52 protein-coding genes (1 of these 52 only partly in view) are annotated in these 51,722 nt (G+C 65.8%); 24 read left to right on the plus strand and 28 right to left on the minus strand.

What is annotated here, in order from left to right; genetic code table 11:
- A protein-coding gene (locus AC1DPF_RS01880; protein ID WP_477959405.1) for a phosphotransferase crosses the window boundary here: on the plus strand, positions 1 to 332 show its 3' end. The gene continues 751 nt to the left of window position 1, outside the view; 332 of the gene's 1,083 nt are visible here — the last part of the coding sequence; the start codon falls outside the window, past its left edge; the stop codon is at positions 330 to 332.
- A 35-nt stretch (positions 333 to 367) separates the two neighbouring features.
- On the opposite strand, the gene AC1DPF_RS01885 is transcribed toward AC1DPF_RS01880, so the two are convergent.
- Complete coding sequence (locus AC1DPF_RS01885) at positions 368 to 1,300, minus strand: SDR family NAD(P)-dependent oxidoreductase (RefSeq protein ID WP_477871706.1); 933 nt, start codon at positions 1,298 to 1,300, stop codon at positions 368 to 370.
- Between the two features lie 206 nt (positions 1,301 to 1,506).
- On the opposite strand from AC1DPF_RS01885, the gene AC1DPF_RS01890 reads away from it, so the two are divergent.
- Positions 1,507 to 1,722, plus strand: a complete 216-nt coding sequence (locus AC1DPF_RS01890; RefSeq protein ID WP_477959407.1) for a hypothetical protein — start codon at positions 1,507 to 1,509, stop codon at positions 1,720 to 1,722.
- 18 nt (positions 1,723 to 1,740) lie between these two features.
- Here the strand turns inward: AC1DPF_RS01890 and AC1DPF_RS01895 are convergent, their stop codons facing one another.
- The 6 genes from AC1DPF_RS01895 to AC1DPF_RS01920 all read right to left on the minus strand — a co-directional run bounded on the left by AC1DPF_RS01895 (position 1,741) and on the right by AC1DPF_RS01920 (position 6,926).
- Complete coding sequence (locus tag AC1DPF_RS01895) at positions 1,741 to 2,754, minus strand: SDR family NAD(P)-dependent oxidoreductase (protein ID WP_477959409.1); 1,014 nt, start codon at positions 2,752 to 2,754, stop codon at positions 1,741 to 1,743.
- A complete protein-coding gene (locus AC1DPF_RS01900; protein ID WP_477871700.1) occupies positions 2,691 to 3,569 on the minus strand; it encodes an SDR family NAD(P)-dependent oxidoreductase in 879 nt (292 codons plus the stop codon). The genes AC1DPF_RS01895 and AC1DPF_RS01900 overlap by 64 nt, the downstream gene beginning before the upstream one ends.
- On the minus strand, positions 3,569 to 4,339 hold the full coding sequence (locus AC1DPF_RS01905) for an SDR family NAD(P)-dependent oxidoreductase (RefSeq protein ID WP_477871698.1): 771 nt from the start codon (positions 4,337 to 4,339) through the stop codon (positions 3,569 to 3,571). Before AC1DPF_RS01905 ends, AC1DPF_RS01900 begins: the two co-directional genes overlap by 1 nt.
- Before the next feature lie 303 nt (positions 4,340 to 4,642).
- The gene (locus tag AC1DPF_RS01910) at positions 4,643 to 5,794 is read right to left on the minus strand and encodes a thiolase (RefSeq protein ID WP_477959411.1); all 1,152 of its coding nucleotides are present in this window, start codon (positions 5,792 to 5,794) and stop codon (positions 4,643 to 4,645) included.
- Entirely contained in the window at positions 5,791 to 6,159 is a 369-nt protein-coding gene (locus AC1DPF_RS01915) for a Zn-ribbon domain-containing OB-fold protein (protein WP_477871694.1), read from the minus strand. Before AC1DPF_RS01915 ends, AC1DPF_RS01910 begins: the two co-directional genes overlap by 4 nt.
- A complete protein-coding gene (locus AC1DPF_RS01920) occupies positions 6,156 to 6,926 on the minus strand; it encodes an enoyl-CoA hydratase/isomerase family protein (RefSeq protein WP_477959413.1) in 771 nt (256 codons plus the stop codon). The genes AC1DPF_RS01915 and AC1DPF_RS01920 overlap by 4 nt, the downstream gene beginning before the upstream one ends.
- A gap of 154 nt (positions 6,927 to 7,080) precedes the next feature.
- On the opposite strand from AC1DPF_RS01920, the gene AC1DPF_RS01925 reads away from it, so the two are divergent.
- The 4 genes from AC1DPF_RS01925 (at position 7,081) to AC1DPF_RS01940 (ending at position 9,795) form a co-directional block, all read left to right on the plus strand.
- Positions 7,081 to 8,262, plus strand: coding sequence for an acetyl-CoA C-acyltransferase (locus AC1DPF_RS01925; protein WP_477959415.1), 1,182 nt, complete (start codon positions 7,081 to 7,083; stop codon positions 8,260 to 8,262).
- 88 nt (positions 8,263 to 8,350) lie between these two features.
- A complete protein-coding gene (locus AC1DPF_RS01930; RefSeq protein ID WP_477959417.1) occupies positions 8,351 to 8,581 on the plus strand; it encodes a biotin/lipoyl-containing protein in 231 nt (76 codons plus the stop codon).
- Positions 8,582 to 8,584: 3 nt separating this feature from the next.
- Positions 8,585 to 8,890: a hypothetical protein gene (locus AC1DPF_RS01935; protein WP_477959419.1), complete on the plus strand. Its 306-nt coding sequence runs from the start codon at positions 8,585 to 8,587 to the stop codon at positions 8,888 to 8,890.
- Positions 8,891 to 8,892: 2 nt separating this feature from the next.
- Positions 8,893 to 9,795, plus strand: a complete 903-nt coding sequence (locus AC1DPF_RS01940) for an NADP-dependent oxidoreductase (RefSeq protein ID WP_477871684.1) — start codon at positions 8,893 to 8,895, stop codon at positions 9,793 to 9,795.
- Positions 9,796 to 9,850: 55 nt separating this feature from the next.
- On the opposite strand, the gene AC1DPF_RS01945 is transcribed toward AC1DPF_RS01940, so the two are convergent.
- Positions 9,851 to 11,023, minus strand: a complete 1,173-nt coding sequence (locus AC1DPF_RS01945; RefSeq protein WP_477959421.1) for a DUF1214 domain-containing protein — start codon at positions 11,021 to 11,023, stop codon at positions 9,851 to 9,853.
- A gap of 187 nt (positions 11,024 to 11,210) precedes the next feature.
- Between AC1DPF_RS01945 and AC1DPF_RS01950 the strand changes: the two genes are divergently transcribed.
- Positions 11,211 to 12,104 carry a LysR family transcriptional regulator gene (locus AC1DPF_RS01950; RefSeq protein WP_477959423.1) on the plus strand — a complete coding sequence of 298 codons (894 nt, stop codon included), beginning with the start codon at positions 11,211 to 11,213 and terminating at the stop codon, positions 12,102 to 12,104.
- A gap of 9 nt (positions 12,105 to 12,113) precedes the next feature.
- Here the strand turns inward: AC1DPF_RS01950 and AC1DPF_RS01955 are convergent, their stop codons facing one another.
- The 11 genes from AC1DPF_RS01955 to AC1DPF_RS02005 form a co-directional block, all read right to left on the minus strand.
- Positions 12,114 to 12,794, minus strand: a complete 681-nt coding sequence (locus AC1DPF_RS01955; RefSeq protein ID WP_477959425.1) for an SDR family NAD(P)-dependent oxidoreductase — start codon at positions 12,792 to 12,794, stop codon at positions 12,114 to 12,116.
- A 10-nt stretch (positions 12,795 to 12,804) separates the two neighbouring features.
- A complete protein-coding gene (locus tag AC1DPF_RS01960) occupies positions 12,805 to 13,359 on the minus strand; it encodes a nuclear transport factor 2 family protein (RefSeq protein ID WP_477871676.1) in 555 nt (184 codons plus the stop codon).
- A 36-nt stretch (positions 13,360 to 13,395) separates the two neighbouring features.
- Positions 13,396 to 15,129: an N-acyl-D-amino-acid deacylase family protein gene (locus tag AC1DPF_RS01965; protein ID WP_477871674.1), complete on the minus strand. Its 1,734-nt coding sequence runs from the start codon at positions 15,127 to 15,129 to the stop codon at positions 13,396 to 13,398.
- A 111-nt stretch (positions 15,130 to 15,240) separates the two neighbouring features.
- Positions 15,241 to 16,347, minus strand: a complete 1,107-nt coding sequence (locus tag AC1DPF_RS01970; RefSeq protein WP_477871672.1) for an epoxide hydrolase family protein — start codon at positions 16,345 to 16,347, stop codon at positions 15,241 to 15,243.
- 3 nt (positions 16,348 to 16,350) lie between these two features.
- Positions 16,351 to 17,208, minus strand: coding sequence for a metal-dependent hydrolase (locus AC1DPF_RS01975; protein WP_477959427.1), 858 nt, complete (start codon positions 17,206 to 17,208; stop codon positions 16,351 to 16,353).
- Between the two features lie 26 nt (positions 17,209 to 17,234).
- Positions 17,235 to 18,527 carry a cytochrome P450 gene (locus AC1DPF_RS01980; protein ID WP_477871668.1) on the minus strand — a complete coding sequence of 431 codons (1,293 nt, stop codon included), beginning with the start codon at positions 18,525 to 18,527 and terminating at the stop codon, positions 17,235 to 17,237.
- 74 nt (positions 18,528 to 18,601) lie between these two features.
- Positions 18,602 to 19,135: a MarR family winged helix-turn-helix transcriptional regulator gene (locus AC1DPF_RS01985; RefSeq protein WP_477871666.1), complete on the minus strand. Its 534-nt coding sequence runs from the start codon at positions 19,133 to 19,135 to the stop codon at positions 18,602 to 18,604.
- 42 nt (positions 19,136 to 19,177) lie between these two features.
- Positions 19,178 to 20,401 (minus strand): cytochrome P450, encoded by a 1,224-nt coding sequence (locus AC1DPF_RS01990; protein ID WP_477959429.1) that lies wholly within the window; start codon positions 20,399 to 20,401, stop codon positions 19,178 to 19,180.
- A gap of 182 nt (positions 20,402 to 20,583) precedes the next feature.
- The gene (locus AC1DPF_RS01995; protein ID WP_477871662.1) at positions 20,584 to 21,231 is read right to left on the minus strand and encodes a TetR/AcrR family transcriptional regulator; all 648 of its coding nucleotides are present in this window, start codon (positions 21,229 to 21,231) and stop codon (positions 20,584 to 20,586) included.
- Positions 21,232 to 21,262: 31 nt separating this feature from the next.
- On the minus strand, positions 21,263 to 22,858 hold the full coding sequence (locus tag AC1DPF_RS02000) for a GMC family oxidoreductase (protein ID WP_477959431.1): 1,596 nt from the start codon (positions 22,856 to 22,858) through the stop codon (positions 21,263 to 21,265).
- Positions 22,855 to 24,009 (minus strand): serine hydrolase domain-containing protein, encoded by a 1,155-nt coding sequence (locus AC1DPF_RS02005; protein WP_477959433.1) that lies wholly within the window; start codon positions 24,007 to 24,009, stop codon positions 22,855 to 22,857. Before AC1DPF_RS02005 ends, AC1DPF_RS02000 begins: the two co-directional genes overlap by 4 nt.
- 92 nt (positions 24,010 to 24,101) lie before the next feature.
- Here AC1DPF_RS02005 and AC1DPF_RS02010 point away from each other — a divergent pair, with 92 nt between their 5' ends.
- The gene (locus AC1DPF_RS02010) at positions 24,102 to 24,845 is read left to right on the plus strand and encodes an enoyl-CoA hydratase/isomerase family protein (protein WP_477959435.1); all 744 of its coding nucleotides are present in this window, start codon (positions 24,102 to 24,104) and stop codon (positions 24,843 to 24,845) included.
- Between the two features lie 102 nt (positions 24,846 to 24,947).
- On the plus strand, positions 24,948 to 25,913 hold the full coding sequence (locus AC1DPF_RS02015) for a TauD/TfdA dioxygenase family protein (protein WP_477959437.1): 966 nt from the start codon (positions 24,948 to 24,950) through the stop codon (positions 25,911 to 25,913).
- Positions 25,914 to 25,969: 56 nt separating this feature from the next.
- Here AC1DPF_RS02015 and AC1DPF_RS02020 read toward each other — a convergent pair whose 3' ends face one another.
- Positions 25,970 to 26,947, minus strand: a complete 978-nt coding sequence (locus tag AC1DPF_RS02020) for an NmrA family NAD(P)-binding protein (RefSeq protein ID WP_477959439.1) — start codon at positions 26,945 to 26,947, stop codon at positions 25,970 to 25,972.
- A gap of 171 nt (positions 26,948 to 27,118) precedes the next feature.
- On the opposite strand from AC1DPF_RS02020, the gene AC1DPF_RS02025 reads away from it, so the two are divergent.
- The gene (locus tag AC1DPF_RS02025) at positions 27,119 to 28,105 is read left to right on the plus strand and encodes an alpha/beta fold hydrolase (protein WP_477959441.1); all 987 of its coding nucleotides are present in this window, start codon (positions 27,119 to 27,121) and stop codon (positions 28,103 to 28,105) included.
- A gap of 6 nt (positions 28,106 to 28,111) precedes the next feature.
- Here the strand turns inward: AC1DPF_RS02025 and AC1DPF_RS02030 are convergent, their stop codons facing one another.
- From AC1DPF_RS02030 to AC1DPF_RS02045, 4 genes are read right to left on the minus strand one after another with little or no spacing between them, the layout of a single operon-like run.
- The gene (locus tag AC1DPF_RS02030; protein WP_477959443.1) at positions 28,112 to 29,371 is read right to left on the minus strand and encodes a hypothetical protein; all 1,260 of its coding nucleotides are present in this window, start codon (positions 29,369 to 29,371) and stop codon (positions 28,112 to 28,114) included.
- On the minus strand, positions 29,368 to 30,579 hold the full coding sequence (locus AC1DPF_RS02035) for a sulfotransferase (protein WP_477959445.1): 1,212 nt from the start codon (positions 30,577 to 30,579) through the stop codon (positions 29,368 to 29,370). The genes AC1DPF_RS02030 and AC1DPF_RS02035 overlap by 4 nt, the downstream gene beginning before the upstream one ends.
- Positions 30,580 to 30,624: 45 nt before the next feature.
- Complete coding sequence (locus AC1DPF_RS02040; protein ID WP_477959447.1) at positions 30,625 to 31,752, minus strand: acyl-CoA dehydrogenase family protein; 1,128 nt, start codon at positions 31,750 to 31,752, stop codon at positions 30,625 to 30,627.
- 10 nt (positions 31,753 to 31,762) lie between these two features.
- The gene (locus AC1DPF_RS02045) at positions 31,763 to 32,962 is read right to left on the minus strand and encodes an acyl-CoA dehydrogenase family protein (RefSeq protein ID WP_477871644.1); all 1,200 of its coding nucleotides are present in this window, start codon (positions 32,960 to 32,962) and stop codon (positions 31,763 to 31,765) included.
- Between the two features lie 151 nt (positions 32,963 to 33,113).
- Here AC1DPF_RS02045 and AC1DPF_RS02050 point away from each other — a divergent pair, with 151 nt between their 5' ends.
- Positions 33,114 to 33,875: an SDR family NAD(P)-dependent oxidoreductase gene (locus AC1DPF_RS02050; protein WP_477871642.1), complete on the plus strand. Its 762-nt coding sequence runs from the start codon at positions 33,114 to 33,116 to the stop codon at positions 33,873 to 33,875.
- A gap of 7 nt (positions 33,876 to 33,882) precedes the next feature.
- Here the strand turns inward: AC1DPF_RS02050 and AC1DPF_RS02055 are convergent, their stop codons facing one another.
- Positions 33,883 to 35,568 (minus strand): GMC family oxidoreductase, encoded by a 1,686-nt coding sequence (locus AC1DPF_RS02055; RefSeq protein WP_477959449.1) that lies wholly within the window; start codon positions 35,566 to 35,568, stop codon positions 33,883 to 33,885.
- A 178-nt stretch (positions 35,569 to 35,746) separates the two neighbouring features.
- On the opposite strand from AC1DPF_RS02055, the gene AC1DPF_RS02060 reads away from it, so the two are divergent.
- From AC1DPF_RS02060 to AC1DPF_RS02085, 6 genes are all read left to right on the plus strand, one after another.
- Complete coding sequence (locus AC1DPF_RS02060) at positions 35,747 to 36,547, plus strand: SDR family NAD(P)-dependent oxidoreductase (RefSeq protein WP_477871638.1); 801 nt, start codon at positions 35,747 to 35,749, stop codon at positions 36,545 to 36,547.
- 83 nt (positions 36,548 to 36,630) lie between these two features.
- Positions 36,631 to 38,106 carry an aldehyde dehydrogenase gene (locus tag AC1DPF_RS02065; RefSeq protein ID WP_477871636.1) on the plus strand — a complete coding sequence of 492 codons (1,476 nt, stop codon included), beginning with the start codon at positions 36,631 to 36,633 and terminating at the stop codon, positions 38,104 to 38,106.
- The gene (locus tag AC1DPF_RS02070) at positions 38,103 to 38,234 is read left to right on the plus strand and encodes a hypothetical protein (protein ID WP_477959451.1); all 132 of its coding nucleotides are present in this window, start codon (positions 38,103 to 38,105) and stop codon (positions 38,232 to 38,234) included. The genes AC1DPF_RS02065 and AC1DPF_RS02070 overlap by 4 nt, the downstream gene beginning before the upstream one ends.
- On the plus strand, positions 38,231 to 38,368 hold the full coding sequence (locus AC1DPF_RS02075; RefSeq protein WP_477959453.1) for a hypothetical protein: 138 nt from the start codon (positions 38,231 to 38,233) through the stop codon (positions 38,366 to 38,368). Before AC1DPF_RS02070 ends, AC1DPF_RS02075 begins: the two co-directional genes overlap by 4 nt.
- Entirely contained in the window at positions 38,365 to 39,933 is a 1,569-nt protein-coding gene (locus AC1DPF_RS02080; RefSeq protein WP_477959455.1) for an AMP-binding protein, read from the plus strand. Before AC1DPF_RS02075 ends, AC1DPF_RS02080 begins: the two co-directional genes overlap by 4 nt.
- Positions 39,934 to 39,947: 14 nt before the next feature.
- Positions 39,948 to 40,685, plus strand: a complete 738-nt coding sequence (locus AC1DPF_RS02085; protein ID WP_477871628.1) for an enoyl-CoA hydratase-related protein — start codon at positions 39,948 to 39,950, stop codon at positions 40,683 to 40,685.
- An 18-nt stretch (positions 40,686 to 40,703) separates the two neighbouring features.
- Here the strand turns inward: AC1DPF_RS02085 and AC1DPF_RS02090 are convergent, their stop codons facing one another.
- The 3 genes from AC1DPF_RS02090 to AC1DPF_RS02100 form a co-directional block, all read right to left on the minus strand.
- A complete protein-coding gene (locus AC1DPF_RS02090; protein ID WP_477959457.1) occupies positions 40,704 to 41,810 on the minus strand; it encodes an amidohydrolase family protein in 1,107 nt (368 codons plus the stop codon).
- Positions 41,811 to 42,240: 430 nt separating this feature from the next.
- Positions 42,241 to 42,744 carry an SRPBCC domain-containing protein gene (locus tag AC1DPF_RS02095; protein WP_477959458.1) on the minus strand — a complete coding sequence of 168 codons (504 nt, stop codon included), beginning with the start codon at positions 42,742 to 42,744 and terminating at the stop codon, positions 42,241 to 42,243.
- A gap of 90 nt (positions 42,745 to 42,834) precedes the next feature.
- Entirely contained in the window at positions 42,835 to 43,935 is a 1,101-nt protein-coding gene (locus tag AC1DPF_RS02100; protein ID WP_477871622.1) for a helix-turn-helix transcriptional regulator, read from the minus strand.
- 123 nt (positions 43,936 to 44,058) lie between these two features.
- On the opposite strand from AC1DPF_RS02100, the gene AC1DPF_RS02105 reads away from it, so the two are divergent.
- From AC1DPF_RS02105 to AC1DPF_RS02135, 7 genes are all read left to right on the plus strand, one after another.
- Positions 44,059 to 45,252 carry a DUF1214 domain-containing protein gene (locus tag AC1DPF_RS02105; protein ID WP_477959461.1) on the plus strand — a complete coding sequence of 398 codons (1,194 nt, stop codon included), beginning with the start codon at positions 44,059 to 44,061 and terminating at the stop codon, positions 45,250 to 45,252.
- Between the two features lie 16 nt (positions 45,253 to 45,268).
- Positions 45,269 to 46,441 (plus strand): sulfotransferase family protein, encoded by a 1,173-nt coding sequence (locus tag AC1DPF_RS02110; protein ID WP_477959463.1) that lies wholly within the window; start codon positions 45,269 to 45,271, stop codon positions 46,439 to 46,441.
- A 52-nt stretch (positions 46,442 to 46,493) separates the two neighbouring features.
- Positions 46,494 to 47,285, plus strand: coding sequence for an SDR family NAD(P)-dependent oxidoreductase (locus AC1DPF_RS02115; protein ID WP_477871616.1), 792 nt, complete (start codon positions 46,494 to 46,496; stop codon positions 47,283 to 47,285).
- A gap of 35 nt (positions 47,286 to 47,320) precedes the next feature.
- Positions 47,321 to 48,100, plus strand: a complete 780-nt coding sequence (locus AC1DPF_RS02120; RefSeq protein ID WP_477959465.1) for an SDR family NAD(P)-dependent oxidoreductase — start codon at positions 47,321 to 47,323, stop codon at positions 48,098 to 48,100.
- Positions 48,101 to 48,125: 25 nt separating this feature from the next.
- Positions 48,126 to 48,905 carry an SDR family NAD(P)-dependent oxidoreductase gene (locus AC1DPF_RS02125; protein WP_477959467.1) on the plus strand — a complete coding sequence of 260 codons (780 nt, stop codon included), beginning with the start codon at positions 48,126 to 48,128 and terminating at the stop codon, positions 48,903 to 48,905.
- Between the two features lie 44 nt (positions 48,906 to 48,949).
- A complete protein-coding gene (locus AC1DPF_RS02130) occupies positions 48,950 to 50,068 on the plus strand; it encodes an NAD-dependent epimerase/dehydratase family protein (RefSeq protein WP_477959469.1) in 1,119 nt (372 codons plus the stop codon).
- 669 nt (positions 50,069 to 50,737) lie between these two features.
- Positions 50,738 to 51,722: calcium-binding protein (locus tag AC1DPF_RS02135; protein WP_477959471.1), on the plus strand; the 985-nt coding region annotated here is incomplete at its 3' end.

The raw sequence follows: 51,722 nt of genomic DNA on the forward strand, positions 1-51,722 counted from the left end.
CGGGCTTCCTCGACTGGCAGACGGCGCGGCGCGGTCATTGGGCGCAGGACGTAGCCTATTTCTATGTGTCGGCACTCGATCCGCTCGATCGCCGCGCATGGGAGCGGGATCTCATCGCCGGCTATCTCTCGGCGCTGTCGCGCCATGGCGCAGGTGAGGTACCTGACGACGCGACGGCGTGGACGGCGATCCGCGCGCACATCGTCTACGGCCTCTTCTACTGGATGGTGAATCCAGTAGAGTGGCAGGCAGAGGAAAACAACGCCGCCGTCGCGCCACGATTCGGGTGGGCAGCCGTCGACCTTCAGGCACCGCCGGTGGCGGCGCTGTAGCGCCTTTCCGCCACCTCTTCACGGATGCCGGCACGTCAGCCAGGCTTGACGAAGCGATTGGGGATGTCCCCGAAGATATAGGCGCGGTTGGCTTCGTCGTCGAACGCGTCGAGCGTCCAGCCGCCGGGATGGACGCTGGTGCGGATCGCCTCGGGCTCGGGGATCAGCGCGACCTCGTCCCCCTGGATATAGAAGTCGCGGCCGCTGACATGGCCGGCCGCGTCGGTGCAGAGCCAGACGACCAGGGCCGCGACATGCTCGGGCAGCGCGGTCATGCGCGGCTTCGCCATCGGCTTGTTCCAGAGCAGCGGGATGCCGAGCCGCGCCGATTCCGCGATCGTCTCGTTAATCTCCGGGGTGTGGGTAGCGGTCACGTGCGACACCGGCCGGATCATGTTGCAGCGTATCCCGAACTCGCCCAGGTCGCGGGCGATCGAACGGGTAAGCCCCAGCACGCCTTCCTTGGCGGCAGAGTAATTGCCCATCCCCCAATGGCCGAAACCGGACGGCGAGCCGGTGTTGACGATGACGCCGGAGCGCTGCGCGATCATATGCTGCGCGGCCGCCCGGCAGGTGTAGAAGCTCGCCGCCAGGCTGACATCGAGGCAGAGATGCCAGTCCTGATCGGTCATCCGGTCGATCCTGGCCGGGCGCACGATGCCGGCGTTGTTGACGAGGATATCGATCCGACCCCAGCTATCGACAGCCTTGCGCACCGATGCCTCGGCGCCTTCGCGGGTCGCCACGTTCGAGCTTTGCGCAACGGCTTCGCCGCCGGAAGCGCATATCTCACGGGCGACTGCCTCGGCGAGTGTCGCATCGCCGGCCTCGGTGCCATAGGGGCCGCCGCCGAGGTCGTTGACCACGACCTTCGCCCCCTGCGCGGCGAGCAGCTTCGCCTCGGCCCGGCCGATGTTGCGGCCCGCACCTGTGACGAGCGCCACCTTTCCTGCAAGTCTTCCGGTCATTCCGTCTCTCCCCGATAGCGGCAACAATCTAGACGGGGGGCGAGACGGGGCCAACGTCGCAGCCGACGCGATCATGCTGATGATAAGTTCCTGCCGCCGACGCGGCGTGATATCTTGCCTCCCGCTGCGAAGACTCAGCAGCGGAGACCGGTGACCGTCCTCTCCACCACTCGGCGGGAGCCTGCAAGGCCGGAAAGGAGCGATGCTTGACCAAGGATATCAGCGACGAGGAAAGCCGCCGGATCATGACGACGGCGGCGGATGTTCGGCCGGATGAGAATGTGCACCACGATCCGGCGCTCCGGCCTGCGCCGATTGCGCGCGGCCGGCCGGTCACCAGCGCGGAAAGCAAGGCCATCATGGCGCTTGCCGCCAATATGCGCCCGCTCGAGAATATCCATCGGGAGCGGGACGAGGACTGACGCCCTCCGGCCGCGCCGTCAGCCGCGTTCGAGGTCGGGCCCGAAATCGGCGGCAGTTCCGCCGGTCCAGGGGAAATGCCCGAAATAGCGCGCGCCCGCCTCGGCCTGGCTGTGGACCACCGTCAGGCGCTTCTCGTCGAAGATATCGGGCAGGGCGGCGGCAACGCGCTCGGCATCGATCGCCGGGTCGCAGATCTCGCCGGTCTCGGCCATGACGAGGCTCGACAACCGTCCGCCGCCGGTCAGCAGGATACGCCCCGTCTCGGTGCAGTCGCGGCTGAGGAACCAGCTCATCGCCGCCGCCACCTGCGCCGGCGCAAGATTGTCGCGGAACCATGCGACGGTGGCGCCGTCCGGGATCTGCTCTATCATCCGGGAATAGGAGGTCGGCATGACGGCGTTGACCAGGATGCCGAGCGGCCTGCCCTCGATCGCGGCATCGAGGGTAAGGCCGAGCATGCCCGCCTTCGCTGCGGCATAGGGCGCATTGCCGCCGACGCCGAGCACGCCGTTCGAACTGACATTGAGGATGCGGCCATAGGATTGCGCGGCCATCGACGGCCACACCGCCCGCATCAGATGATGGCCGCCGATCAGGTTGACGGCATAATGCCGCTCCACCTGGTCGTCGCGGTGGGCGGTGAACGGGCCGGGAATCGCAGTCCCGGCGTTATTCACGAGGATGTCGACCCTGCCGAACGTCTTGATCGCCGCCTCCACGATCGAACGGGCGGCATCCGCCGAGCCTACCGCCTCGCCATTCGCCACGGCGTGGCCGCCGCCCGCGACGATCTCGGCGGCGACGGCGACGGCCGAGCCCGATTCTCCCGCCCCCTCGCCGAGCACGTTGCCGCCATAATCGTTGACCAGCACAGTGGCACCGCGCCGCGCAAGCTCGAGGGCATAGGCGCGGCCCATGCCGCCGCCGGCGCCGGTCACGATCGCGACCTGATCATGGAAGCCGATCGTCACCGCGCGGCCTTGGCGAACTCGGGCATCATCTCCGCGGCCGATGCGAAGGAGCTCGTCCATTCGGGCTGGTGCTCGAGCCGGGTCATCACCTCGTCGAGCGTTCCATCCGCCAGGTCGTGGATCGGTCCTTCGAGGATCTGCACCCGGCGCACATGGCCGGCGCCGGCGTGATAGATGCCGCCCGAGCTCCGGCAGCGATCGCTGCTCAGCCAGCCGACCACGGGGGCCACCTTGTCGGCCGAGGCATATTCGGCCCATTGCTCGCCGAAATGTGCCGCCGACATCGGCGTGTAGGCGGCAGGCGCCACCACGTTGACGCGGATGTCCGCCGCATAAGGAACGTCCAGCGCGACCGAACGCGCGAGCCCGATCATCGCCGCCTTGGACGCGCCATAAGCGGCCGATTGCGTCTGGCCCCACAGGCCGGCGCTCGAAGCGGTGAGGACGACGCGGCCGTAGCCGCTGGCGAGCATCGCCGGCCAGACCGCTTTCAGCCCGAAGATGCAGCCCCACAGATTGATGTCCACCACCTCGCGCATCGCGTCGATCGTGACCGTGCCGAAATTGCTCCAGCGCACCACGCCGGCATTGCTGACGAAGATGTCGATCCCGCCGAAGTGCCGCAGGGCAAGCGCGGCCATCCCGGCCGCTGCCTGCTCGGATTCAACCGGCCCATCATGGGCAACCGCCCGTCCGCCGGCCGCCATGATCTCGTCGACCACCGCCTGCGCCGCCGACCGGCCATCAGGCGATAGCCGGTTGCTGACGACCACCGCGCAGCCGCGCGCGGCGAGCCAGTGGGCATAAGCACGGCCGAGACCTTTCGCCGCGCCCGTGACGATGGCCGTTCGGCCGGTAAAGCCGATGTCCGCCATCACAGCATCGTCTGTCCGCCGTCGACGTTGATCGTCTGGCCGGAGACATAGCGGCTGTCGTCGCCGGCAAGGAACAGCGCCACGGGGCCGATGTCCCCCTCGCAGTCGCCGAAATAGCCCAGCGAGATATCCTTGCGATACGCCTCGGCCTCGGCCGGATGCGCTGCCAGATACTGCACCGCAACCGGGCTGAGCGCCGCCGGGCAGATCACATTGACGCGGATCTTGTACTTGCCGAGTTCGCGCGCAGTGGAGCGCGAAAGCCCCCGGATCGCCTCCTTGGTTGCCGCATAGGACGAGAAGCCCACTCCGCCATAGATGCCTTCGCGCGACCCGAGGTTGATGATCGAGCCGCCCCTGGCCTTCATGTGCGGGACCGCAGCCTGCATGTGGTGGATGGTGCCGTAGAGACCGGACTCCATCGTCAGCGCCAGCGTCGCGTCGTCGAGATCCTCGAACATCGTCGCCGGCTTCGACGTCTGGGCATTGTTGACGAGGATATCCAGCCCGCCGAACAGGTCGACGGCCTTCGCAACGGCCGCGTCGGCATCGGCGCGGACACCCGCGGTGCCGGTGACGAACGCCGCCCTGGCGCCGAGCTTCCCGATCTCGGCGACGGCAGCTTCCAGCTTGCCAGCGTCGCGGCCGGTAATGAGGACCGCCGCCCCCTCGCGTGCATAGGTGCATGCAATGCCGAAGCCGACGCCCTGACCACCGCCAGTGATGATCGCGGTCTTGCCGCTCAGCTTGCCCATGTCTGCCGTCTCCATCGCTTCACCCTCTCCCGAGGTGGATGGAGGGGACAGCGGCGGCCGGTCCACGTCAATGCCGCAGCAGGGTTGGGCGCCGGGTCATCACCAGTCTGATCGGTTCGGCCACCAGGATCGCGGCGGCGGGCAAGGCTACGTCTCGTTCGGCGGCAGCCGGCTAGAGCGGTATGTGATCCGATTACATCGGATTGGCCGCTCTAGGTCTTTGATTTTACGCGATATGCGAGTCGTCAGGTGATTCCACCTGACTTCATATCGCTCTAGCGTGCGGGCGCGCACCCCCGAGGGCTGGCCGGCAACCGTTCAGCCGCGCGCGAGAACCACGGTCGCCTCGCTCGACAGCACGCCGCCATTGCCATGCGCCACCGCGAGTTCGGCATTCTGCACTTGTCGCTCGCCCGCTTCGCCGCGCAGCTGCCGGACGGCTTCCACCAGCAGGAACAGGCCATACATGCCGGGATGGACGCAGGAGAGGCCGCCGCCATTGGTGTTCACCGCGAGCCGGCCGCCCGGCCCGATCGCGCCGTCGGCGACGAAGCGCCCGCCCTCGCCCTTCGGGCAGAAGCCGAGATCCTCGAGGAACAGGATCGGCGTGATCGTGAAGGCATCGTACAACATCGCGAGATCGATGTCGGCCGGGCCGACGCCAGCCTGCGCGAAGGCCTGCGGGCCCGAGATCGCCGCGCCCGTCACCGTCAGGTCGGGCATCGAGCTGATCTCGCGATGGGTGACCGCGTGCGCGGCGCCCAGCACCTCGACCGGACGCCTGGCGCAGTCCTTCGCCCGATCCGCGCGCACCATCACCACGGCGGCAGCGCCATCGTTGAACAGGCAGCAATCGCGCACCGTCAGCGGATCCGAAACCATGCGTGCCGAGAGCACCTCGTCGATGCCCAGCGGATCGCGCATGGCGGCTTCGGGGTTGAGCTGCGCCCAGCGCCGCGCCGCCACCGCCACCTCAGCCAACTGCGAACGGGTGGTGCCGTAGAGATGCATGTGCCGGCTCGCGGCCAAGGCATAGGAGGAGATCGGCGCGAGTGGCCGGTAGGGCGCTTCCCAGGGGCTCTGGCGCGTCATCCCGACGGACAGCGGCGGGTTGCTTGCCGGGTTCGATCCATAGGCGATCAGCGCGCAGTCGATCAGCCCCGCCTCCAGTGCGAGCGCGGCCTGCTGGACATAGACCTCGAAAGCCGAGCCGCCGGTGCGGTTGCAATCGACGACCTTCGGCGTGAGGCCGAGATATTCGGCCAGCTCCATGCCGCCGAGCGCCTCATAGGGTGCCGAGGTGTAGAGCGCGTCGACGTCGGACAGCGTCAGGCCGGCATCGGCAAGCGCCAGCATCCCCGCGCGCGCGGCCATGTCGACCGCCGAAACGCCGGGGCACCTGCCGATGCCATAGGTGGCCGCGCCGACGATGGCGGTGCTTCTGCTGGGAAATCCGCGGGCGATGCTCATGCCGGCACGAAGACGAGCAACGGCGTCTCCCCGTCGCGAACGATGCGCGCGCGCACATCCATGCCGATCCGAACCGCGTCGGCATCGACGCCGTCGACCCTGCTCATCAGCCGCGGACCTTCGGCCAGATCGACCAGCACGACGTTATAGCTGTCGGCCGGGTCCTTCTTGCGGACGACGGTGACGGCATGAACAATAGCGCGGCCCGACGCCTCCACCCATTCCAGGTCATCGGCGCCAGTGCCGGGTTCGACGATGCGGGGGTAGAAGACATGCCCGCCGGTAGATCGGCTGCGCTGGATCATGAAGCGCCCCTCGGCCAGGTGTGCGCGCCACTCCGCTTCCGGCTGGATCATCGTGGTCATCGCCCGGCAAACACGGGCTTGCGCTTCTCGCGGAAGGCGCGAAGCCCTTCCTCATGGTCGTCGGTGCGGCTCGCGATCGGCTGCATCGTCGCCTCCATGTCGAGATATTGTTCGAAGCTGCTGTTCCAGGCGAGGTCGAACTGGCGCTTGGCGAGGCCCATCGCCACGGTGGGGCCTGCGGCAAAGCTCTCGGCAAGCGCCATCGCCCGCTCCATCAGCCTGTCGTCGGCCACCTTTTCATACACCAGTCCGAGCGACATCGCCTCCTCGGCCCCGATGATGCGACCCGAATAGATCAGTTCCTTGGCCTTCTGCGCGCCGAGTTGCTGGCGCAGATGCCATACGATCCCGCCGTCGGGCGCGAGGGCGATGTTGCGGAAGATCGCCGCGAACTTCGCCTTTTCGCCGGCCAGGACGATGTCGCAGGCCAGCGCATAGGACCAGCCGACCCCGACGCACACGCCCGGCACCGCCGCGATGGTCGGCTTCTTGAGCGCATAGATCGCCCGGGCGATGCGGTTGAGCGTATGCATGCGGTCGATCGACCCCACCACGCCGCCGACCCCGAGGGCACCGACATCCATCCCCGAGCAGAAGGCGCCGTTCGCGCCGGTGAGGATGACGGCGCGAACCTCAGGGTCGAGCGCGATCTCCTCGAATCCATGGTACAGCTGGCCGCGCATCTCATGCGTAATCGCGTTCTTCGTTTCGGGACGATTCAGCGTCACGGTCGCGACCGATCCATGCTTTTCGATATCTATGCTCATCAGGCGCTCCAAGCCGGTGTCCCCCCGGTGTGTTGGCGGAAGACCCGACGGTCAAGCGACGCAGCAAACATCGCAAGCATGATGACCTCCGCGGCGCATGGAAAGCGCGGGACGCCGCCTTTATCCCCGCATCCGGACCCAAGGGAGGGCAGTCATGAAGGAAGCGGCGATCGTCGCCACGGCGCGAACCCCGATCGGCAAGGCCCATCGCGGCGCCCTCAACAATGTCCATGGCGCAACCCTGGCCGGGCATGTGATCGCCGCGGCCGTCGCGCGCGCCGGTATCGATCCCGGCGAGATCGACGATGTCCTGCTCGGTTCTGCGCGGTGCGAGGGCGCGGTCGGTTCGAACATCGCGCGCCAGGCGGCACTCAGGGCCGGCCTGCCGGTCAGCGTATGCGGCGTGACGCTCGACCGGAAATGCGCCTCGGGCCTGCAGGCCATCGCCTTTGCCGCACAGCGGATCAGAAGCGGGGAAGGCGGGGTGCATGTCGCCGGTGGGGTCGAGACCGTTTCGCTGGTCGATCCCCATCGCAACCTGTTTCGCAACAAGGACGAATGGCTGATCGAGCACAAGCCGGAAATCTACATGGCGATGAACCTCACCGGCGACATCGTCGCGCGCCGCTATGGGGTGAGCCGCGAGGCGCAGGACGAATTCTCGGCGATCAGCCAGGCGCGCACCGCCGCCGCGCAGGCGCACGGGCTGTTCGACGCGGAGATCGTGCCGATCGCCGCCACGCGGAACATCGTCGACAAGGCGCTGGCGGTGACCGGCCAGGAGCAGGTCCTGTTCGATCGCGACGAATGCAATCGTCCCGGCACCGCCGTGGAACAGCTGGCAAAGCTCAAGCCGCTGTTCGAGGGCGGCACCGTCACCGCAGGCAATTGCAGCCAGCTGTCCGACGGCGCGAGCGTGTGCGTACTCATGGATGCGGACGAGGCATCACGCCGCGGCATCCCGATCCTCGGCCTTTACAAGGGCATGCAGGTGGCCGGCTGTGAGCCCGACGAGATGGGGATCGGGCCGGTGTTCGCCGTGCCCCGGCTGCTGGCGCGGGCCGGGCTGTCGGTCTCGGACATCGACCTCTGGGAGCTCAACGAGGCCTATGCGAGCCAGGCGCTCTATTGCCGTGATCGCCTGGGCATCCCGCAGGACCGCCTGAATGTAGATGGCGGCGCGATCGCGCTCGGCCATCCGTTCGGCATGACGGGATCGCGGATGACCGGCCACGCCCTGCTGGCCGGCCGCCGGCTGGGCGCCCGCAACGCGGTGGTGACGATGTGCATCGGCGGCGGCATGGGCGCCGCGGCCCTGTTCGAGCTGGCTTCCTAGCGGAAAGAGCATTCACAAGGCGCGTCCGTCGATATCGTTGCCGCCATCATGGCCTTGACGCATTGAGGACATTTGAAGGAGTTTGCAGGTGACTGTTGAAGTTCTGCTCCCGAAAATCGGATTTTCGATGAACGAGGGCGTCCTGGCCGAATGGCTGGTTCAGGACGGCGGACAGGCGGTCGAAGGCGGGCCGCTCTTCACGCTGGAATCGGAGAAATCGACCCAGGAGGTCGAAAGCCCCGCGACCGGCACGCTGAAGATCGTCGCGCAGCCCGGCGAGACCTATGACGTTGGCACCGTCCTTGCGCGGATCGACTGAGCGATGCGCTGGATCCTGCATATAAGTTCACGCGCACTGCCCGGCCGCGAAGCCGAATATGATCGCTGGTATGGGGAGACCCATGTCGGCGAGGTGCTTGCGCTCCCCGGATTTCTGTCGTGCAAGCGCTACCGGCAGTTTGGCGTGGATGGCCAGCCCGACGGCGTCTTCGTGGCTCAATATGAGGTGGAGACCGACGATCCACCGGCGCTGCTGCAGGCGTTGTTTGCCGCGGCGCCGACGATGCGGCTAACCGACTCGATCGACAGCGCCAGCGTCTCCTGCTCCTTCCTCCAACCGCACGGCTGAGCATGCGCGCCATCGTGATGCACCGATATGGCGGCCCGGATGTGCTGGAACTCGGCGACATTCCACGGCCGAACCCGCAGTCGGGCGAAGCGCTGGTCCGGATCCGGGCAGCCGCGGTCAATCCGGCGGACGGCAAATGGCGGGCGGGGATGTTCGCCGATTTCGCGCCGATCGGCTTTCCCCATGTCCTGGGCTACGACATTGCCGGCGTCATCGAGGGTGCGAGCGATTTTCCGGAAGGCACCCGGGTTGCGGCCATGCTCGATCCCTTCACCAAGGGCGGATATGCCGAATATGCCGCCGTGCGCCATGATCGGCTGGCCGTCCTGCCCGATGGCCTTTCCTTCGAACGTGCGGCCGCGGTGCCCACCGCCGGCCTCACCGGCTGCCAGCTGGTTGAAAATGCCGTCGATGCGCGGGCGGGCCAGCGCATCCTGCTCACCGGCGCGGTGGGCGCGGTGGGCCGGTTCGCGCTGCATGCGGCGCGGCTGCGTGGCGTCAGCGTCGTTGCCGCCGTGCGCGCCGCCCAGAAAGCCGAAGCGATGGCGCTCGGTGCCGACGAGGCGATCATGCTGGGCGAGCATGGCTGGTCGGGCGAGCCGTTCGATCATGTCGTGGACACCGTCGGCGGCCCGTCGGTCGCCGCCTTGTGCCGACACCTCCGCGCCGGCGGCAAGATCGCCACGGCGGCCACGACGCCGATCGATCCGGAGGGCCTGGCTGCTATCCCGCAGTTCCACGGGGTCACGACGGATGCCGTGCGGCTCGCGCGATTGCTGGAGGCCGTCGCCAATGGCGACGTCGAGGTGCCGATCGCGAAGATGCTGCCGCTGGATGCGGCGGCGGAGGCGCAGCGCCTGACCGATGCGGGCGGCGCGGGCGGCAAGATCATCCTGATGGCCTGACCGCCCCGCCGTCGGCATCGTCCCATCGCCGATCAATGCGGCGATGGGCGTGGCGTCACCATTTGCGGCGAAGCTGCGCGCCGATCCGGCGACGGCGCAGCGCCTCCTGCCGTTCCGCCTCACCGATCCGTGCGAAGGGCGCGGGCAGATGATCGGCGAGATCGGCGAATTTCACCCGGGTGATGCTCGGGGTCGGATGGCTCGAGCAGCGATACCAGCGGCCGATCAGCATGCCGTAGCAATGGCCGCCGCTGTCGAGCCAGTTGGCGACGCCGGGATCCCGATGCGCGAGCACGGCACGGAACCTGCCATCGGCGTCGACCCGGGCCTGGAGGCCGTTGAGGCTGGACTGGCGGTAGACATAGTCGACCTGGTTCCAGAGGCCGTCGATCACCTGGATGTTCCAATAGGGCCGCTGTTCGGGCAGCTCCGATTCGATGATAAGCGCCTCGTCTTCGCCGATGTCGAACACCGTCTCCCAATAGGCCTGCGGCCAATCCTGGCCATTGCCGAGCTCCTGGAAGCTGGTGAGATTGAAGCGGTTGACGAAGCCGCGCTCGGCGCACCGGGCGACCGCGCCGATCGAGATCTGCGACAGGTTGCGCACATAGCCGCCGAACAGATGCGATAGCCGGGCATCGGTCTGTTCCGGGGTAAGCGGCGGGCGGATGGCCGGCGCGTCGAGCCGCTCGATGGCGAGGCGCAGGTCGCGCTCCTTGCCCCAGTCATAGGAGAATTGCCGAACCAGGATGAAGTCGGCCTGGGGCGGCAGGGACAGCCAGTTGCCGTCATGGCCCGCGGGCCGTTCCGTACTGAAGATCACCTCAAAACGGCCATCGGGATCGATGTCCAGATCATCGAGATCGTAATTGCCGAGGCCCTGGCCCGGAGCGGCGTCCATGCCGATGATCCGGTTGCCCAGCGCGAAGCCTGCGACCGGCGCATCGCCGCGCTCGCCGATCACCCGATAGACGCCGTGCCCGTCGACGGGAGCATAATAATAGACCGCGTCGGGATTGGGCTGCGCCAGGAACACGGAATTCTCGAACGGCGCAAATTCCGGATGATCCGGCGTCGACTGGAACAGCAGGAAATAGCCCTGCGACAGATTCATGGCGAACTGGCGCCAGAGCTGGGCCTTCATCGCCTCGCTGGCGGGAAAGGCTGTGCGGGCGAGGAGCTCTTCCGCGGGCTTCAACAGTTCCGCATAGTCGGCCCAGTTCCTCATCCCGTCTCTCCTGCCGTCAGTTTCGTTCAAGGTGGCGGATCGGCTCCAATGAAGCCAGCTGCCCGATATCGTCGGCCTGCCGCCGGACGAACCAACGCATCCATGATGGCGGCTTCCTCCCATCGTTCGACAAAGCGTGATAATGTCGCGGTCACATGCAACGATTATTTGGGATTGGAACATAGCGGTGGACCGGCTGACGTCGATGGAAGCCTTTGTGGCGGTGGCGGAGCTTGGATCCTTCACCCGCGCGGCGGCCAGGATGCGGATGTCGGCAGCGATGATGACGCTGCATGTCGCGCGGCTCGAGGAGAAGCTCGGCGTCCGCCTGTTCAACCGCACCACCCGCCGTGTCGACCTGACCGAGGATGGACGACAGCTGCTCGATCATGCCCGCGCCGCGCTCCACGCCTTCACCCTTGCGGAAAATGCGCTGAAGCCCGGCAGCGGACTGACGGGCCGGGTGCGCATAGACGCGCCGGCCTCGATCGGGCACGGCTTCGTGGTTCCGGCGCTGGAGCTGTTCCACCGGCTATACCCGGATATCGTGATCGACCTGAGCCTAGGCGATCGCGGCACGGTGTTCCGCGCCGACGGCTTCGATATCCTGCTGCGGGTCGGCGAGGCCCCGTTGTCGGGTTGGATCAGCGTGCCGCTGGGCGCGACCCGGCTCGTCTGCCTGGCCGCGCCCGATTATCTGGAGCGCAACGGCACGCCCGCGGCGCCCGAGGATCTGAACGATCATCGTTGCATTCTCTATGCCAGCGTCGAGGGGCCGGGCGGCGATCCCTGGAGCTTCATCCAGAACGGAAAGCGCCTGCGGATAAGGCCGCCGGCCGCTTTCACCTTCAACGATGGCGCGGCGATCATGGCGACCGCCTGCGCGGGGCTGGGGATCGCGCAGAATCTGGAGATGCTCGCGCATGAGGAGCTGCGGACAGGCCGGCTGCAGCCGGTGCTGGAAAGTTGGACCAGGCCGACCCTGCCAGTGGTGCTGATGAGTGCCAAGGACCGCTATGCGCTGCCCTATGTCCGCGCCGTGATGGACTTCCTGGCCGAGCGGGTCGACTGGCGCCTTTGAACGGTCGGCTCAGCCGCCGCGGGTTACGGGGATCAGCGCTCCGCTGATCGCCCGGGCAGCGGGAGAGGCAAGGAACAGGATCACGTCGGCGAGCGCCGCAGGCTGAACCCATTTGCCGAAATCCGCATCGGGCATGTCGGCCCGATTGACGGGCGTGTCGATGATGCTGGGCAGCAGCGCGTTGACGGTGATATCGCTGCCATCCAGTTCGGCGGCCAGGCTCTCCGTCAGCTTGTGGACCGCCGCCTTCGAAGCGGCATATGCGCCCATGCCGGCGGCGGCGGCCACCGCAGCGCCTGCGCCGATGTTGACGATGCGCCCCTGCTTGGACTTGGATAATTCGGGAAGAGCGGCCTTGGTCATGGTGACGCAGGTGGTCGCATTCATCGCGAACATCCTGTTCCAGGTGTCGCTGCCGCCATCCGCCAGCGTCTGCCAGACGAAGCCGCCGGCGATGTTGACGAGCACGTCGATCCCGCCGAACGCATCGGCCACCGCCGCCACGGCCTTTTCGGCCGCCGCACGATCGGTCAGGTCTATTCCGCCCAGGTCCAGCGCCCCATCCAGCTGCTCCGGCGCGGAGGCCGCGAAATCGATCCGGGCGACCTGATCGCCCTGTGCCGCGAACGCGGCCGCAACCGCGCGTCCCAAGGTGCCGAACCCGCCGGTGACTATGATTGATCGTGCCATGGCCGCTCTCTTATTCGCCACCGCGCTGGCGCGTCAACGGCCGGACATAAGATATGTCCCCCTTGTCGCGGCGGCTGGGACCGGATTTGTGGAGCAGCTGCTCGGCAGCTTCGGGCAGCCGGTTTTCCATGAAAAGACCGGCCTTCTCGTTCACGCAGACGCGGTGCGCGATCCGCCATTCGCCGTGGCGTCTTTCGAACCGGTCGACATAGCGGCCGAAAGCGAGGGTGGGCGGCCCCATGCGATTCTCGCCCCAGAAGATATAATAAGTCTCGCCATGGGCGGTATCGCCATCGAGATCCAGCACATGATTGGCGATGATATGCTGATGCAGGGTCTGATATTCGCGATGCCAGCCAAGCGCCCAGTCGACGAACTCGGCCGCGCCTCCCTCTGCCACGCCATGCTCGTCGAACGCGTCGGGCCAATATGCGGACAGCATCAGTTCGCGGTCGTGGCGGTCCACGCCGCGCGTGTAGCGGTGCAGGCATTGCAGGATATCGGCACGATCCTTTTGCTCGCGCACGAACGCAATGAGTTCGGGCGTCAGCTGCGTATCGGACATGGCGTTTCCTTCGATGGGAGGCAGTAGGAGCAACAGTCAGGCGGCGGCAGGCGCCGCGCGGGCGCCGCGGATGAGCCGCCCCGGCAGGGCACCGGTCGCCACCCCGTTGCGATAGGTGACGACTCCGCTGACGATCGTCGCCTCATAACCATCCGCGCGCTGCGACAGCCGGCGCCCTCCGGCCGGCAGATTATAGGTGGCGTGCGGTGCATGAAGGTGCAGCCGTTCCATATCGATCACGTTGACATCGGCCTTGTAGCCCGGCTTCAGCAGCCCGCGGTCGCCGAGGCCTACCGTCTGCGCCGGCTCATAGGCGAGCTTGCGGATCGCGTAGGGCAGCTCGATCTTGCGGTCGGGCTCCGCGTCGCGCACCCAGTAGGTGAGCATATAGGTGGTATAGGCGGCGTCGCAGATCATGCTGTAATGCGCGCCACCATCGCCGAGCGCCGGCACGGTATGCGGGGTGTTGAGCAGATGGCGGCCGGAGCTTTCGAATTTCTCGCCCTCGGCATTGCCCATCGGGCGATAGAGCACTTCATGGCCGTCGCGCTGGAGCAGCGCGTCGTAGATCAGTTCCCTGGGATCGACTCCCTGGGCGCGGGCGCGGGCGGCGATGCTGTCCTGCGCACGAGGGTTATAGTTGGGCGGATCGCCGAGAACGAACAGCGCGTCGAGATCGGACACGATATATTTGAAGAAGGGCTGCGGATCTTCCGGCGATTCTGCGATCAACCGCCGGCGGAACTCTGGGTCGCGCATCCGCACCACCTTCTGGTCGAGCGGCAGATGCTCGATCTCGCGGAAACTGGGGTTGAGCGAGAAGGGATGGAGCGACAATTCCAGGCCCAGCAAGCCGCCGGTCGGGCGCGGGATCACCTGGCCGCGGATTTCGAGCCCTTCCTTGTTGGCCTGTTCGAGATCGTCGAGGATCTCGCGCCAGTCGCCGGGGTTCTGCGGCGTCTGCATGAAGGTGAACGAGACCGGGCGGCCCGAGGTCGTGGCGATCTCGCGCAGCAGGTCGAAGCGCTGGCGCGCGGTGATGTCATAGCTGGGCACCATCTGGAACACGCCCTTGCCCGCGTCATGCAGGCCGGCGGCCAGCGCCAGCACTTCCTGGTCTTCCGTCGGCACCGAAGGTGCCAGCTCCCCGGAGCGGAAACGGTGCGCATAGCTGCGCGATGTCGTGACGCCGATCGCACCCGCTTCGATCGCTTCGCGGGTCAGCCGCCGCATCTCGGCAAGATCCTCATCGGTCGGCGGTTCGAGCTGTGCGCCGCGCTCGCCCATCACATAAACGCGCAGCGGGCTGTGCGGCAGCTGGGCAGCGAAGTCGATGTCGCCATGCCGCTTTTCCAGCGCGTCGAGATAGTCGGGGAAGCTTTCCCAGTTGAACGGCACGCCTTCGGCCATGACGACCTCGGGAATGTCTTCCACCCCTTCCATCAGCTTGATCATAAGCTGATGGTCGCCGGGTTTCACGGGTGCGAAGCCGACCCCGCAATTGCCCATGACGACCGTGGTCACACCATGGTCGGACGAGGGGGCGAGCCGGTTCTCCCAGGTGATCTGTCCATCATAATGGGTGTGGATGTCCACGAAGCCTGGCGTGACGATCTTGCCGCGGGCGTCGATCTCCTCGGCGCCCAGGCCATCGATCGTGCCCATGGCCGCGATGCGCCCGTCGGCGATCGCCACATCGGCCATGAAGGGTGCCCCACCGCTGCCGTCGAACAGCGTTCCGCCGCGAATGACGATATCGAAATCAGGCATGGTTCCGCTCCTTCATGTCAAGGCGGCCCATCGGATCATCGCCGCGGCCGCCACGCTTTGCGCCAAGACTATTCTTTGTTCGACCACCGCACAAACGCATCAGTTCAGCCTTCAGCCCTGTGATAACTGCGCGAAAAAGCTTCCGACATTCGCCGCAAAGGCCACCGGCTCCTCCAGCGCCGCGAAATGGCCGCCCGACGCCATCTGTTGCCAGTCGGCGACGTTGAAGGCGCGTTCGGCAGCACTGCGCGGAGGATAAGGCATGAACTCGCGCGGATAGAGGGCCAGGCCGGTCGGCACCTCGATGCGCCGGTGCGGCCGCTGCTCCGTGAAGATGCTGTGGTACATCCAGATTGCCGACTGGACGGCGTCGTTCACCAGATAGACCATGATGTTGTCGAGCAGCCAGTCCTTGGAGAAACGGCTCTCGATGGCGCCGCCCGTGTCGCCCCAGCCATGGAATTTCTCGGCCACCCAGCCGGCGAAGCCGATCGGCGTGTCGGCCAGGGCGAGGCCGATCGTCTGCGGCTTGGTCGCGTGCTCCATCATATAGGCGGACTCGCGCAGCTGTACCGCGGACATCGCCTGGCGATAGGCAGTCGTCTCGGCATCATCGCCCTCCGTGGATGCGGGGGCCATGAACAGGTTGAGATGGATCGCGGCGACCACGTCGCCATGATCGGCGCCCAGCGAGGCCGTCACCGCCGATCCCCAGTCCCCGCCCTGTGCGCCGAAGCGGGCATAGCCGAGCTTGTCGATCATCAGCTCTCGCCACATGCGCGCGACGCCGGCCGGCCCGATCGGGCGAGGCGGGCGGCTGGAGAAACCGTAACCGGGTAGGGACGGAATGACGAGATCGAAGCCCATTGCAGTGAGCGGCTCGATCACGCCCATGAACTCCAGCACCGATCCAGGCCAGCCATGGGTCAGCAGGATCGGGAAGGCCATGGCCGGCCCGGTGCCGCGCACATGGATGAAATGGACATCGACATCGTCGATCCGGGTCCGGAAATGCGGCAGGCTGTTGAGCTCCGCCTCGCAGCGGCGCCAGTCATAGCCGGTGCGCCAATGGTCGAGCAGCCCCGCCAGCCATCGCGCGTCTGTGCCGTAACGCCAATCGGCATCATCGGCTGGCGCATAGCCGACCTCGCATAGCGCCAGCTTCGCGGCGATGCGGTCGAGCTTCGCCTGGGGGACATCGATGCGGAAGGGTTCCACCGATCAGGCCGCCTGTTGCCGGCCCATGTCGCCGCCTTTCTCGAATCGTTTCAGATAGTCGCGAAGGCCCCGCGGCTCGGGCTTGTGCGCCGGATCGTAGAAGGGCGAGAAAATCTTCAGCAGCTCGGGGCCGGTGTTGCGCTTCATGAAAGCCTGGAAGGCTTTCAGGCTCGCTTCCGACCGCTCCAGCTCTTCGGCGCTCATGGCGCGGCGGTCCGCGTCGATCATCGCCTGCGAGACGCGCCTGCTATAGTCGCCGAGATGGCGGACCACGCGGACGAAGCCATAGCATCGGTACAGCCAGCCATTCCAGAAACGTCCCCACAAGCTGCGCGCATAGAGCGCCCGGAACAGCCGGAAGCAGACCTCGCGATGCTCATATTCCTCCGCCATGTGCCACTTCCAGAGCGCGACGGCCTCATAGTCGGCGCCTTCGAGATAGGGATCATATCTCTCGAACCACATCTTGGCGGCGGGCGCGCCCAGCGACTCGAAGCCTTCGGAGTAAGCGACGCAAAATTTCAGCGAGCGATGCTCCAGCATCTCGTCATATTCGCGCTCGATCCGCTGTTCGTGCGGGATGATCTCCGGATAGGCTTCGCGGATGTTGCGGTTGAAGCCGGCATGCTGGCGGTAATGCTGCGCTTCCTGCGCGATGAAGATGTCGATCTCGCGATGCAGCCGGGTCTCGCTGGCCGGCAGCACGGCCTTCGCTTTCATCATCACCTTGATAAGCCAGGGTTCGACGAAGACCGGGATCGTCGAGGAGGCGTTCACATTATGCGCGAACTCGCGGTTCGGCGCCCAATGCGGGCGGATCCCGGAATAATCTATCTTGGGGAAGCGGGCTTTCATCGCCATGCTCTCTTTCCTGTCACGTCCGCCGCTCAACCCCAGGCGACGGGGAGCTGGCGGCGCCCCCAGTACATCCAGCTATCGATCCGCTCGGTCTCGCCGGTCAGACGTAGCCTGGGCAGCCGCTCGATCAGCTTGCGCAGGCCGATCCGGGCTTCCAGCCGGGCGATCGGCGCCCCGAGGCAGAAATGCACCCCATAGCCGAAAGAGAGATGCCGCTTGACCTGGTTGAGCGGGCGATCGATCTTGAACATATCGGGATCCTCGAAGATGGCCGGATCGCGATTGGCGCCCATCATCGAAAACATCAGCTTGCTGCGCTCCGGCAGCTCGGCGCCATGCATGGTCACCGGGCACAGGCTGGTCCGGAAGTGCGCGTTGATCGGCGGATCGAAGCGCAGGCTTTCCTCGATGGCGTTCTCGACCAGATCAGGATTTGCCTTCAGCTGCTCCCAGCGCTCGGGCACCTCCAGCAGCCGCCACAGGACGTTGGTCAGCAGGCTGGTGGTGGTCTCCTGACCGCCGGTCAGGAAAGCGGTGCAGATCTGGAACAGTTCCTGATCGTCGAAACGCCGCCCTTCGACCCTGCTGACAAGGCCAAGCGAAATATAATCGAACGGCAGCACCGTACCCCAATGCTCAAGGGTCGGATCGGTGATGCCCGCCTCGCGCAGCAGCTGCTTGCGCTGCTCGATCAGCCCCGTGAAGTGCGGCATGATCTCGGCAATCAGCGATTGTTCGGCGTTCGGGTTCTTGTCGTTGAACAGCAGCGACTGCAGCTCGTCGGCCCAGCGCTTGTAATTGGCGTACATCGCCTGATCCGCGCCCAGCATGAAGCACATCGTGCGCGCGGGCAGGGGGAGCGCGAAGAGGTCGTGGAAATTGCCGCTCTTGTCCTCGCGGCGCTCGAGATCCGCGACCAGCTCCTCGGCGATCTGCTCGACTTCTGGCTGGTAATATTTCATCCGCGACGGCGTCATGCCCTTGCGCAGGGCGGAGACATATTCGAGGTGAAAGGGCGGATCGGTCAGGATGCCGAAATCGCTGAACTCGCTCCAGTCGACCGGCCCATCACCCCATTTGAACGACCAATAGGGATTGTCGGACAGGATCTTGTCGCGGATCTCCTTATAGTCGCTGGTGATGTAAAACTGATATTCGTCGCCCTGATAATGATAGAATGGGCATTTCTCGGCCAGCTTGGAGTAAGCTGGTCCCGGATCGCGCACCGTTTCCGGATCGAGCGGATCGAAAGCGAGATCCGCGCGCGTCTTCAACCGCGATTCTGCGGATTCCGGTACTGTCATCTGCGCTACTCCCGTCATCTCGTCATCCTTCGAAGCTGGCGAGATTTTTACGCCGTCAGGGGCGCCGACTGAACGGGATGTTGTTTAGGGACCTAATCATCCGAATGCGGCACGCCGATGAAGTCGCGGTCGAGCTTTTCATGCATGTCGCCCAATATCCGGCTGAAAACGGCCTTATCTGCCGGGCGGAGGCGGCGGAAGATACGCACGATCTTCGCTTCACGGGCGATCAGCAATATCGCATCTGCGATGACTTTGCGCCCTTTATCGGTAAGCTGCAGCTCGAAGGCGCGGCGATCGGCGTTGCTGCGGTCGCGCGTCAGGAGGCCGGCCTTCTCGAGGCGGACCAGCCGGATCGACAGCACGGCGTTCGAAACGTGGAGGATCGATGTCAGGTCGGTTGCGCGCAGCGCCCGGCTCCGGTCGCGGCCAAGCGAGCCCAGCAATAGAATGTCGGCGATGCTGTATCCCAGCGTGCGCGCGATCTGGTCGAGATCGGTGGCGACCAGATGGCCGACGGTGAACAGGTGCCACATCGTCGCGAAATATTCGACATCGAGCTGCGGCAGAAGCCGCGCATAATAGTCGCGCCCTGCCTCCAGTTCATCGATCGGCTTCTTAGGCATGCACCCGGTTGTGCCACCCCCCGGTGCGCATATCAGCCCGGCTCAGGGCCAGACCAGGTCGAGCCGCAATACGCCGTTGACCAGCCCGGTCGCCAGCACCGGCCGGGTACCCGGCTTGATCCGGAACTCGGGTATCCGGCTCAGCCATGCCTGCAGAAAGATGCGAATCTCGCGTCGGGCAAGCACGGCGCCGGGGCATGCATGAGGGCCGTTGCCGAAGGCGGCATGGACAGGATTCTCGCGCGTGAAATCGACCGTCAGCGGATCGGGGTTGAGTCGATCGTCCACGCCGACCAGCAGGTTGGCGGGCAGGATGCGGTCGCCTGCGCGGAACCGGACCCCTTTATAGTCGAAGTCGCCGGCAATGACACGCGCCGTGTTGGCGAGGCCATGCCGGCGGATGAGTTCCTCGATCGCGGCCTTGACGAAGGCCTCGTCGTCCAGCCGCGCCACGAGCTGGCGGCGTTGCTCGGGGTTCTGCGCCAGGAAGCGGGCGATGAAGGCGATCATGCCGGCGACCGTGTCGAGCCCGCCGAACAGGACGAGCGACGCATAGGATATCGCTTCCGCCTCGGAGATGCGTCCGCCGCCGATGTCGACATTGACCAGCTTGCTGAGCAGGTCCTCGCCCGGATTGTCGCGGCGCGCGCGGATCCATGGCAGCAGATAGGCGCCCATCAGCTGCTGGGACCGGGTGCGCGTCTCGGCCTCGCGCCCGCGCACCGAATCCTCGGCGAGCTCCAGCAGATAGGCCTTGTCGTCGAGCGGTATCTCGACAAGCTGAAGAAAGACATGAATCGGCAGGACCTTGGCGAAGTCCTCGACGAATTCGCACCCGCCCAGCGGCCGCAGCCGCTCGACGGTGTCGATCGCCACCTGCTGCACCGTCGATTCCAGTTCCGACACGATGGACGGCAGCAGCGCCTGCATCAGCGGGCGACGATAACGGGCGTGTTCGGGGGGATCCATCTCAAGCGGGATCTGCCGCGGAGTCCCCTCCGGCATCGGCGGCAGCACGATGTGCTTGTGCGAAAAGCGGGCGTAGTCGCGCTGCATGGCGACGATGTCCTCGCCCCTTGTAGCAACCCAATGGCCGCCGTTGCGCGGCGTCCAGAAAATATCCGGCGAGGCCTGCTGCACCGCGCGATACGCCGCCTGCACGTCGTCGCCGGCGCCGGGGATATCATATAAGTTGAAATCGCGGACAAGCTCGGCAGGGACATGGTCTGGTCGGGGGGCGAGGCCGCTGTCCATCACGTCTTGCATGCTTTTCCTCCTGCCTTCGTTCAGGCCGCAGCTCTGGCGCTTTCATCGCGCCTGCGCAGCGCCAGCTGACCGGGGCCAAGCCGCGCCCCAGGGGCGTTGTCGGCACCGGTGATGATCGCGACTCCCATGGCTCACACATCCATATGGAGTGAACACTACATGAATCCAGCGCGGAGCGCCTGTCAATCGGAAGGCCGTTGCCACATCATATGAGCGATCATCTGCTCCAGCGCCGTGATCAGCTCCGACCGGTCGGTTCCCGTTGAAAAGAGCGCAGGCTGAAAGAGCACCGCCGACGCGATCATGCCAAAGCCGAGACGGACCGAAATCGGATAATCCATCCCCGGCCTGCCGTCCTCGGCCGCATAGGCGCTGGACTTCGCAAAAAAATCGTCGAGGCCGCTGAACAGCATCTCAGGCTGTCCGCGATTGTCCCCCGGCATCTGGAACAGCAGCGCGCGGAACATCTCCCGATTCTCTTCGAACAGCGCATAGACGTCGCGGACGAAGCGTCGCGCATCGGTGTCGCGACCCGGATCCTTCGGATCGGGGTGACGGGCGACGAACTCTTCCATCAGCCGGTTGAACGGTGCCGTCACGACATCCTCGAACAGGCTCGCCTTGTCGCCATAATAGCGGAACAGCAGCGTCTCGCTGACGTCGGCGAGGCGGGCGATCTCCTTTGTCGTGGCGAAGGCGTAACCGCGTTCGGCGAACAGCTGCCGCGCGGCATCGCGGATGCGTTCGGTCACGGCCTCGCGTGTCCGCCGCCGGCGGCGGGGCCTGGGTTCGGATGGCTCGATCGTCGCGGTCTCGGTCATGGTCGCCATAAACAGTTCCGGCCGGGCCAAGTCCAGCAGCTTACCGCTTGCCATCCTCGAGAATCAGCGTGGCCGCGCGCCAGGCGAGTGCCATGATCGGGCCGTTGGTGTTCGCCGACACCATGGCCGGCATGATAGAGCCATCGACCACCCGCAGCCCTTCGGTGTTGCGGACGCGCAGCCGCTGGTCGAGCACCGCATCGTCGAAATCGCCCATCCGGCAGGTGCCGCAGGCGTGATAGCCGGCCTGGCCCTGGCGCCGGAAGGCGGACAATATCTGCTCGTCGGTCTGCAGCGACCGGCTCGGCTCGCGCTCGCCGACCACCATGGACCTGATCGCGGGCTGCTCCATCCATCGCCGGATATAGCGGTGCATCCCGACGGTGACGGCGCAGTCATAGGGGTGGGTCAGATATCCGGCCTGGATGCGCGCGGGCTGATCGCGATCGGCAGAGGCGATCCGCACCCAGCCTTCGCTGCGCGACCGCAACGGATAACCGAACAGCTGGATGCTGTGCCCGCGATCGGGGACGAAATTGCCCTTGGCATCGGGCGTCACCACCACCGGCGAGAGCAGAAGCTCGATATCGGGCGTGTCGGATTCGGCCAGCACCCGGGCAAAGGCGCCGACGGTGCCATAGCCGACCGCCATCGCACCGGTGCGGTTCAGATAATAGCGCAGCACATTGCCGACGAGACGCAGGCCCCGCAGGCGCGGATTATGGCTGTAGGGCACGGCTATATCATATTGCATCATCATCAGCCGGTGCTCGAGCAGATGCTCGCCCACGCCCGGGCTGTCGGCGACCGGCGTCACGCCGAGACCGCGCAGCATGCCGGCGTCGCCCACGCCGGACCGCTGCAGCAATTGCGGCGACATCAGCGCCCCTGCCGACAGGATGACCTCGCCTTCCGCAGCGAAGACCTGCGCACGGCCGCCGACGATCGCCTCCACCCCGACAGCGCGACGGCCCTCGAACAGGATCCGATCGACCGTCGCATCGGTGACGACGCGCAGGTTCGGGCGGCGCCGCGCCTGCTTCAAGAACGTCTGCGAGCTGCTCTGCCGCCGACCCTTCCAGATCGTGCGCGGCGCATAGCCGACACCTTCCTGCTCGGGCCGGTTGAGATCCTCGACACGGGGCAACCCCATCTGCTCGCCCGCCGCGATGAATGCCTCGGTCAGCGGGTTACGCTCGCGCTCGATGCTGATGCCGAGCGCGCCCTCGCCGCCGCGGACCTCGTCTCCGCCCAGTTCGTGGCGCTCGATCGCGCGAAACGCCGGGCCCATCGCGTCCCAGCCCCAGCCTTTGGCGCCGAGCGCCTCCCAATGATCATAATCCTGCGGTTGCCCGCGAAAATACATCATCCCGTTCACCGAGGAGGAACCCCCGAGCATCTTGCCGCGGATCCAGACTTCGGCGGGGATGTCGCCATGCGCCTCCGTCGGGAAATACCAGACATGCCGGGGATCGCCGTACAGCTTGGCCGCGCCGCGCGGCATGTGGATGAAGGGACTGCGGTCCTCCGGCCCCGCTTCGAGCAGCAGGACCCGGTTGCGGGAATCCGCCGACAGCCGCTCGGCAAGGACGCAGCCGGCCGAACCCGCCCCGACGATGATATAATCCCAGCTCACAACATGCCCCGGATCACGTCGCCGATCAGCGTTCGGCTGTCCTGGTCGATCTCGACCGTGTCGAACATGCGGTTATGGCAGAAGGCGACCGCCAGCTTCAGGTCGGGATCGGCCCAGCCGATCGATCCGCCCATGCCGGGGTGGCACAGCGCACGCATGTTGCGCGGGCTCGACACCGGGGGAGCATCGGCGCCGCCCAGCCAGTAGCCGGCCCAGCCGATCGGCACCCTCATCCCGAAGAAGACCGGATCGGGATCCTCGAAATGCGGACGCGGCGCCGTGAAGCTGGCAACCCGTTGCTCGGACAGGAGGCGGACACCGCCCAATTGCCCGCCATTGGCGAGCATCGCCCAGAAGCGCGCCGCGCTGCGGGCGTTGAAAATGCCGCCGACCGCCGGGATGCAGGCGCGCCGCACATAGGGGCGCTCGAAGGGATCGGGCATCAGATCGACGATCAGCGGCTGTGCCTCGCGCATCGCATTGCCGTCGGGCGCGACATAGACCGCGACATCATCGAGTCTGGCAATGCGCGGTTCGGCCTCGGCCGGGATACCGAACCACAGGTCGGTGGCGCCCAGCGGCTTGGCGATCTCCTCGCGGATGAATTGTCCGAACGGCCGGCGCTTCGGATCGGTGCGGCGGACGACCTCGCCGATCAGCCAGCCGAAGGTCATCGACTGGTAGGAGGATCGGCTCCCGGCCGGATAGGCTCCGGGCATCTCCGCGATGCGCGCGCACATCCAGTCCCAATTGGTCATCAGCTCGGGGGTTACGCCCTGCGGCATGCGCAGGACGCCCGAGACATGGCTGAGAACCTGGCGGACGGTGACGCCGGCCTTCCCGGCCTGGGCGAAGTCGGGCCAGTAGCTCGCGACCGGCGCGTCATAATCGACCAGGCCACGCTCCGCCTGGATGTGGAGCGCGGTGGCGGTGACCGCCTTGGACACCGAGAAGACGTTGAACAGCGTGTCGCCGTCGACCGGGCGGCCGGTCTCGCGGTCGGCGAGCCCCGACCAGCAATCGACGACCTGCTCCTCGCCGAGCCATGCCGCCACCTGCACGCCGATCTCCCTGCCATCGGCGACCAGCGAATCGAGCGTGCGCTGCACGGCATCGTTGACTTTGTTCGTCACGGCGTTCGTCACGGCCATCCGATCCTCTCCTCTGGCTTGTCTTCCTTTGCGCGCAACTATCAAGTAATTACTACATAGTACAGCGACCGAACGGCCGGGGAGACGACGCCATGGACCAGAATTACCGGACAATCGCGCTGCGCCGGGTCGACGACATCCTAGAATTGCGAATCCATCACAAGGGTGAAGCGGCGCGCTGGGGATATTGGGGCGGGCTGCATCGCGAACTGGGCCTGGCCTTCGCGGATATTGCCGCCGATGCCAGCCTGCGGGCGCTGATCCTGACCGGCACCGGCGACGCCTTCTGCGCCGAGTTCGACATGGAGGGGGAGACGCCGCCTGCCATGTCGGCGGCGACCTGGGACGTGATCTATCGCGAAGGACGCAGCCTGCTGAACAATCTGCTGGCGATCGAGGTACCGGTGATCGCGGCCGTCAACGGCCCGGCCTTCATTCATGCCGAGCTGGCGGTGCTCGCGGATATCGTACTCGCCTCGGACACCGCGATCTTCGCCGACAAGGCCCATGGCATCGCGGGCGTTGTGCCGGGCGACGGCGTCCACACGATCTGGCCGATGCTGCTCGGGCCGAACCGCGGCCGCTATTTCCTGCTGACGGGACAGGAGATCGGTGCGCAGGAAGCGCTGACGCTCGGCATCGTCGGCGAAGTGCTCCCACCCGAGCGCCTGCTCGACCGGGCGTGGGAACATGCCCGCTCGATCGCGGCGCGGCCGGCACTGGCGATGCGCTATGCGCGGATCGCCCTTACCACCAGGCTGCGCGAGCAGGTGGCGCGCGATCTCGGGCCGGGCCTCATGCTCGAGGGCATGGCGATCCTCGCCGGGCGCGACTAATTATTCAGCATCCGTGAAAAGTATCTTCGTAAGACAGGGGATTATACCGCCAAACCGCAGATGATATACTTCGCTCGAGATAAAAGAGAGAGAGGCCGTCGCATGCTTACCCGGGAAAAATTGTCGACTCGTCCGCTCGCGCCGGGCTTCGGCGCGGAGATCATGGGCGTCGACCTCAGCCGTCCCATCGATGCGGAGACGGAACAGGCGATCCGGGATGTCTGGATCGATGCCGGCATCCTGCTGTTCCGCGGCGCAGACCAGGACGACGAGGCACAGATGCGGCTGAGCCGGATCTTCGGCGAGATGGAGCCCGCGGCCACCGGCGACATGAATGATCCGAACAATAAGTTCATGATGACGCTGGCTTATGATCCGAATGACGGCGCGCCCCGTTTCCAGCAGCATTACAATGTCGGCGGGATCGACCGGGCCGGCTGGCTGGGCTGGCACTGGGACCAGTCGTTCATGCCCACCATCGTGCGCGGTGCGGTGCTGCGGATGGAGCAGCCGTCGCCCGAAATGGGCCAGACCGGCTTCATCGATGCGATCGGCGCCTATCAACGGCTGTCGCCCGAACTGCGCGAGCGGATCGAGGGGCTCGAGGTCGTCTATCAGTTCAACCCGGATTTCGTGTCGGGCCAATATGGATTTCCCGAGGACATCCGGGCGCTGCCGCGCGACCGGCCGTCCAAGGAACCGTCCTATGATTTTCCGCCGGTCGTCCATCCGATGGTGATTAGCCAGGTGGAAACGGGGCGGAAGGTGCTGAAGCTGTCGCCGATGCACGCCCGCTACATCCTGGGCATGGCGCCGGACGAAAGCGATGCGCTGCTCAAGGAAGTCGCCGCGCATCTGGTCGATCCGACCCATGCCTATTTCCACGACTGGCAGAAGGACGACATGGTGGTCTGGGATAATTGGCGGGTGATCCATGGCGCCAATGGCGTGCCGCTGCACTGCGCGCGCCGCGCCCGGCGCACGACGATCATGGGCGACTACAAGGTCGGCCGCTATCTCGATCCCACGCTCGATCGCGACCGCGCGGTGAAGCGGCTGGTCGACTGATGCCTCGGCCTCGCCGGTGCGGCGGAGGTGCAACGCGCTTCCGCCTAAAGCGTGACTCAGGCGCCAATCAAGGTTGAAGCATGAGGGTCTTCGGGGCCGGCGGTGTCGGGCACGACGACGATGTCGGCAGCGTGGCTCTGCGCCCATTGGTGCATCGTCGTCGGGCGCAGGCCATAGGCTGTCATATGTTCAGGTCGTGCAGGATAACCGACGCTGTTGAACCACTGCTGCGTCTGCACCCACCCGGCATTCTGCCCACGGGCGACAAGCACGTCATAGTCCAGCGTTTCTGCGGCAACCGGGATGGCCTTCACCGCACTGATGGCGGCGGCCACCTCACCCAGCGTGCAATGGTCGCCCGCCAGTTCGATGGTGGCGTCGTGGAAGCGGGCCGGATCGGCTAACGCAGCGGCGGCCATCGCTCCGATATCGTCCGCTGCGATCAGCGCGATCCGTGTGTCGGGCTCCGCAGCGGTCGATATCCGTCCGCGCCGCAGGTCGGGAAACATGTAAGTCGCTTTCGGCTCCGCGAAATTTTCCATCATGAAGGCAGGGCGCAGGATGGCTCGGAAGCGAAAGCCGGCCTCCAGGATCATAGCTTCGACATCGCCCTTGCTCCGCCAGTAATTGCGCTCCCACCGCCCCTCGGTCCAACCGGCCATAGTCTCGAAAGCGCCGGTATTGGATACCGAGCTGTGCACGATCTGCGGCACATCCGCGCGAATAGCGGCACCGATCAGCGCGCGCGCCTGCTTCCGTTCCTGGTCCGGATCCGCCGGCGAGGGCGCGAGTTGGACCGAGAAGACGGCACTGCAGCCCGCGACTGCCGCATCGAGTGCGGCGCTGTCCTCGAAGCTACCAATGGCCAGTTCGGCACCGAGCCGGGCCAGCGATGCGGCCGCAGAACCGCGAGGGTCGCGCACCATCGCGCGCACCGGCCACCCGTGCGCCAAAAGCGCGCGCGCCACGGCGCCGCCCTGGGTGCCGGTCGCGCCCGTCACAAGTGTCGGCATCCGATCTGCGCCCGCTGTCATGACAACTCCTCTTCCGTTCCAGCAAGGTTGAGACGGTGCCGTGCGAGCAACAAGCACTGCGCCGCGGCCATCACAAGACTGATGAGAAAACCAAACCGAGGTCCAACGGTTGTCTGGATCGACGACGTCTATAGCCGGAGATAGGGTAGACAACTCTTCCGGAGAGACAGCATGAAGCGGATCGAGCGGCGGATCGACATAAGCGAGGCGGCCGGGCTGGGCGAGCCGATCGAGATGGCGGTGTCCATCTTCCTCCCCGATCCGGCGGCGCTGCCCAAGCGTCCGGTGGCGATCTTCGCGGTACCGGGCGGCGGCTATTCGCGCGCTTATTACTATCTGAGCTTTCCCGGCCATGCCGGCTATGACGAAGCCGCCTGGCACGCCGCGCGCGGGACGATCTACGTCGCGATTGATCATGTCGGCGTGGGCGAGAGCAGCATTCCCGACCTCTCGAGCATCAGCTTCCAGACCCTCGCCGCCACCCATGACAGCTGCGTCAGGCAGATCGCGGCGATGCTAGAGCAGGGCAGCCTCGATTCGGGCTTCCCGGCCTGTCCCAGTCTGTTCCGCATGGGCATGGGCCAGTCGATGGGCGGCGGCGTCACGATCCTGGCGCAGGGACGCTTCGCCACCTTCGACGCGATCGCGCCCTGCGGCGTCAGCGCGATCCACACGGCCCTGCCGCAGCCGGACACCCAGGCGTTCGAGCGCGGCAAGGCGCGCTTCGAGGCCATTCGGGTTGGAGACGGCACGCAGAGCCACCTGACCACCAGCCATGAGGGCGTGGATTATGTCTATCCCTTCCACTGGGAGGATGTGCCGGCCGATATATTGGAAGCCGACATGGTCGGCGGCTATCCGATCCGCCGCACTGCGCCTGTGTTCGGTAGCCTCACCATTCCGCATTGTGCGGTGCAGATGATGACGCCGGGCTGCTTTACCGAAGACGCAGCGCGCATCACCGTACCGGTGCTGATCGGGCTGGGCGAGCGCGACACCTGCCCCGACCCGCGCGCCGAGCCTGCCGCGTATGCGGCCTCGCCCGACATTAGCGTCTATATCGTGCCGCGCATGGCGCACATGCACAACTTCGCCTCGACGCGCGCGATGCTGTGGGCACGGCTCCACCTCTGGACACGGATGCTGACTGAACGGTAGCGCCGGTCAGACGGTGGTCCGGCGATCCCAGTCGCGCCGCCGCATCGCCAGCCGAGCCGCCCGCTCGGTGGCGTCGATCCGCCTTGCCGCAGCGGGAAAATGCCGATCGATCTCACCGAACGCGACGATGTCGAGCCAATGGCGGGGGCCTTCGCGCAGCGGCGTCGCCGGAATGCCCTGCCAGCGGATCATCGGCAGCAGGTCCTTGCACCCGCCTGTATCGACCCAATTGGCAACCCCCGGATCGCGGGCCGACACCAGCAGCGAGATCGTGCCATCGGCGTTCGGCTCCGCCTGGGCGGCGGAAAGCCCGGTCTGGAGCCGGTGCGCGTCGATCGAACGATACCACCACGTCGCCATCTGGAAGCTGCTGTAGCAGGCGCCGGCCGGATCGAACCGGACGATCGCCGCCTGGTCGTCCTCCAGATGCAGCCGCCCCAGGCTGCTGGCCTGGGTGACGAGGCCGCCATAGCCCGCGACGCCGGCGGGCTGCGCCATGCTGTTGATCGGCTTGCCCGCTGAAAGGCGGAAGAACCAGTAATAGAGCGGCACATCCTCGCGCATCCGCCGCAGCGCCTCGTCGAGCCGCTGTTCGAGCGACATCGGCTGTGCGACCGGCCTGTCCAGCCGCTCTATCGCGAGATCGAGCGGCGTCTCGCGCGCCCAGTCCATCATGCTGTCGCGGATGAAGAGGAATTTGGCGCGGGGGCTGGTGGTCATGTGGTTGCGACGGCCGCCGGCCGGCTGGTCGTCGATGGTGATCGTGAAACGGCCTTCCTCGTCGATGTCGATCCCGGGCAGCTCGAGGGTCTGCAGGGTGCTCGATGTTCCCCAGTTCTCCACCAGGGTGAAGGAGGCATGGGCCGGCTGCCGCTCCACCACGCGGCCGATGATGCAATAGCGTCCGCCATGGGCGATGCCGGCAAGCCGGTAGCAATTGTCGGGATTGTCGCCGCCCATCCGCGCGTCGGGCACATCGCCGCCTTGCCAGCGATAGCCCGGCATGAAGTTGCGGACCAGGCGCGGCGCAATCGGGTCCATCGCCGCCGCCTTGAAGAGATAGTTGCTGATCCAGCCATCCATCGCGGCATCGAAGCTTCCGAGCAGGCCCTCGGGAATGTCGGTGCCATGGCCGACGCGCCAGAGCCGGGCGGCGGCATCGCGCGCGTCACGCGTCTGCGGCAACGCCCACATCTGCCGCACCTCCTCCTCGGCGGCGAATTGCCCGGCATTGGCGATCGGATTGGCCGGGCCTGCCGATGTCACGCGAACTTCCCCAGCCGGAAACGCCGGGAATAGCCTTCGAAGGCCGTCTCGATCAGCTCGGGCGTCAGGCCATAGGGTTCCATCGCATAGCGGTAGCGGCCGTAGCGGTCCGGGGCGTTGGCCGGATCGGCCAGCCACGCCTTCATTCGCGCTTCGAAGGTCTCGCCATAGTCGAGCCCCCATTCGGCATAGGCCTTGCGGACGATCGCGATCGGATCGCGCGTCAGCGCCCGGAAATCGACGTGCAGGATGCGCGGGTCATCGATCAACGGGCTTTCGATCGCCGCGGCGACCGACTGGGCGATGCTCTGGACGAAGGCAGGGCCGAGCTCCCTGAAATCCATGGTCCAGTTGGTGATGCCGCCATAGAGTACCGCCGTGATCGCCATCGTCGACGGATGCACTTCCATCGGATCCCGATGCGGCCAGATGCACAGGGCGTCGGGATAGGCCTCGAACAGCTCTTCCAGGACGAACTGATGGTAGGTGCCCTTTACGACCCAGTGCCGGGGCTCCTGCTGCCACTGGAGATGCTGGAGGAACTCGCGGTGGAACCGATAGGCCCCGCCGATATTGCCCGCATCGAGGATCATCGCCAGGGCGGGCACGCGATAGAGCAGGGTCGGATAGGCGTTCTGGAAATCGAGGGTGAAGATTTCCTCGTCCTCGATCAGGCAGTGGCCGCGCTTGTCCCAATAAGGATGCATGGTCAGCAGGCCTGGCGTCTGGGCGATCAGCTTATCGAGATCCCTGGCGGTATATTCGATCCGCTCGTCCACGACCGGCACTTCGCCCGGCGGCGGCGAGGGATCGTGGGTGTGCCACCAGAGCGGCGCGCGCGCATTCGGGTCCTCCGCCAGCAGCGAATGGATCAGCGTGGTTCCGGTCCGGGCGAAGCCGATCACGAAGATCGGCCTTTCGACCCGCTCGTCGGCTATGGCCGGCAGCCGCTTGCGGTCGGAGGCGAGGCGGAGCCGGGTAACGAGCAGCTTGCGCAGCTGGAGTTCGACGTCCTCCCTGCGCCCCTCGTCGAGGGGGCCTTGTTCGTTGAGCCAGGACACGAGCTTGCCGACGCGCCCGCGTAATCCGTCATCCAGCGTGTCGAAGGAGCCGCTGATGATCTGCGCGCTGTGGAAAAGCCGCTCGATGTCGATCGCAGCGCCAGCATCGTCGGCGCCAGCCTTGTTCCCGGGTGATCTGCTTCGCATCACGGGCATTCCTTCATCGCGGCGATCCTCGCCGCGTCGCCATCTTCACGCGAAGAGGCTGTCGCCGAACCTTTCGACATGGCGGATCAGGTCGCCATAGTGTTTCTCGAGGCTCATCAGCCGCCGAAAATAATGGCTGACCGCATATTCGTCGGTCAGTCCGTAACCGCCATGCACTTGGATGCCGTTGCGCGACACGAGCTGCCCGGCTTCGCCGACGACGATGCGGGCGGCCGACAGGGCGGCGGCGCGCTCGGCGCTCGGCCGGTCGCTGTTGGCGATCGCGTGATAGAGCATCGAGCGCGCCTGGTGCGCCGCCACGAACATATCCGCCAGGATGTGCTGGATCGCCTGAAACGAGCCGATCGCGACGCCGAACTGCTTGCGCTCCTTGGCGTAATCCCCGCAGATCTTGATGCACGCCTCCATCGCGCCCACCGCCTGCGCCATCAGCGCCACGCTGGCGCGATGGACCGCCTCGTCGAGCACCGCCTCGCCGCGGTTGCCGCCGACCAGCAGGGCATCCGCCGGAACAGCGATCCCGGCAAGGCGGATATCCGCCGCGCGCGTACCGTCGATCAGCGGATAGCCGTCAGATTCGAGGCCGGGCGCGTCGGCTGGAACCAGAAACAGCGCGGTCCCATCCTCGCCATCGATGCTGGCCGAGACGATGAGCTGAGCGGCGCCCGCCCAATCGAGGGCCATCAGCTTCGTACCCGACAGGACGAAACCGTCCGCCGCGCGATGCGCGACGGTTGCGGCCACTCCGGTCGACAGCGGGTCGGCGCCAGGCTCCAGATGGGCGACGGCGATCCGCAACCCGCCGGCCGCGATCTCGCTCATCAGTTCGGTCGCGCGCGCCTCGTCGGCAGCATGCCGCAGGATCTGCGGGACCAGCACCGCCGCGCTGACATAGGGCTCGGTGGCCAGCGCCTTGCCGAGCGCGATGTTGAGCAGGGCAACGTCCTCTATGCTGCCATCGAGCCCGCCCGCCGCCTCCGGCAGCGGCAGCGCGAGCCAGCCGAGTTCGGCGAACTGTGCCCAGCGGGCCTCATCGAAGCCGAGCGGGCCATGGCGCTGCTCGCGCCAATATTCGACGCCGGAGCTGTCGGCGAGCAGCCGTTCGGCGCTGTCGAGCAGCATGGTCTGGATGTCGGACTTGGCGAAATTCATCGAGCGGACCTCACAGCCCGTAGGCCAGCTTGGCGAGAATATTCTTCTGCACCTGTTTCGAGCCCCCGTAGATCGTAGCGGCGCGTGCGATCAGCGCTGCGGTGGTCCGGCCGGGGACATAATCAGGCCAGATTTCGCTCGGCGCCGGGGCCTGCGGCGTCGGCTCGAAATAGCGCAGCGACTGGGCGCCGAGCGCATCGACCTGCAGCATGGTGATCTCCTGCTGCAACTCCGAGCCGCGGATCTTCAGCACCGAGGCGGCGGCGGCCTCGGGGAATCCGATATCCTCATGGGCGAGAACGCGCAGCACCGACCATTCGAGGGCCAGCAGGTCGGCCTGCACCCTGGCGAAGCGTGCGCGGAATGCGGGATCGTCGCAGGCCCTGCGGCCGCCAGTGCTTTCCGACCGGGCAATCTGCTTCGCACGATCGAGCTCGCGCTTGCTCCAGTAGATGAAGCTCGATGTGGTCCGTTCATGTTCGAGCAGGAATTTGGCATAGCTCCAGCCCATGCCGGGCTCGCCGACGAGCTGGTCGGCCGGCACCTCGACATTGTCCAGGAACACCTCGCAGAGATGCGCTTCACCATTGATCTGTGGGATCTGGCGCACGGTGACGCCGGGACTGTCCATGCTGATGATCAGGAAGGAGATGCCGCGCTGCGGCTTCACCGTCTTGTCGGTGCGAACCAGAAAGAAGCCCCAGCGCGCATGGGCGGCGCCGCTGGTCCAGATTTTCTGCCCGTTGACGATATATTTGTCGCCCACGAGTTCCGCCGAGGTGCGCAGCGATGCGAGGTCGGAACCCGAACCTGGCTCGGAGAAGCCCTGGGCCCAATAGGTCTGGCCCTCGCGGATCATCGGCAGGAAGCGATCGCGCAGATATTGCGATCCATAGGTGAAGATCACCGGTCCCAGCATGTGGGTGCCGCCCCAGTCGAACTCCGGTGCATCCGCGGCGTAGAGCTCCTCGTTGAATATGAACAGCTGCTGCGGCGTCCAGCCGCATCCGCCGAACTCGACCGGCCAGTGCGGCACCGCGCGGCCATGGGCATTGAGGATGCGCATCCATTCCTGCTGGTCCTCGATGGTCGCGTTGTTCTGGATCTTGGTGCGCTGGCGCTGCTTGATCTCCGGCGGCAGGACCTCGTCGATGAACCCCCTGACCTCCTTGCGGAAATCCTCCAGTTGCGGATCGTAACGCAGTTCCATCGAATACTCCGGCGCTTGGACGCGAACATGTGCATCCCTGCACATGCCGCCGGCCCCATCGCCACGCAAGGCGAGCGGCCAGCTCCATCATCAATGCGATGGAGCGCGCCTGTGGTTTGACAGAATCCGTCGCGACCGACGCAATGGCTTGATGCAGGACAAGGACAGCCTTGTGTGGATTTCGGGCGCGACCGAGGGGATCGGCCTCGGCTTGTCGCGCAATGTCCCCTATCCCTCCGCGCGAGTGATCAACCTGTCGCGCCGCGCCCACCCCGCGATCGAAAGCCGCTATCTCGATCTTGCCGAACCATCGAGCTGGGACGCGGCCGGCACCCATTTCGCCGCAACGCTGCGCGACTTTCGCGGTGCGCGCGCGATCTTCATCCAGAATGCTCACCTCAAGGGCCTGACCGGCTTCGCCGGCGAAGTGCCCGCCGAGGACTATGCCCGCGACGTCACCGCGAACATGGCGGCACCGATCCGCCTTGGCGAAGCCTTTGTGCGCGCCGTGATCGACAGCGGGTTCGACGGCGAGGCGGGCCTGGTGATGATGTCCTCGGCGTCCGCACGGTCGCCCTATGAAGGCCAGTCGGTCTATTGCGCGGGCAAGGCGGCGCTCGAGATGTGGGTGCGGGTCGTTCGGCGCGAACTCATCCAGCGCGAACGGCACAATATCTGGGTGACGGCGGTCCGGCCCGGCTTTGTCGACACCGGCCTGACGCGACAGGTCGCAGCGCTGGCCGACCATGATTATCCGGTCGCGTCGGCGCTGCGCGGGCGGATCGAGCGCGGCGAGGGCGTGCTCGATATCGATGCGGCCGCGCGACAGATCTGGGCGGCGCTTCCGACGGATCAGTCGCTGCTGCTGTTCGGCGAACAGGTCCAGGCCGAACGCTTTGGCGGCGCGACCTGAACCCGGATCAGCGTGCGGCGGCGAGGATCATGTCCGCTGCCTTTTCGGCGATCATCACGGTGGCGGCATTGGTGTTGCCGGAAACGATATTCGGCATCACCGACGCATCGACCACGCGCAGCGCTTCCACGCCGTTGACCCGCAACGCCGGCGAGACGACCGCATCCGCGCCGGGCCCCATCGCACAGGTGCAGCTCTGGTGATAGCCGGTCGATCCGCTGGACTGCGCGAAGGCCAACAGCGCCGCATCGCTGTCGATCGCCGCTCCCGGAGTCAGTTCATGCCCGAAATAGGGCGCGAGAGCGGGGCTGTGCATGATCCGCCGCGCCCAGCGCAGCGATGCGACCTGGGCGCGCTGGTCGGCCTCGTCCGCCAGGAAATTCGGCCGGATCGAAGGGTGATCGCGAAACTCCGGCGTCTTGAGGTGGACCGACCCGCGCGACCGCGGGCGCATCACATAGCCGCCCACCGTCATGCCCGGCTCGCGCTCCATCGACATCACGCCATTGTTCGCCAGCCCCTCGAAATCGACCGTCGCCGGGCTGGCGAAGAACTGTATGTCGGGAAGGTCGAGCGCAGGATCGGATTTGAGAAAGGCGGTCAGGTTCGATCCGCCGAGCGCGAGCAGGCCGCTGCGGGTAAACGCATAGCGCACCAGCTGCCCCATCAGGCGCAGTCCGCGCGACATTTCGTTGAAGCCGCCGGTGCCGGGCTTGAGCCGGGCGCGCACCATCGCCGCATAATGATCCTGCAGGTTTTCGCCGACCTGCGGGCGATCCACGATCACCTCGATGCCCAGCTCGCGCAGCCGCCGTCCATCGCCTATTCCCGACAGCTCGAGCATTTGGGGAGAAGCGATCGCGCCGCCCGCCAGGATCACCTCGCGCCGCGCGCGCACCTGCCGGCACAGGCCGTCGCGGACATATTCGACGCCAACCGCCTTCCTGCCTTCGAACAGGATGCGGGAGACGTGCGCGCGGGTCAGAACCGAGAGATTGGCCCGCTTCATCGCGGGATGGAGATAGGCGACCGCCGTCGACACGCGCACCCCGCGGCGGGTGTTGAGCCGCACGCGCGAGACTCCCTCGCGGGTCGTGCCGTTGAGATCGTTGCTGACCGGCGCACCCGCCTCCTCGAACGCGCGGGTCATGACGTCGAGCATCGCATGCCGGATCGGCACGTCGCTGATGTGCAGTGGGCCCGGCTCCGCCTCGGCCACCTGGCCTTCGCCATGCTGATGCTCGATACGCCGGAAATAGGGCTCCACATCTTCCCACGACCAGCCGTCGCAGCCGAGCTGGCGCCAGCCCTGATAGTCCTCGGGAAGGCCGCGCACCCACAGCATTCCGTTGATCGAGGAGGAACCGCCCAGCACCTTCCCGCGGGGGATGGCATGCTGCCGCCCCTTGGTGCCGGGGTCCGGGTCGGACATGTAGTTCCAGTTGACCTTCGGGTCCTTCAGCATCCGGGTGAAACCGGCCGGAAGATGGATGTTGACGTCCGCGATCGCCTGCGCCGGATCGAGCAGGTTGCGGCTCGGTCGATCGTCGGCGCCGGCTTCGAGCACGACGATCCGATAGCGGCCGCCGGCGCTCAGGCGATCGGCCAGGACACAGCCCGCCGATCCGGCGCCGATGATCACATAGTCTGCCTCGGCTTCATCCTCGACGCGCCCAACGGCTCCGCCCGCCATGCCCCGTTCTCCTTATCCGCACGCGGTGTGCCGCGAGAGTGCGGGAATGCTCAAGCATATTGAGCGCGCGGCTGCGGACATCGCCAATATGATGGATGCGCCGGGGCCATCTGCAAGTTGACGAAGGGAACGCTATGTCGGACCCCGCTGGTATATTCGATGAGTTGGGACGAGGCGCATGACGGGGCTTTTTTCGCTCGAGGGGCGGACTGCGATGGTCACGGGCGCGTCGCGCGGGCTGGGGCGGGCGATCGCCCTCGGCCTGGCCGATGCGGGTGCCTCGTTGGTCCTCGCCGCGCGCGACGAGGGGAAGCTCCGGGGCGTGGCCGATGAAATCCTGGCGCGGGGCGGCAAGGCGCGCTTCATCGCCTTCGATCTCGCGGATCTCGCGGCGGTCGAAGCGGCGGCGGCCCGACTGCTGGGGGAAGACGCGGCGATCGACATCCTCGTCAACAATGGCGGCATCGCCGAATGGGGCGCATTGCACGGATCGCGGCTCGATCACTGGGAGCGGACCTTCGACGTCAACGTCTCGGCGGCCTACCTGCTGTGCCGCGAGCTCTCCAAGCCGATGGTCGCGCGGAAATGGGGGCGGATCATCAATTTCGCCTCCTATGTGGCCGACACCGGGCGCCCCAACCTGTCGGCCTATGTCGCCAGCAAGCATGCCGTGCTCGGCCTGACACGCGCGGTAGCGGCCGATCTGGCACCGCACGGCATCACCTGCAACGCCATCGCGCCGGGCATCTTCGAGACCGACATGGCGGCGCCGACCGCCGGCCATCCCCAGCGCGCCAAGATCTTCCGCGATGCCATCGCGTTCGGCCGTTTCGGCGATCCCTCCGAGATCGTCGGCCCGGTGCAGTTCCTCGCCTCGGAAGCATCGCGCTTCGTCACCGGCCACATGCTGCCGGTCGATGGCGGCATCGCCAACATCCTGTCTTTGCCGGTGCTCGTCGAAGGCGGATCGCTGGAGTGAGCACCGGCACCCTATCCCGTGATGCGGCGGAGATCGCGGCCCTGCGCCGCCTCACAGCCTCGCCTGCCCAAAAAGGACCCCCGATGACCGACATGCTGGTAAATCTTGCCAATCCCGAGAAGCTGTTCATCGGCGGCGACTGGGCTTTGTCATCCGGCGAAGGCGGTATCGACATCGTCTCGCCGTCGACCGAGCAGATCGTCGGGCGGGTCGCACGGGCGACGACGGCGGACATGGATCGTGCGGTCGCGGCCGCCCGCCATGCATTCGATCATGGGCCCTGGCCGCGGACGTCGGGTCCCGAGCGCGCGGCGGTGCTGCGCCGGATCGCCGATGAAGTGCTGAAACGCGCCGATGATTTCGCGCGGGCCTGGTCGCTGCAGGTCGGCATCCCCTATGCCCAGTCGTCGCAAAGCGCGCCCTTTTTCGCCGGCTATTTCACCTATTATGCCGACCTCGCCGAACAAGGCTTCGAGGACGTCCGCCCGTCCATCCTCGGCGGCCACTGCATCGTGGTGCGCGAGCCGGCAGGGGTCGTCGTCGCCATCGCGCCGTGGAATGCGCCGTTGGCGACGATGCTGCTCAAGGTCGCCCCGGCGCTGGCCGCCGGCTGCACGGTGATCGCCAAGCCGTCGCCGGAAAGCCCGCTCGAGGCGCTGATCCTGGCCGAGTGCATCGCCGCTGCCGGCGTTCCGGAGGGTGTCTTCTCCGTGCTGACCGCGGACCGCGACGTTTCGGATTACCTGGTCCGCAAGCCCGAGGTGGACAAGGTCAGCTTTACCGGGTCGACCGCGGCGGGCCTGCACATCGCCTCGGTCTGCGGCAGCCGCATGGCGCGCGTCACCACCGAACTGGGCGGCAAGTCGGCGGCGATCATCCTCGATGACGCGAAGGTCGAGGCGGTGGTCGCCGGCATCATGCCGAACCTCGTCGGCCTGTGCGGGCAGCAATGCGCCGCGTTCAGCCGCATCCTCGTCCCTGCGGCGCGCAAGGCCGAGCTGACCGAGGCGATCGCCGCCGCCATGCAGGCGGTGCAGGTTGGCGATCCGTTCGATCAGGCGACGCAGATGGGGCCATTGGTGACCCGTGCCCAGCATGGCCGCGTGTTCGGCTATATCGACAAGGGCAAGGCCGAGGGTGCCCGGCTCGTGACCGGCGGCCGCCGCCCTGCGAATCTCGACATAGGCTGGTTCATCGAACCGACGCTGTTCGCCGATGCGAACAACGACATGGCGATCGCCCGGGAAGAGATATTCGGCCCGGTCGGCACGATCATCGCCTATGACAGCGAGGAGCAGGCGATCGCGATTGCCAACGACAGCATCTATGGCCTGTCCGGCGGCGTGTTCACCGACAGCCCCGATCGCGCCTATGCGATGGCGCGGCGCATCCGGACCGGAAATTTCGGCCATAACGGACGGGTGATCGACTATACCCTGCCCTATGGCGGCTTCAAGCAATCGGGCGTCGGCCGCGAAGGCGGGATCGAGGGCCTGCACGGGCTGACCGAAGTCAAGGCGATCTTCATGTCCGAGCTGCCCTCGCATCTGCGGGTATGAGCACCCTCGCCGCACCACAGGCGCATGACGGCTGGCCCGACAACCATGTGTCGGTGCTGATATTCGAAATGCGCGCCGATCTGGGCGTCAACGATTTCCGGATCCGACGCTGGCGGCGGTGCAGATGATCGCGCCGCCGGCGATGCGCGGACGCTTCGGCGCCCCGACGATACTGTCCTCGAACCTGTTCGGCTTCGCCTTCGGCCCGATGCGGCAGCCGCTGGCGGTCGCCGTCTCGACATCGGATGAGGTGCGACTGTGAGCAGGACCATAACCGCGCTGCTGCGCGACGCAGCAGCGCGCTACAAGGACCGGGCAGCGCTGTCGTCCTCCGTCGACGGGGCCATCAGCTACCGCGATCTCGACCGCCGCGCCGACGAGGTCGCGAAGGCGATGATGGCGGACGGCGCCGTGCCGGGCGACCGCGCCGCGCTATGGGCGCCGAACATGTGGGAATGGGTCGCCGCCACGGTGGGCATCCAGCGCGCCGGCGGCGTTATGGTACCGCTCAACACGCGGCTGAAGGGCGGCGAGGTGGCCGACATCATCCGGCGAGGCGGGGTTTCCCGTCTTTTTGCGATCGGCGATTTCCTGGGCCGCTATTATCCGGAAATGCTGCGCAGCGAGACGATGCCCTCGTTGCGCCGCATCATCGTGCTGCGCGGCGCGCCGGACCAGTTGGGGGCGCGCGAGGAAAGCTGGGCCGACTTCATCGCGCGCGGCCATGCGACCAGCGACGCGGCCCTCGCCGAGCGGGAGGCAGGCGTCACGCCCGACACGCTGGCCGACATCATGTTCACCTCGGGCACGACGGGAGCCCCCAAGGGCGCGCTGTTCGACCATCGCCGCTCGCTGGGCGGCGGCCGCGCCTGGGTGAACATCTCGCGCCAGACCGCCGAAGACCGCTATTGCGTGTTCGGCCCCTTCTCGCACAACGCGTCATACAAGGCGGGCTGGGTGGCGGGGCTGATGACCGGCAGCACCGTCTACTGGCCCGACGCCTATGATGCCGCGTCGATCCTGGACCTGATCGCGAACAACCGCATCTCGGTGATGCCGGCGCCGCCCACCGTCTTTCAGGAGGTGCTGGCGCATCCGCATTGGCGCGACTGGGATATTTCCAGCTATCGCTTCCTTTCGACCGGGGCGACCGTGGTGCCGATCGAGCTGATCAAGCGGCTGCGGGCCGAGACCAGGATCGCGGAGATCACCACCGGCTATGGCATGACCGAATGCGCTGGATCGGCGACCCATACCCGTCCCGGCGATTCGGTCGAGCGCGTGGCCTACACCGTCGGCGCCGCCATTGCCGGCACCGAGATCAAGATCGTCGGCGCGGATGGCCGGGCGGCGGCGGTGGGCGAACCAGGCGAGGTGCTGATCCGCGACGACAAGCTGCTGATCGAATATCTGGAGAATCCGGAGGCGACGCGGGCGACGCTCGATGCCGATGGCTGGCTGCGCTCCGGCGATGTCGGGATATTCGATGCCGAAGGCTATCTGAAGCTGACCGACCGGCTCAAGGACATGTACATCGTCGGCGGGTTCAACGTCTATCCGGCCGAAATCGAGAAACAGATGACCGGCCTGCCCGGCATCCACCAGTCCGCCATCATCGGCGTGCCGGACGCCCGGCTCGGCGAAGTCGGCCATGCGTTCATCGTGCGATCGGCTGGGTCGACCATCACCGCCGAGGAGATCATCGGCTGGAGCAAGGCCAACCTCGCAAATTACAAGGTGCCGCGCGGCATCACCTTCGTCGATGCATTGCCGATGAACTCCACCGGCAAGGTGATCAAGTTCGCGCTTCGCGAGTTGCTGAGATAGGGAATCAGCCCGGCATGTCCCAGACGCTGCTGATCGAGCCTGCGGGCGAGGCCGTACTGCTGCTGACCCTCGACCGGCCGGCCCAACGCAACGCCATCGACCGGGAATTGTGCGACGCCCTCTCCCGAGCGTTGGCCGCCTTCCGCGACGAGCCGCGCTGGCGCGCCGCGATCATCACCGGGCAACCGCCGGCCTTTTGCGCGGGTCTCGATCTCAAGGCTTTCGCCGCACCCGACGCACCGCGCCATCGCGTTACCGCGCTGATCAATTCCATCCCCGAACTCGGAAAGCCGATCATCGCTGCCGTCAACGGCGCGGCCTACACGGGCGGCCTGGAACTGGCGCTCGGCTGCGACTTCATCCTGGCGAGTGAGGATGCGCGCTTCGCCGATACCCACGCGCGGATCGGCGCGGTTTCAGGCAGCGGCATGGGATCACGGCTGCCCCGCGCGGTCGGCCAGCGTTTCGCCAAGCAGATGATGCTTGCCTGCCAACCGATCGACGCCGCCACCGCATTGAGGGTCGGGCTGGTCAACGAAGTGCTTCCCGCCGATCGCCTGCTACCGCGCGCGGTGGAGCTGGCATCGGCGATCGCCGGGCATGGCCCGGACCTTGTGCGGATCGCCAAGGACGTTGTCGATCGGGGCAGCGCCGCAACCTTGGGCGAAGCGGTCATGATCGAGCGCGACGCCCTGGCCAGGCTGAAGGCCGAGCGCGCAATGCGTTGGGACGGGGGCGGCGGGCGCGGCTGACGTCCCCGTCGTTTCGTCTCAGATGCCCCAGACTTCGGCCGCATTGGCGCCGACGATCTTGCGGGCAGACGCTTCACCCGCCCTGTCGAAGATGCTCTTCACCACGGCTTCGCTGTTGCCGACGATGCTTTCGGGATGCGGATAATCGACCGACCACATGATGCGGTCGGCGCCGATCCGCTCGATATTCTCTATGGCGACGTCATCCTGCATGAAGGTCGCGTAACAATTATTGTGCCAGTACCAGCTCGGCGCGTGCGCGATCTTCGGGCGCAGCTCGGTGGCGTAGTCGCGGGCGATCTTGTCGGCATTTTCCAGCGTCGCGGGCACCCAGCCGGCGCCCCCCTCGGTGAACACCAGCTTCAGGCCGGGAAAGCGATCGAAGATTCCCGAGAAGACGAACTGGCCGAACAGGCCGGTGAACGGCATCAGGTTGGCGTTGAGGTTCGCACCCAGCGAGCCGCGCCCGGAAAACTGGATATAGGCGCCGATATGGATCGAGAGCGGGAAGCCGCTATCCTCGATCGCGCGCCACATGACGTCCATCGCCGAGCTGTTGTACCGCACGCCCTTGGGGTTGAGCGGAATCTCGATCGCCTTGAACCCGAGTTCCCTGAGCTTCTGCAGATAGTCGGCTGTCATCTCGGGCCGGAAGAAGGTAGGCAGATAGGCGACCGGATAGAGCCGCGTCGGTGCGGCCTGCTTCCAGTCCGCCATCCATTCGTTGAACACATCCATGCAGCGGACGAAGAAGTCCTTGTCCGCCATGCGGATCAGGCCGGCGGCGCGGCCATGATAGACAACCGAGGCCTCGACACCCTCGGCATCCATGTCGGCCAGGCGCTTCTCCACGTCCCAGAAACCCTCCCGGCCCTCCGGAAAATCAGAGGGCAGACCGGGGACGTCGTAGGACTCGTCCCCTACGGTCATGTGAAAACCGCCGTCGTCCTTCCAGAATTTGGGTGCGCGATCCTTGTCGGCGCCCTTCAGCCGCTCTTCCCAAAGGTGCGGCGCCTCGATGACATGATCGTCGCTCGAGATGAGGCGCACGCCATCCGGCCGCTGCCAGCTGGCGGCGGGGATGATCCGGTCTTTCGGCCAGGGTGTGGGTATGATGCTGTTCATCTTTGTCCTCGCTGCCTCGACTGCAGACGCGAGAGGCGATGTGCGGGATCGGTTGGGATCGACCGCGGCCTCACGAATGTCGGCGCCTGCAAGCGGGATATTAGCGAGGCATCACACCGACAATGCCCGGGCCGCCACTTTGCCGCGGCACGCCGCTAGGATCAGAAGTCTGATGCTTTTGCAGGCCCTGTTGTCACTTTACGACAGGAACTCACGCAGCCTGAATTGCCAGTTCGCCTGATCGGCGCGCGGAACGGCGACGTCTTTGACGATATCCTCTGCGACCGATCGAGTGGGTCGGCCGGGGCGTCCCCGAAGGGGAGATCCAGACATTACGGAAGTTAGGATATTGGTGCGCGAACGGCACCATGACGCGTTTCGAAGGCGATACCAGCGCTCGTGCGGGAGACCCGTCGCGCGGGCCCTGACCTCAGGCGGCGACCGTCGTGCGCGCCTGGTGCATCGCCTCGGCCCGGCGCTTTAGCGCCCGCGCGGTATCGTCGAACGCGCGCTTCACCCAGCCTTGGGTGAAGTTCATCACATGGATCGCGTTCTCGCCGAAGAAGGCGTCGGTGGACAGGTAGCGGCAGCGATCCGGGCCGAGCGGGGTGATGACCTGGTCCCGCCGCGCCTCATAAGGGAATTCGGGCGTGCCGGGCAGCTCCCAGGACAGAAGATGCTCGGGCTCGAACGCGCAAAGATATTCGCACCACTGAACGAGCTGGCCCGAGCCGGTATAGTCGACCAGCGTCATGTTCACCGGCGCGCCCATCTCCAGCGTCGAGTCCGCGCGGACGCAATAGGGGTTCCATTCGCCATAGCGCGGCAGGTCGGTCAGGACTTCCCAGACGATCGCGGCCGGCGCGTCGATCTCGACGGGGTCGGAAGCGACGAGCGTGCGGCGGTCATATTGAGCGAACGGATCGAACGTCATGGGCTCACTCTCCTGCGAATGGATCGCCTCGATTATGCTGCGGACAGTAGCAGGCGCGTACCGCTTATCAACCGGGCCGGCAGGCGGCGATCAGGCGAGCGTCAGGACGCTGGTCAGGATCGACCGCACGAGGTCGGTCTGCCCGCGCACGCCCATCTTGGTATAGATGCGCTTGGAATAGCTCCGCGCTGTTTCCAGCGTGATCGACAGCTTGTCGGCCGCCTCCGCCAGCGAAGCGCCCTGGCTGATGAGCAGGGTCAGCCGCGCCTCGCTGGGGAGCAGGCCGAACAGTTCGGCGATCTGTTCGTGCCGGCGCGCGCCGAACCGCGTCTCGCCCTGCAGGAACGCGATCATGACCGATGTCCTGTCGGGCGATGCCGGAACACCGGAAAAGGGCGTCAGCATCATGTTGAGCCAGGGATCGTCCGACACGCAGATCGCCTGGGGCCGGGCGGATCCTTCCGTCGCGATGGCGGCGATCGCCGATTGCAGGACGCCGTTCACCGACGGGCGCATCGCCGCCAGCCGGCCGTCCTTGCCGACCTTGAGCGCGTCGCTGTGGTCGAGGATCGCGGAGGCATGCGCGCTGGTCCTAACGACGGTGCCGGTCGCATCGAGCGTCAGCCAGCCGATATTGAGCCGCGCGATGATGCTGTCCGCCGCCCGCGCATGGAGCCGTTCGCCTTCGAGCGCGATGTGATTGCGCAGCGAGCGGCGCAGATGCACTGACAGCCGGGCGAACAGCGCGGCATCCCGTTGGTCGAACGGCTTGTCCCTGCGTGCGATGAACATCCATCCGGTGACGCCGCTCGGCTCCGTGACGCGCACGACTTTCATGTGGCGGACGCCGCGCGGCTCGAGAATCTGCTCGCGATAGCGCCGATGATAGTCGTTGGACTCGTCGAACACGTCGCTCAGGTCATAGACCTGCCCCTCGCGCAGGTTCACGCCCATCACGGGATCGGAGCGGTAGAAGCTTTCCCGGTAGAATCGGTGCACCTCGATCGGGGCATCGTCGCCTGCGAACAGCTCGACCACGCCGCCCGGTCCGCGATCCGGCGGCTTGAAGATGATCCCGGAATAGACGGCGTCCAGTTCGGAGCGCAGCATTTCCAGGAACGTCGTCCATGGCGGCGTTTCGAAGGGGCCGTCGTGCAACGCTGCGATCAACTGGTCGGCGACATCGTCCATGACGCGTCGACCCTCCCATATGGGGACACCGTCGTCCACATGATTCGCTATCCTCCCGCCATTCTCCGTCGCCGTCGACCCGAGAGCGGGCGTCGGCGCGAAAGCAAGCGAGAGTGGAGAGCGATGTCAGACACCGATTCCTATGCGCAGCTCTGGAACGAGCACACCAAGGTCCTGGCCGACATCCGCGCCCAGTGGTTCGCCTCCGGATGGGCGGAAACGCCGGAGGAGCGGGACCGGGCGATGTTCCATGTGATGTCGATCGAACATACCGGCTTCAACGTCTTCGTCGGGCCCCGGCAGGATTATCCCTTCTTCAGCAAGACGCACGCCTTCCATCATCCCATCCTCTTCACCTGGGGCCTGTGCTGCCCGGACTTCCACTACCAGTTCACCTTCGCGGACGGTGCGGGCACGTACCGGATCACCGGCAAGACCGGCACCACGCGCTGGAGCGAGCTTCACGTGCAGAGCGAGTTCTGGGGCGATCCCGGCTTCCGTCAGGTCGGCATCATGGAATTCGACAAGATGCATGTCGAAGCGAACGGCAGTTTCGAGATCATCGTCTCACCCGACAAGCATGAGGGCAACTGGCTCCAGACCCAGCCGGGCGAGAACCAGCTCCTCCTCGTCATCCGCGACGCGATGTACGACTGGACGAACGACATTCCGGCGACGGTCCAGATCGAGCGCCTGGACGGCCTCGACAAGCCCCGCCGCCAGGTCAGCGACCGCGACCTCGCCACCCGCATCCGCAAGCTGACGAACTTCGCCCGCGAATCGGCGCGCCACTGGATCGGCCGCAACGACGAGGTCGTCGGCGACGTGGGCGTCAACGCCTTCTGGACCGGCAAGGAACAGAATCTCGGCGGCATCCAGCATGCCGCCTATCATTTCATGCTGTTCGACTTCGCCGAGGACGAAGGACTGCTGTTCGAGTTCGACCCGCCGAAGACCTCTAAATTCTGGGCGTTCCAGCTCGCCAACCTGCAATATGACACGGTCGATTATCTCAATAACCAGTCCTCGCTGAACGCCATGCAGACGAAGGTCGATCCAGACGGCAAGGTTCGGATCGTCGTGTCAGCGCGCGATCCGGGGATCGCGAACTGGATGGATACGGTCGGCCATCTGCGCGGCGTCTGCGCATCGCGCTGGGTGTGGTGCGATCCAGTGCCGGAACCGGTCGTCAGGAAGGTGAAGCTCGCCGATCTGCCCGGCCATCTCCATGCCGGATCGCCCAAGGTCTCGGCTGAGGATAGGCGCGCGACCGTGGCCGCGCGCGGTGCGGGCATCCGCCGCATGTACGGCATTTGAGAGGCAGGATCGATCCATGTCATTGCCCACCGCCGCGGAGCTGATGCGCGCCGCCGAACTCGAAACCGCGCTCGACGACTGGGCGCTCGACCATGTCGGCACGCCCGAGCGCCTGTTGACGACATTCGTCGACGATCTGAACCGGACGTCGAGCCTGCATGCGCGCGGGGAGGAGCGTTTCTATCGCTTCCTGATGGACATCCTCACCTCCCGCCTCAAATATGTCGCCGATCGCAAGCGGCATGCGGGCTGGCGGGAGGAGAAGGTCGAGGCGCCGATCTTCATYCTYGGSCTGCCSCGSTCGGGCACGACCTTCCTCCACAATCTSATGGGSGCCGACCCGCTGAGCCGCGCGCCGCGCCTGTTCGAGATGCATTATCCCTCGCCGCGCGCGGACGACCCGCTCGCGCGCGGACTGCGGGAAAAGAAGTGCCAGGAGCGGCTGGGCGATCTCGGCMTGCTCGACGAGGACTGGCTKGGCGTCCATCCSATGGGCGCCAATCGCGCGGAGGAGTGCCTGTTCTTCTGGGAGCTGCTCCTGGCCTCGGCGACGTTCACCGCCCTGGCAGAGCTGCCGACCTATCAGGATGTCCTGTTCCAGCAGGATTTCCGCGCCATCTATCGCGAGCAGCGGGACTTCCTCAAATATCTCCAGCATGGACTGTCGCCTCGCCGGTGGGTGCTCAAGACGCCGCTCCACGTGCGATTTCTCGAGGAGATCATCGAGGTCTTTCCCGACGCGATGTTCGTCCATTGCCATCGCGACACCGCAAAGACCTATCCGTCGATCGCCAACATGGCCGCGGTTCTGCGCAGCAAGTTCGCGCCCCTCGCCCCCAGCGCCAAGAGCATCGTCGGCGATTATGACGATACCTGGGAAAAGGCGCTGGAGTTCCGGCGCAGGCCCGGCATGGCCAAACGCTTCGTCGATGTCCGCTTCCTGGATTTCCGGGCCGACCCGATCGGCACCGTGCGGTCCATCTACGACCGGCTGGGCCTCGATTTCAGCGACGACCGCGCGGCGGCGATGGAGGCGTGGCTCGCCAGCGATGCGACCGAACGCTCCGGCCGGACGCACCATCAATATTCGCTGGCGGACATCGGCATGACGGAGGGCGACATCGACCGGCTCACCGGCGATTATCTGTTGGCTTTCGACGTTCCGCTGGAGCGCCAGGGTGCGGTTTGAAATTCGGCCTCGGCGGTCGGATCGTTCGATATACTGAGAGAGAGGATTTGAAATGGCAAAGCTGAAGGACGGCGTCGCACTCGTCACGGGCGGCGGGCAGGGCATGGGCCACGGCATCGCGCTCCGCTTCGCGCGCGATGGCGCCAAAGTCGTGGTGGTCGGCCGCACCCAGGACAAGATCGACCGCACCGTGGCGGAAATCCGCGATGCCGGGGGCACGGCGATCGCCTGCCTCGCCGACGTCTCGATCGAGGAGGATACGCGCCGGATGGTCGAGATGGCGGTATCCGCCTACGGCCGCCTTGATTTTGCCGCCAATGTGGCGGGCGTGGCGCACGCGCCCAACTACATGCACAAGCTGACGCTGGAGGAGTATGAGGACGACTTCGCGGTGAATTCGCGCGGCGTCTTCCTGTCGATGAAGTATCAGATCCAGCAGATGCTGGAGAATGGCGGCGGATCGATCGTCAACGTGACGTCGGGATCGGCGATCAACGGCTTCGCCTTCTACAGCATTTATTCGGCGGCCAAGCACGCGGCGGTCGGCCTGACCCGCGCGGCGGCGCTCGAATATGCGGACAAGGGCATTCGCGTGAACAGCGTGGCCCCCGGAGCGATCGCCACCCCGATGCTGACGAACAACGACGAATCGACGCTCGCGCCGATGCGCGATTCGATCGCGATGAAGCGGTTCGGCACGCAGGAGGAGATCGCGGCGGCCACCGTCTGGCTGTGCTCCGACGAATCGAGCTATGTCACCGGATCGGTCCTGCCCGTGGAGGGCGGCTACACCGCATCCTGCATCACCGTCGTGTCTGCCGGCGTCCATCCGGTAGAAGGCTGAGGCGACGCGACGAGCGGCTTGAAGGGAGGGGCGGGATGCACAGGTTCGACGGAAAGATCGTGCTGGTCACGGGGGCAAGCTCCGGCATCGGCAAGGCGGCGGCGATCATGCTTGGCGACCGGGGCGCGCACGTCCTGGTCGCCGCGCGCCGGGCGGCGCAGTCCGAGGGCACTGTCGAGCATATCCGCGGCGCGGGCGGGGAGGCGACGTTCGTCCAGATGGACATCGCCGAAGCCGCCAGCGTCGCGGCCGGCTTCGACCGTATCCAGTCGTCGTTCGGAAGGCTGGATGCGGCCTTCAACAACGCCGGCATCACCAACGACTTCAAGGCGTTGAGCGACACGACCGATGCGGAGGTCCGCTCGCTGATCGAGACCAACCTCTATGGCACGGTCGAATGCATGCGGCACGAGCTGCGCCTCATGCGGCCGGCCCGCAAGGGCGTGATCGTGAACACCGGCTCCACCGCCAGCATCGCGGGGTCGGGCTATCTCGCGGTCTATGCGGCGACCAAGCATGCGATCGTCGGTCTGACCAAGGCGGCGGCGCTCGAATATGCTGGGGAGGGCATCCGGATAAACTGCCTGTGCCCCGGCGGCGTGAAGACCGAGATCGCCGCCGTCGCCATCGAGCGCGATCCCTCGCTGGAATCCTTCATCGCCAAGAAGGTGCCGTTGCAGCGGATGGCGGACCCGAGCGAAATCGCGGAGGTCGCCTGCTTCATGCTGTCGGATGCGGCCAGCTTCATGACCGGTTCGGTCGTGCTCGCGGACGGCGGGCAGACGGTGGGGTTCAGCGTCGCACCCGAAGAATGACGCAGAGGACGACGGAGGGAAGTTGATGAGCAGCGCAGCAAGGTTCGTGGACAAGGTGGCGATCATCACCGGCGCCGCCACCGGCATCGGACGGGCGACGCTCGCCCGGCTGGCGAGCGAGGGCGCGACCCTGCTTGCGGTGGACGTCAACGCGGATGCGCTGGCCGAATCGGTGGACCAGGCGCGCGGCGCAGCAGGCCAGGCGGAGCGGGTGGCGTCAGCCGTGGCGTCGGTCACCGATGAGGCGGCGATCAGGCAGGCCTTCGCTGCGTTCGTCCAGCGCCAGGGCAAGCTCGACGTGCTGATCAATGTCGCCGGCGTGCTGCGCGCGGTGCACAGCGTGGAGGAGACGTTGGAGGACTTCGTCCGCATCCTCCAGATCAATCTGGTCGGCACCTTTCTGTGCTGCCGCGAGGCGCTGCCCTATCTCCTCGAATCGAAGGGCAACATCGTGAATACCGCTTCCACCTCGGCTTACTTCGGCCATCCCTACATGGCGGCCTATGCCGCCAGCAAGGGCGGGGTGGCCGCGCTGACTCACACGTTGGGCTGGGAGTATATCAAGCGCGGCGTGCGCGTAAACGCCGTCGCGCCCGGCGGGATCGCCACCCCGATGACCGACGCCATGGGGGCCGGCGGGTTTCCGGAGGGCGCGGACATGTCGCTCTTCGCGCATCTGTCGCGGCCGGATGGGATCTATGGTTCGCCGGAGAACGTCGCCAGCATCATCGCGATGATCGCGTCCGAGGACGGCGCGTACATGAACGCGGAGGTCGTGCGGGTTGACGGAGGCTATCATGGCTGACGACGGATCCCCGCGGGAACGGCTTTCACTTGCGAGTATAGCGGATGCCTGAAATCCTCATCATCGGCGCATCGGGTCTGACCGGTTCGGCGGCGCTCAAGCATTTTGCCGCCAAGCCCGGCTGGAAGGTCACGGCCGTTTCGCGGCGGCGGCCGCTGGTCTGTCCCGATCATGTCGAGCATATCCCGCTCGACCTGCTGGACGGTGAGAAATGCGCCGAGATCTTCGCCGCGATGCCGGGCGTGACCCATATCGCCTATTGTGCCGTCAACGAGCAGCAAGGGAACATGATCACCGGATGGCGCGACCCCGAGCAGTACGCCAAGAACATGGCGATGCTGCGCAACGTGGTCGATCCGATCGTGTCCACCGCGCACGGCTTTCGCCACATCGGGCTCGTCCATGGCTTCAAGGCCTATGGCTCGCATCTCATCGAGCGCACGCCGCCCATGCCCTACAAGGAGTCACGCCCGCGCATCGACCAAGAAAATTTCTATCACCAACATGAGGACTATATCCGGGCGAAGCAGCAGGGCGCGTCCTGGGCGTGGACGATTATCCGGCCGGGCATGATCGTCGGCGAGGCGGTGGGCGCGAACATGAACACCTTCCTAGTGCTCGCCCTGTTCGCGGCGCTCCGCAAGGAGGCGGGGCTGCCCCTCCTCGTGCCGGACGGGGCCAGCATGATAACCGATATCGCCGACGCCGACCTTCTCGCGCAGGGGCTCGACTGGGCGGCCGGGGCGGAGAATGCGCGCAACGAGGCGTTCAACCTCGTCAACGGCGACGTCTTTTCGCTGCACGACGCATTTCCCATCGTGGCGGAGGAACTGGCCATGGAGCTGGCCGCGCCCCGGCCGTTCGACATTGCGGAGGAGGTTCGCACTCTGGCGCATCTCTGGCCCGGCATGGTGCGCAAATACGGGTTGAAAGCGCCTGAGGATCTGGACGCGTTGCTGGGCGAATCGCTTGCGGTGGGTGGCGGCTGGACCTATCCGCTCGATCCCGCCCATGTGGTCCGTTACGGCCTCTCCAGCACCATCAAGATCCGTCAGGCGGGCTTTCACGACTGCATGGATACGGCGGAGATGTTCCGGAAATATACGCGCCGGTTCCAGCAGCTCAAGATCATCCCGGCTGTCGCTGACGCCGGATCATGCTGATACGTGCCAATATTATGGTCCATCCAGCCCATCCCAGAGAGCTCTCGAACCGCAATGCCGCATCTTGCGGTCAGTTTTTTGTCGGGCGGAGACGACCGTTAGAGAAGGCCAGAATCAGGTAGCAATCAGAGACTGGAACTGACTTCAGGGTCGTCGACATGTGGCCGCAAACGGCGCAGAACTGCGCCAATTTCAGCTGCCCCCGAAGGGAAAGTGTAGTTATTACAATAACGTGCTGACTGTTTTGGTGCAGTTGAGGAGACTCGAACTAGTCTCTGCTTTGACCACGACGGTCGAAAAGCGGCTGAATAAGTGGCGCATTTCCCGGAGGTTACGGCCAGGCCGAGCGAAAAATTGGAGTGAGACCAATTCGTTTCCAGACTGAACGGTCATTGAAATAAGACGAACTAAGTCGGGGATTTTAGTTCCCCGTCAGAGCTAAGGGCTCGTCACCTATGTTTCTAACCAAGGAGTTCTCAGGTACAGCTTCCTTGAGCGGCGTTTAGCCGACTATTAAGTACCAGCTTCATCCCTGCTGCGGAACGGGCTGGGGCATCAGCGAATGAATTGGTTCAAAATGAACGATTCTATAGGGTTTGTGCGCTGAATCCTTAGGCTACCTTCCCCCCAAGACCGAGCTCTAAGCACGCAACGACGGGGAAGAAATTTATGGCGACTATCACAGGAACAGCTGCCGCTGACGTGTTAAACGGCACATCTGCTGCGGATGTAATCTACGGTCTTAGCGGGAACGACACGATCACAGCGGGGGATGGCGCCGATACGATCGACGGCGGTATCGGCGCGGACTCCATCCAAGGCGGTAACGGCGCAGACACGATAGATTATTCGGCATCGACGTCGGCTGTGACGGTAAATCTGACTGCCGGAACCGGAACGGGCGGGGATGCGCAAGGTGATAGCTATGTCTCGATCGAGCGTGTCCTCGGCTCGGCCTATRATGATACGCTGATTGCGACGACCACAGGCACGACCCTCGAAGGTGGGCTTGGGAATGACATCTATATCGTCGCCGGCAATGGCTCCGGCACGACCATCACCGAGGCTTCAGGCGCTGGGATCGACACGGTCCAGACCGCATCTACCGCCATAACATTGGAAAACTGGGCCAATGTCGAGAACCTGACCTATACCGGCTCAAGCGCCTTCACCGGCTATGGCAATGCATCCAACAACGTCATTACCGGCGGGATCGGCAACGACACTCTGCTAGGAGGTGCCGGTGCCGATACATTGAACGGCGGCGGAGGGACTGACACCTCAACGTACATCTACAGCGCCGCGATCACTCTCAATTTCAAGTCCGGTATCCATTCCGGGGATGCTGCCGGGGATGTTTTCAGCAGCATCGAGCGCTTCCAGGGATCGAATGCGGGCAACGATACCTTCATCTCGGACGCTACCGCCCACTATTTCGACGGAATGGGGGGCCTGGACACCGTCGATTATTCGGGATCTGGCGCTGCAGTTACTGTCAATCTCACAGCGGGCACAGGCGTTGGCGGGGATGCGCAAGGTGATAGCTATGTCTCGATCGAGCGTGTCCTCGGCTCGGCCTATRATGATACGCTGATTGCGACGACCACAGGCACGACCCTCGAAGGTGGGCTTGGGAATGACATCTATATCGTCG

Source organism: Rhizorhabdus sp. P4_G6 (assembly GCF_056401045.1).

Bases quoted from the DNA above. Each gene is read 5' to 3' on its own strand.
- AC1DPF_RS01900 (WP_477871700.1), bottom strand. From the start codon at position 3,569: ATGGCGGACATCGGCTTTACCGGCCGAACGGCCATCGTCACGGGCGCG.
- AC1DPF_RS01885 (WP_477871706.1), bottom strand. From the start codon at position 1,300: ATGACCGGAAGACTTGCAGGAAAGGTGGCGCTCGTCACAGGTGCGGGC.
- AC1DPF_RS02035 (WP_477959445.1), bottom strand. From the start codon at position 30,579: ATGCGAAGCAGATCACCCGGGAACAAGGCTGGCGCCGACGATGCTGGC.
- AC1DPF_RS01920 (WP_477959413.1), bottom strand. From the start codon at position 6,926: ATGAGCATAGATATCGAAAAGCATGGATCGGTCGCGACCGTGACGCTG.
- AC1DPF_RS01910 (WP_477959411.1), bottom strand. From the start codon at position 5,794: ATGAGCATCGCCCGCGGATTTCCCAGCAGAAGCACCGCCATCGTCGGC.
- AC1DPF_RS01940 (WP_477871684.1), top strand. From the start codon at position 8,893: ATGCGCGCCATCGTGATGCACCGATATGGCGGCCCGGATGTGCTGGAA.
- AC1DPF_RS01985 (WP_477871666.1), bottom strand. From the start codon at position 19,135: ATGCCTAAGAAGCCGATCGATGAACTGGAGGCAGGGCGCGACTATTAT.
- AC1DPF_RS02010 (WP_477959435.1), top strand. From the start codon at position 24,102: ATGGACCAGAATTACCGGACAATCGCGCTGCGCCGGGTCGACGACATC.
- AC1DPF_RS02105 (WP_477959461.1), top strand. From the start codon at position 44,059: ATGTCAGACACCGATTCCTATGCGCAGCTCTGGAACGAGCACACCAAG.
- AC1DPF_RS02070 (WP_477959451.1), top strand. From the start codon at position 38,103: ATGAGCACCCTCGCCGCACCACAGGCGCATGACGGCTGGCCCGACAAC.
- AC1DPF_RS02040 (WP_477959447.1), bottom strand. From the start codon at position 31,752: ATGAATTTCGCCAAGTCCGACATCCAGACCATGCTGCTCGACAGCGCC.
- AC1DPF_RS02060 (WP_477871638.1), top strand. From the start codon at position 35,747: ATGACGGGGCTTTTTTCGCTCGAGGGGCGGACTGCGATGGTCACGGGC.
- AC1DPF_RS02025 (WP_477959441.1), top strand. From the start codon at position 27,119: ATGAAGCGGATCGAGCGGCGGATCGACATAAGCGAGGCGGCCGGGCTG.
- AC1DPF_RS02115 (WP_477871616.1), top strand. From the start codon at position 46,494: ATGGCAAAGCTGAAGGACGGCGTCGCACTCGTCACGGGCGGCGGGCAG.
- AC1DPF_RS02120 (WP_477959465.1), top strand. From the start codon at position 47,321: ATGCACAGGTTCGACGGAAAGATCGTGCTGGTCACGGGGGCAAGCTCC.
- AC1DPF_RS01905 (WP_477871698.1), bottom strand. From the start codon at position 4,339: ATGGAGACGGCAGACATGGGCAAGCTGAGCGGCAAGACCGCGATCATC.
- AC1DPF_RS02075 (WP_477959453.1), top strand. From the start codon at position 38,231: ATGATCGCGCCGCCGGCGATGCGCGGACGCTTCGGCGCCCCGACGATA.
- AC1DPF_RS02090 (WP_477959457.1), bottom strand. From the start codon at position 41,810: ATGAACAGCATCATACCCACACCCTGGCCGAAAGACCGGATCATCCCC.
- AC1DPF_RS01915 (WP_477871694.1), bottom strand. From the start codon at position 6,159: ATGACCACGATGATCCAGCCGGAAGCGGAGTGGCGCGCACACCTGGCC.
- AC1DPF_RS01995 (WP_477871662.1), bottom strand. From the start codon at position 21,231: ATGGCGACCATGACCGAGACCGCGACGATCGAGCCATCCGAACCCAGG.
- AC1DPF_RS02095 (WP_477959458.1), bottom strand. From the start codon at position 42,744: ATGACGTTCGATCCGTTCGCTCAATATGACCGCCGCACGCTCGTCGCT.
- AC1DPF_RS02015 (WP_477959437.1), top strand. From the start codon at position 24,948: ATGCTTACCCGGGAAAAATTGTCGACTCGTCCGCTCGCGCCGGGCTTC.
- AC1DPF_RS01990 (WP_477959429.1), bottom strand. From the start codon at position 20,401: ATGCAAGACGTGATGGACAGCGGCCTCGCCCCCCGACCAGACCATGTC.
- AC1DPF_RS01960 (WP_477871676.1), bottom strand. From the start codon at position 13,359: ATGTCCGATACGCAGCTGACGCCCGAACTCATTGCGTTCGTGCGCGAG.
- AC1DPF_RS01895 (WP_477959409.1), bottom strand. From the start codon at position 2,754: ATGGACGAGCTCCTTCGCATCGGCCGCGGAGATGATGCCCGAGTTCGC.
- AC1DPF_RS01935 (WP_477959419.1), top strand. From the start codon at position 8,585: ATGCGCTGGATCCTGCATATAAGTTCACGCGCACTGCCCGGCCGCGAA.
- AC1DPF_RS01975 (WP_477959427.1), bottom strand. From the start codon at position 17,208: ATGGCGATGAAAGCCCGCTTCCCCAAGATAGATTATTCCGGGATCCGC.
- AC1DPF_RS02005 (WP_477959433.1), bottom strand. From the start codon at position 24,009: ATGGCCGTGACGAACGCCGTGACGAACAAAGTCAACGATGCCGTGCAG.
- AC1DPF_RS02045 (WP_477871644.1), bottom strand. From the start codon at position 32,962: ATGGAACTGCGTTACGATCCGCAACTGGAGGATTTCCGCAAGGAGGTC.
- AC1DPF_RS01925 (WP_477959415.1), top strand. From the start codon at position 7,081: ATGAAGGAAGCGGCGATCGTCGCCACGGCGCGAACCCCGATCGGCAAG.
- AC1DPF_RS02100 (WP_477871622.1), bottom strand. From the start codon at position 43,935: ATGGACGATGTCGCCGACCAGTTGATCGCAGCGTTGCACGACGGCCCC.
- AC1DPF_RS02130 (WP_477959469.1), top strand. From the start codon at position 48,950: ATGCCTGAAATCCTCATCATCGGCGCATCGGGTCTGACCGGTTCGGCG.
- AC1DPF_RS02050 (WP_477871642.1), top strand. From the start codon at position 33,114: ATGCAGGACAAGGACAGCCTTGTGTGGATTTCGGGCGCGACCGAGGGG.
- AC1DPF_RS01980 (WP_477871668.1), bottom strand. From the start codon at position 18,527: ATGACGGGAGTAGCGCAGATGACAGTACCGGAATCCGCAGAATCGCGG.
- AC1DPF_RS01945 (WP_477959421.1), bottom strand. From the start codon at position 11,023: ATGAGGAACTGGGCCGACTATGCGGAACTGTTGAAGCCCGCGGAAGAG.
- AC1DPF_RS02085 (WP_477871628.1), top strand. From the start codon at position 39,948: ATGTCCCAGACGCTGCTGATCGAGCCTGCGGGCGAGGCCGTACTGCTG.
- AC1DPF_RS01955 (WP_477959425.1), bottom strand. From the start codon at position 12,794: ATGGCACGATCAATCATAGTCACCGGCGGGTTCGGCACCTTGGGACGC.
- AC1DPF_RS02020 (WP_477959439.1), bottom strand. From the start codon at position 26,947: ATGACAGCGGGCGCAGATCGGATGCCGACACTTGTGACGGGCGCGACC.
- AC1DPF_RS02055 (WP_477959449.1), bottom strand. From the start codon at position 35,568: ATGGCGGGCGGAGCCGTTGGGCGCGTCGAGGATGAAGCCGAGGCAGAC.
- AC1DPF_RS01965 (WP_477871674.1), bottom strand. From the start codon at position 15,129: ATGCCTGATTTCGATATCGTCATTCGCGGCGGAACGCTGTTCGACGGC.
- AC1DPF_RS02065 (WP_477871636.1), top strand. From the start codon at position 36,631: ATGACCGACATGCTGGTAAATCTTGCCAATCCCGAGAAGCTGTTCATC.
- AC1DPF_RS02125 (WP_477959467.1), top strand. From the start codon at position 48,126: ATGAGCAGCGCAGCAAGGTTCGTGGACAAGGTGGCGATCATCACCGGC.